The 57,671-nt window shown below is 76.1% G+C and carries 30 protein-coding genes (1 of these 30 running past the window's edge); 7 read left to right on the top strand and 23 right to left on the bottom strand.

Features of this window, described 5'->3' with window-relative positions:
• The 3 genes from AB0H83_RS32120 to AB0H83_RS32130 form a co-directional block, all read right to left on the bottom strand.
• A partial coding sequence (locus AB0H83_RS32120) for a ricin-type beta-trefoil lectin domain protein (protein ID WP_360101553.1) occupies positions 1-634 on the bottom strand: 634 nt, incomplete at its 3' end.
• A 334-nt stretch (positions 635-968) separates the two neighbouring features.
• Positions 969-1,646 (bottom strand): response regulator transcription factor, encoded by a 678-nt coding sequence (locus tag AB0H83_RS32125; protein WP_360101555.1) that lies wholly within the window; start codon positions 1,644-1,646, stop codon positions 969-971.
• Positions 1,647-1,882: 236 nt separating this feature from the next.
• Positions 1,883-3,160, bottom strand: coding sequence for a histidine kinase (locus AB0H83_RS32130; RefSeq protein ID WP_360101557.1), 1,278 nt, complete (start codon positions 3,158-3,160; stop codon positions 1,883-1,885).
• 195 nt (positions 3,161-3,355) lie between these two features.
• On the opposite strand from AB0H83_RS32130, the gene AB0H83_RS32135 reads away from it, so the two are divergent.
• The 3 genes from AB0H83_RS32135 to AB0H83_RS32145 all read left to right on the top strand — a co-directional run bounded on the left by AB0H83_RS32135 (position 3,356) and on the right by AB0H83_RS32145 (position 7,781).
• Positions 3,356-4,066 carry an ABC transporter ATP-binding protein gene (locus tag AB0H83_RS32135; protein ID WP_360101559.1) on the top strand — a complete coding sequence of 237 codons (711 nt, stop codon included), beginning with the start codon at positions 3,356-3,358 and terminating at the stop codon, positions 4,064-4,066.
• Positions 4,063-6,453, top strand: a complete 2,391-nt coding sequence (locus tag AB0H83_RS32140; protein ID WP_360101561.1) for an ABC transporter permease — start codon at positions 4,063-4,065, stop codon at positions 6,451-6,453. The genes AB0H83_RS32135 and AB0H83_RS32140 overlap by 4 nt, the downstream gene beginning before the upstream one ends.
• Before the next feature lie 275 nt (positions 6,454-6,728).
• On the top strand, positions 6,729-7,781 hold the full coding sequence (locus tag AB0H83_RS32145; protein WP_360101563.1) for a LacI family DNA-binding transcriptional regulator: 1,053 nt from the start codon (positions 6,729-6,731) through the stop codon (positions 7,779-7,781).
• Between the two features lie 189 nt (positions 7,782-7,970).
• Here AB0H83_RS32145 and AB0H83_RS32150 read toward each other — a convergent pair whose 3' ends face one another.
• From AB0H83_RS32150 to panD, 6 genes are all read right to left on the bottom strand, one after another.
• Positions 7,971-9,938, bottom strand: a complete 1,968-nt coding sequence (locus AB0H83_RS32150; protein ID WP_360101565.1) for a hypothetical protein — start codon at positions 9,936-9,938, stop codon at positions 7,971-7,973.
• Positions 9,928-10,365 carry a hypothetical protein gene (locus AB0H83_RS32155; RefSeq protein ID WP_360101567.1) on the bottom strand — a complete coding sequence of 146 codons (438 nt, stop codon included), beginning with the start codon at positions 10,363-10,365 and terminating at the stop codon, positions 9,928-9,930. Before AB0H83_RS32155 ends, AB0H83_RS32150 begins: the two co-directional genes overlap by 11 nt.
• A gap of 88 nt (positions 10,366-10,453) precedes the next feature.
• Positions 10,454-14,818, bottom strand: coding sequence for a HEAT repeat domain-containing protein (locus tag AB0H83_RS32160; RefSeq protein ID WP_360101569.1), 4,365 nt, complete (start codon positions 14,816-14,818; stop codon positions 10,454-10,456).
• A 61-nt stretch (positions 14,819-14,879) separates the two neighbouring features.
• Positions 14,880-15,755, bottom strand: coding sequence for an alpha/beta fold hydrolase (locus AB0H83_RS32165; RefSeq protein WP_360101571.1), 876 nt, complete (start codon positions 15,753-15,755; stop codon positions 14,880-14,882).
• Positions 15,756-15,876: 121 nt separating this feature from the next.
• Positions 15,877-16,215: a hypothetical protein gene (locus AB0H83_RS32170; RefSeq protein WP_360101682.1), complete on the bottom strand. Its 339-nt coding sequence runs from the start codon at positions 16,213-16,215 to the stop codon at positions 15,877-15,879.
• A 37-nt stretch (positions 16,216-16,252) separates the two neighbouring features.
• Positions 16,253-16,711: an aspartate 1-decarboxylase gene (gene panD / locus AB0H83_RS32175; protein ID WP_360101573.1), complete on the bottom strand. Its 459-nt coding sequence runs from the start codon at positions 16,709-16,711 to the stop codon at positions 16,253-16,255.
• 124 nt (positions 16,712-16,835) lie between these two features.
• Here panD and AB0H83_RS32180 point away from each other — a divergent pair, with 124 nt between their 5' ends.
• Complete coding sequence (locus AB0H83_RS32180; protein WP_360101575.1) at positions 16,836-17,855, top strand: ABC transporter substrate-binding protein; 1,020 nt, start codon at positions 16,836-16,838, stop codon at positions 17,853-17,855.
• Between the two features lie 79 nt (positions 17,856-17,934).
• On the opposite strand, the gene AB0H83_RS32185 is transcribed toward AB0H83_RS32180, so the two are convergent.
• The 8 genes from AB0H83_RS32185 to AB0H83_RS32220 are packed head-to-tail and all read right to left on the bottom strand — an operon-like array spanning position 17,935 to position 49,604.
• The gene (locus AB0H83_RS32185; protein WP_360101577.1) at positions 17,935-41,154 is read right to left on the bottom strand and encodes a non-ribosomal peptide synthase/polyketide synthase; all 23,220 of its coding nucleotides are present in this window, start codon (positions 41,152-41,154) and stop codon (positions 17,935-17,937) included.
• A 41-nt stretch (positions 41,155-41,195) separates the two neighbouring features.
• Positions 41,196-43,115 (bottom strand): ABC transporter ATP-binding protein, encoded by a 1,920-nt coding sequence (locus AB0H83_RS32190; protein WP_360101579.1) that lies wholly within the window; start codon positions 43,113-43,115, stop codon positions 41,196-41,198.
• Complete coding sequence (locus AB0H83_RS32195; RefSeq protein WP_360101581.1) at positions 43,112-44,947, bottom strand: ABC transporter ATP-binding protein; 1,836 nt, start codon at positions 44,945-44,947, stop codon at positions 43,112-43,114. Before AB0H83_RS32195 ends, AB0H83_RS32190 begins: the two co-directional genes overlap by 4 nt.
• Position 44,948: 1 nt before the next feature.
• Complete coding sequence (locus AB0H83_RS32200) at positions 44,949-45,188, bottom strand: MbtH family protein (RefSeq protein ID WP_360101583.1); 240 nt, start codon at positions 45,186-45,188, stop codon at positions 44,949-44,951.
• Between the two features lie 33 nt (positions 45,189-45,221).
• Entirely contained in the window at positions 45,222-46,022 is an 801-nt protein-coding gene (locus tag AB0H83_RS32205; protein ID WP_360101585.1) for an ABC transporter ATP-binding protein, read from the bottom strand.
• The gene (locus tag AB0H83_RS32210) at positions 46,019-47,128 is read right to left on the bottom strand and encodes an iron chelate uptake ABC transporter family permease subunit (protein WP_360101587.1); all 1,110 of its coding nucleotides are present in this window, start codon (positions 47,126-47,128) and stop codon (positions 46,019-46,021) included. The genes AB0H83_RS32205 and AB0H83_RS32210 overlap by 4 nt, the downstream gene beginning before the upstream one ends.
• Positions 47,125-48,264 carry an iron chelate uptake ABC transporter family permease subunit gene (locus AB0H83_RS32215; protein WP_360101589.1) on the bottom strand — a complete coding sequence of 380 codons (1,140 nt, stop codon included), beginning with the start codon at positions 48,262-48,264 and terminating at the stop codon, positions 47,125-47,127. Before AB0H83_RS32215 ends, AB0H83_RS32210 begins: the two co-directional genes overlap by 4 nt.
• On the bottom strand, positions 48,261-49,604 hold the full coding sequence (locus tag AB0H83_RS32220) for a lysine N(6)-hydroxylase/L-ornithine N(5)-oxygenase family protein (protein ID WP_360101591.1): 1,344 nt from the start codon (positions 49,602-49,604) through the stop codon (positions 48,261-48,263). The genes AB0H83_RS32215 and AB0H83_RS32220 overlap by 4 nt, the downstream gene beginning before the upstream one ends.
• Before the next feature lie 201 nt (positions 49,605-49,805).
• On the opposite strand from AB0H83_RS32220, the gene AB0H83_RS32225 reads away from it, so the two are divergent.
• The gene (locus tag AB0H83_RS32225) at positions 49,806-50,753 is read left to right on the top strand and encodes a methionyl-tRNA formyltransferase (protein WP_360101593.1); all 948 of its coding nucleotides are present in this window, start codon (positions 49,806-49,808) and stop codon (positions 50,751-50,753) included.
• A gap of 85 nt (positions 50,754-50,838) precedes the next feature.
• Here AB0H83_RS32225 and AB0H83_RS32230 read toward each other — a convergent pair whose 3' ends face one another.
• The 4 genes from AB0H83_RS32230 to AB0H83_RS32245 form a co-directional block, all read right to left on the bottom strand.
• On the bottom strand, positions 50,839-51,732 hold the full coding sequence (locus AB0H83_RS32230; protein WP_360101595.1) for an expansin EXLX1 family cellulose-binding protein: 894 nt from the start codon (positions 51,730-51,732) through the stop codon (positions 50,839-50,841).
• A gap of 138 nt (positions 51,733-51,870) precedes the next feature.
• Positions 51,871-52,704 carry a PIG-L family deacetylase gene (locus AB0H83_RS32235; RefSeq protein WP_360101597.1) on the bottom strand — a complete coding sequence of 278 codons (834 nt, stop codon included), beginning with the start codon at positions 52,702-52,704 and terminating at the stop codon, positions 51,871-51,873.
• Positions 52,686-53,078, bottom strand: coding sequence for a hypothetical protein (locus AB0H83_RS32240; protein WP_360101599.1), 393 nt, complete (start codon positions 53,076-53,078; stop codon positions 52,686-52,688). Before AB0H83_RS32240 ends, AB0H83_RS32235 begins: the two co-directional genes overlap by 19 nt.
• 105 nt (positions 53,079-53,183) lie before the next feature.
• Positions 53,184-54,164, bottom strand: a complete 981-nt coding sequence (locus AB0H83_RS32245) for an NAD(P)-dependent alcohol dehydrogenase (RefSeq protein ID WP_360101601.1) — start codon at positions 54,162-54,164, stop codon at positions 53,184-53,186.
• 128 nt (positions 54,165-54,292) lie between these two features.
• On the opposite strand from AB0H83_RS32245, the gene AB0H83_RS32250 reads away from it, so the two are divergent.
• On the top strand, positions 54,293-54,991 hold the full coding sequence (locus AB0H83_RS32250; RefSeq protein WP_360101603.1) for a TetR/AcrR family transcriptional regulator C-terminal domain-containing protein: 699 nt from the start codon (positions 54,293-54,295) through the stop codon (positions 54,989-54,991).
• A 66-nt stretch (positions 54,992-55,057) separates the two neighbouring features.
• A complete protein-coding gene (locus AB0H83_RS32255) occupies positions 55,058-56,293 on the top strand; it encodes a Clp protease N-terminal domain-containing protein (protein ID WP_360101605.1) in 1,236 nt (411 codons plus the stop codon).
• Here AB0H83_RS32255 and AB0H83_RS32260 read toward each other — a convergent pair.
• Both AB0H83_RS32260 and AB0H83_RS32265 read right to left on the bottom strand, forming a co-directional pair.
• Positions 56,283-57,110, bottom strand: coding sequence for a carbohydrate ABC transporter permease (locus tag AB0H83_RS32260; protein ID WP_360101607.1), 828 nt, complete (start codon positions 57,108-57,110; stop codon positions 56,283-56,285). The two genes, AB0H83_RS32255 and AB0H83_RS32260, sit on opposite strands and share 11 nt — an antisense overlap.
• 5 nt (positions 57,111-57,115) lie before the next feature.
• A protein-coding gene (locus tag AB0H83_RS32265; protein ID WP_360101609.1) for a sugar ABC transporter permease crosses the window boundary here: on the bottom strand, positions 57,116-57,671 show its 3' portion. The gene runs 413 nt beyond the window's last position; only the last 556 of its 969 coding nucleotides appear in the window; the start codon falls outside the window, past its right edge — the gene reads right to left on this strand; its stop codon occupies positions 57,116-57,118.

Genomic DNA, 57,671 nt, shown 5'->3' on the forward strand with positions numbered 1-57,671 from the left:
CCGCGTTCAACCGGTTCTGGATCGTCGCCTGCGACATCGACGGATCGAACACCGACACATTCGGACCCAGGTCCGGATTGTTCGGGTTGTTCGGCACGCCGGTCGCGGTCGCCGTGGGGGTCGGGTTGGTGGCGCCGCCGCTGAACGTCCACTTCTGGTTCGCGGTGCCGGCGCACGACCACAGCTGCAGCTTCGCGCCGTCGGCGAGGTTGTTGTCCTTGATGTCCAGGCACTTGCCGGCCGCGGTGTTGACCAGGTCGCCGGCCGCGGTCAGCTGCCACTTCTGGCTGGCGACGGTGTCGTAGCAGGTCCACATGTGCACGACGGCGCCGTTGGCGGTCGAGCCGTTGGCGACGTCGAGGCACTTGCCGAGGCCCCGCACGGAGCCGTCGTCGGCGAACGTCCAGGTCTGGTTCGCGCTGCCGGTGTAGCAGGTCCACATCTGCGGCTGGTTGCCGTCCGCGGTGGAGCCGTTGGTGACGTCGAGGCACTTGCCGTTGGCGGCGCTGGTGATGCGGCCCGTCGCGGCGGCCGAGGCGGTGGTCATGGCGACCGCGCCGATCGTGCCGACGGCGGCGACGGTGGCGCCGATCGCCAGCAGGGCGGTGCGCCACCTGCGTTGCGTTCGTTGCATGCGGGAGTCCTGTTCTGGGGGCATGACCGGGTGCCCGGCGACTGAGCGGGTCGCCGGGGCGGAGGGCGGGGTGGGTACGTGCCGCGCCGGGATCCATCGGCGCTCGTCACGATGTGTGTAACAGGAAGGAAACACGCCACCGCAGCAACGTGTCAACAGAACGCAGCAACTTTTTTCGTGACACGATGGAAGTGAACGTGAAACACGAAGCATGGCGCCTCTTGATCTTGCCCGCTTGATCGAAGTCGTGTCGTGGTCGTCCAGACGACCGGCACGCGACTTGGATCACCACGTTGGTCCGGCCGGCGGGACGGCCGGCGGGGCGGCGGCCGCGCTAGCGTGCCGCGGGGCCGGGGGTGACCAGGCCGGTCTCGTACGCCGCGACGATCGCCTGCGCCCGGTCGCGCAGCTGCAGCTTCGACAGGATGCGGGCGATGTGCGTCTTCACCGTGGCGTCGCTGAGCTGCAGCTGCGCGGCGAGCTCGGCGTTGCTCAGCCCGCGCGCGAGCAGCCGCAGCACCTCCACCTCGCGCGGCGTCAGCCCGGACAGGTCCCGGTGCAGGCTCGCCGTGTGGCCGTCGCGGCTGGCGTACCGCTCGATGAGCCGCCGCGTGATCGACGGGGCGAGCAGGGCGTCGCCGTCGCGCACCAGCCGCACCGCCGCGACCAGCTGCTCCGGGCTGACGTCCTTGAGCAGGAAGCCGCTCGCGCCCGCCGACAGCGCCGCGTACACGTACTGGTCCAGGTCGAACGTGGTGAGGATGATGACCCGCGGCGCGGTGGCGGCCGGCCCGGCCAGGATCCGCCGGGTCGCCTCCAGGCCGTCCATCCGCGGCATCCGCACGTCCATCAGCACCACGTCGGGCAGGGTGCGGCGCACCGCTTCGACCGCCTCCACGCCGTCGACGGCCTCCGCGACGACCTCGATGCCGGCCGCGGTCAGGATCATCCGGAAGCCGGTGCGCACCAGCGCCTGGTCGTCGGCGACCACCACCCGCAGTGGCTCGCTCATGCCGCCGCGCTCCACCCTGAGCTGCTGATTCGCAGCCCTCCGCTGCGCTGCGGACCGCTCATGCCGCCGCCTCCGCTGCGCTCCGGCGTCGACCTGAGCGCCACCCTGAGCTGCTGATTCGCCGTCCTCCGCTGCGCTGCGGACCGCTCATGCCGCCGCCTCCGCTGCGCTCCGGCGTCGACCTGAGCGCCACCCTGAGCTGCTGATTCGCAGTCCTCCGCTGCGCTGCGGACCGCTCATGACTCCCCGATCGGTATGACGGCGCGGACCCGGAACCCGCCGGTGCCGGTCGGGCCCGCGGTCAGGCTACCGCCGTGCACGTCGAGCCGTTCGCGCAGCCCGGCGAGGCCGCGGCCGCTGCCCTGGTCGGCCCGCGCGTCGCCGGTGCCGCCGGTGTCGGTCACGTCGACGCGCAGCGCGTCCGGCGCGTGCTCGACGGTGACCGTGACCGACGCGCCCACCGCGTGCTTGACGGTGTTGGTGAGGGCCTCCTGCACGACCCGGTACGCGGCCAGCTCCACCCCGGCGGGCAGCGGCACCCGCGTGCCGGTCTGGACGAGTTCCACCGGCACCCCGGCGCGGCGGACCCCGTCGGCGAGGACGCCGAGCTGGTCCAGGCCCGGGGTGGGGGCGAGGCCGGGCCCGTCGCCGTCCATCGTCAGCAGCCCCATGACGTGCCGCAGCTCGACCATCGCGGCCCGGCCGCTGGACTCGACCGCGAGCAGCGCCTCCCGGGCCAGCTCAGGGGCCGTGTCGAGCACCGTGCGGGCCGCGCCCGCCTGCACCACCATCATGCTCACGTTGTGGCTGACCACGTCGTGCAGCTCCCCGGCGAGCCGGGCCCGCTCCCGCTGCACGGCGAGGCCGGCCACCGCCTCCTGCTCCCGTTGCAGGGCCAGGGCCCGCTGCTTCCAGGTGTGGATCGCGTTGGCGATGAGGCTGACCGCGCACAGCACCAGGAACGTCGCGTACCCGGGCGCCGGCGCGTTCTCGCTGTCGACGGAGACCACCGCCGCCGCGCCGACCACGACGCTGCCGATCGCGAGCACCCGCCGCCGGCTGTACAGGGCGGCACTGTAGGCGGCGATCGCGAAGCACACCAGCGCCGCGGTCGTGTCGAGGGCGGGCGTCTCGCGCTGCAGCAGCTGGGTGGCAGCCACAATGATCCACAGCGACGTCAGTGGATACCTGCGGCGGGTCACCAGCGGCAGGGCGGTGAGCACCACCAGCACCAGCGGCCAGCCGGTGACCTCGGTGCTGTGCTCCCAGGGCGACGGCGGCCGCAGGCCGGGCAGCTCCGGGGTCGCCGGGAACCGGTCGGAGGGCATCACCTCCACCGGCGCCCGCTCGTCACCCCGGCTCACCGCGGCGTCGACGGAGGCGATGGTGAGCACGAGCGCGAGGACGGCGTCGGCGGCCCACGCCCACCGGCTCAGCTTGGGCAGCGGGCCGGTCACGCGCCACAGCTCGGCGTTGATCGCCCGCAGCTGCCGCTTGAGGAAGCCCGTGTCCATCGCACCAGTCTGCCAACCGGCCCCGCCCGGCGGCATCGGCTTCGGTGACCATGCGCCCGCCGCGCGGCGTAGTCCGCAGGGATGACGCCGGGATGACGCCGGGACCGGATTGCGTCACTGCGGGCGACGTGCGCGGGCACGTGCCGTTCATACGGTCGGTGCGTCGAATCCGTCACCGCAGCCGTGGAGGTACCCGTGACCGCGCCACTCATCCAGATCAGCGATGTGAGCAAACGCTACGACGACGGGCCGCCGGCCCTCGCCGGCCTGACGCTGCGCATCGACGCCGGTGAGGCCGTCGCCGTGCTCGGCGCGTCCGGCAGCGGCAAGTCGACCCTGCTCAACCTCATCGCCGGGCTGGACCGGCCGACGTCCGGCAGCGTCACCGTCGACGGGGTCCGGGTCGACGGGCTGGGCGAGGCCGCGTCGGCGAAGTACCGCCGCGCCCGCATCGGCATGGTCTTCCAGTTCTTCAACCTCGTCGACGACCTGACCGTGCACGACAACGTGCTCCTGCCCGCCCAGCTCGCCGGGGTACCCCGCGGCGAGGCCACCGCGCGCGCCGGCGAGCTGCTGGAGCGGCTCGGCGTGCAGCGGCACGCCCGGGCGTTCCCCGGCCGGCTGTCCGGCGGCGAGCGGCAGCGGGTCGCGGTCGCGCGGGCGCTGATGAACCGGCCGTCGCTGCTGCTGGCCGACGAGCCGACCGGCGCCCTGGACACCGCCTCCGGCCGGGAGGTCCGCGACCTGCTGACCGCCCTGCACCGGGACGGGCAGACGGTGGTCCTGGTCACCCACGACACCACCCTCGCGCAGGAGTGCGCGACACGCACCGTCGAGCTCGTCGACGGCCGGCTCAGCCGCGACGTCCGGCACGCCGGTGCGCACGCCGCCGGCGGTGCCCGGTGAGCGGCGTCGGCCGGATCGTGCGCGCCGGCGGGCGGCGCCGCGTGCAGTCGGTCGTGATGGCCCTGACGACGCTGCTCGCCGTCACCGCGTCGGTCCTCGCGGCGGGCCTGCTGGTCGCGTCGCAGGCCCCGTTCGACAAGGGGTTCGCCAAGCAGCAGGGCGCGCACCTGACCGCCGCGTTCGACGCCGCGCTCGTCACGCCGGACGCCGTGGCCGCCACCGCCGCGGGGTCGGCCGCGTCCGCGGGCCCGTTCCGGACCGTGTCGCTGCGCCCGACGACCGCCTCCTCCGGCGGTTCCTCAGGCAGGCCGATCCCGGAGGGGGTCACGCTGCCGCCGGCCGCGCTGGTCGGCCGCGCCGACGCCGCCGGCCCCGTCGACCGGCTCGACCTGACCGCGGGGCGGTGGGCGACCGCGACCGGGGAGATCGTATGGGCGGCGGGGCAGGGGCCGTTCGAGGTCGGGGACCGGATCACGTTCGCCGACGCGCCCGGCCGTCCGACGCTGACCGTCGTCGGGCTGGCCCGGTCGGTCAGCGGCACCGCCGAGGCGTGGACGACCCCGCAGCAGCTCGCCGCGATGGTCGCCGAGAAGGCGGGCGGCTACCAGATGCTGTACCGCTTCACCGACGCCGCCACCGAGGCGCAGCTGACCGCGCACCGCACCGCGATCGCCGGTGCCGTCCCTGCCGACGCGATGACCGGCGCCACCTCGTACCTCACCGTGAAGCACACCGCGGAGCGCACCGCGGCGACGTTCGTGCCGTTCGTGGTGGCGTTCGGCGTGCTGGGCCTGTGCATGTCGGTGCTCATCATCGGCGTCGTGGTCAGCGGCTCGGTCGGCGCCGCCACCCGGCGTATCGGCATCCTGAAGGCGGTCGGCTTCACCCCGGCGCAGGTCACCCGGGCCTACGTCGGCCAGGCCCTGATCCCCGCCGTCGTCGGCACCGTCCTCGGGGTGGTGCTGGGCAACCTGGCCGCGGTGCCGGTGCTGCACGAGCAGAGCGAGGCGTTCGGCACCGCCCCGATGACGATCGAGCCGTGGGTGAGCGTGGTCGTGCCGCTCGCCGCGCTGGCCGCGGTCGCCGCGACCGCGTTCGTCCCGGCGCTGCGGGCCGGGCGGCTGCACACCGTCGGCGCGCTGTCCGTCGGCCGGACCCCGGTCGCCGGGCGCGGGCGGACGGCGCGCCGGCTGCTGGGCCGCCTGCCGTTGCCCCGGCCGGTGAGCCTGGGCCTGGCCAACCCGTTCACCAGCCCGTCGCGGTCGGCGACGATCGTCGCCGCGGTCGCCCTCGGCGCGCTCGGCGTCACGTTCGGCGTGGGCCTCGCCACCTCCCTGGCGGACATCCAGGAGGGGCTGAACCGCCGCGACGCGGGCGCGGTCGTCGTGCACGCCCGCATGGGCCCGCCGCCCGGGCCGGCGGCGCCCGGGCAGGAGCCGCCGACCGCGGCCGAGCGGGCCGCGACCGCCGCGAAGGTGACCGCCGCGGTCCAGGCCCAGCCGGGGACCCGCCGCACCTTCAGCACCGCCGAGGTGGAGCTCAGCGTCTCCGGGCTGGCCGGCGCCACGAGCGTCGTGGTGTTCGACGGCGACGCCTCCTGGGGCAGCTACGAGATGATCTCCGGGCGGTGGTTCGACGGTCCGGGGCAGGTCGTCGTGCCGACGGCGTTCCTGCGCGCGACCGGCCTGCGCCTCGGCGACACGGTCACGCTGTCGGGCACCGGGCGCTCCGTGAAGGCCCGCATCGTCGGGGAGTCTCTGGACCTCAGCCAGGACGGGCGGGTCGTCGTCACCGACGCGGTCACCCTCGCGGGCCTCGGCGACGGCGTCGAGCTGCGCGGGTTCGAGCTGCACGTCGACCTGGCCGCGGGGGTCACCGCCAAGTCCTATGTGGACGACCTGAACGCCGTGCTGGAGCCGCTCGGCGCCGGCGCCGAGGTCAACGTCGCGGACATCAGCAGCACCGTCGTGGCGATGGACACCCTCGCCGCCACCCTGACCGTGCTGCTCGTGGTGGTCGCCGGGATGGGCGTGCTCAACACGGTCGTGCTCGACACCCGCGAACGCGTCCACGACCTCGGCGTGTTCAAGGCCCTCGGCATGTCGCCCCGGCAGACGGTCGCGATGGTCCTCACGTCCGTCGCCGGCACGGGCCTGCTCGCCGGCGCGATCGGGGTACCGGCCGGGATCCTGCTGCACCACGCGGTGCTGCCGGCGATGGGCCGGGCCGCGGGGACCGGGCTCCCGCCGGGGTACATCGCGGTGTTCGACCTGCCGATGGTGCTGCCGCTGGTGCTCGGCGGCCTGGTCATCGCCGGCTGCGGCGCGCTGCTGCCGGCGGGCTGGGCGGCCCGCATCCGCACCGCCACCGCCCTGCGCACCGAGTAACCGGCCGCGCCGCCCACCGGCGCACAGCAGAGCCGCGCCGCCCACCGGCGCACAGCAGAGCCGCGCCGCGCGCCGACGCACAGCAGGGCCGCGCCGTGGGGCCGGACCGGGGGACGTCGACCGGTCCGGCCCCTCCGCTCCGCTCAGCGCTGCACCGGCATCGAGGACGGTTGACCCTCGTATGGCACCGCCTGGCGCGCCGCCGGACTGCGTACAAGGACGTGCCCGCGCTGTCGCCACACCGACGTATCAGCCGGCCGACTATGCTCGGAGCGATGGAACAAGTCCGTGAAACACCGCAGCGCACCGCGGCACCGCAGCGCGTCACCATCCGGGACGTGGCGCAGCAGACGGGACTGTCGATCGCGACAGTGTCGCGCGTGCTCAACGGGCGTTCCAACGTCGCGCCGGAGACCCGCGACCGGGTCCTCGAGGCGATGGGCGGCCTCGGCCGGCAGGCGCCGCGCCGGCGCGGCTCGGGCGCGGCGAAGGCGGACAACGGCGTCTACGTGCGGTGCCCGTACGTGCTGACGGACTACTTCGGGCTCATCGTCTCCGCGATCGCCGAGGCCCTCGACGTGCACGGCATGCACGCGATCGTCGACGCCGGCGAGTCGTCGTGGAAGCGCACCGAGGTGCTCAAGACCCTCACCGGCTGGCCCCAGGTCACCGGCGCGCTGCTCATCCTGCCCTCCGAGCCCGAGGCCGACCTGGAGCGGCTGCGCGACCAGGGGTTCCCGTTCGTGGTGGTGGACCCGCGCACGTCGCCGCCGCGCGACATCGCCGCCGTGTCCGCCGCCAACTTCGCCGGCGCCCGCCGCCTGGTCACCCACCTGACGCAGCTCGGCCACCGGCGCATCGGCGTGCTCGGCGGCCCGCCGGAGTGGATGGCCAGCACCGACCGGCTCGCCGGTTACCTCGCGCCCCTCGTCGGCGTCGGCGTGCTGCCCACCCAGGACCTGGTGCGTTCGGTGACCGACCCGACCGTCGAGGAGGGCTACCGGGTCGCCACCGAGCTGCTCGACCGCCGGGACCGCCCGACGGCGCTGGTCGCGTTCAACGACAAGATGGCCGTCGGCGCCCTGCACGCCGCCGCCGACCGGGGCCTGCGCGTCCCGCACGACCTGTCGGTCGCCGGCTTCGACGACATCGACGTGGCCCGCGCCACCCACCCGGCGCTCACCACCGTCCGCCAGCCGCTCGGCGAGATGGGCCGGATGGCGGTCAGCCTCCTCGGCCGCATGCTCGCCGGTCACGAGCTCGACGCCCTGCACGTGGAGCTCGCCACGGAGCTCGTCGTGCGCGGCTCGACCGGCCCGGCCGCCTGACCCATGGTCGCCACGGCTCACTGGTGATCCCGCCGGGTTGATCTCGCCTGGTTGATCGTGCCTGGTTGCTCTCGCCCGGATGATCTGGCCCGGATGATCTGGCCCGGATGATCTCGCGCGGTTGATCGAAGTCGTGCCGTGGTCGCCCGGACGGCCGGGACGCGACTTGGATCATCACGGCTGGGCGCGTCAGCGGGCGGTCGGCACCTCGGCGCGGAACGTGGTGGCGTCCAGGTCGTAGCGCTCCAGGAAGTCCGCGACCGCCTCGACGACGACCCGTTCGACGATCTTCACGTACTTGGCCGCCTCCAGGGCGGGCAGTGCGGCGCCGGGGTCGCCGACCAGCTCGCGCACGCCGAGCCGGGCGCTGTGGTCGTGCCGGCCGGCCCGCCGGCCCCGCCGTGCCGCCACCCGCACCCGGCGCACCGCCGTGCCGGCCAGCCGCCACGGCGCGCCCGTCAGGTGCGTCAGCAGCTCCACCGGTACGGCCACCGCCGGCGGCTCCGAGCACCCCGCGCCGATCGGGGGCATCACGTGCGCGGACAGCTCGACGTACAGGACGGACGCCTCGATCGCCGTGTGCACGAACACCGACACGTGCCCGTCGCCGTCGTCGGGCGGCAGGACGGGCCGGCCCTCGGCCGTGGTGACGCCGCGGGCCCGGGGCACGATCACCACCCGGTCGTAGTGGCGCAGCCCCTCCTGCGGGCCGCGGACCACGGCCTCGACGGCCTCCCGGGACGCCAGCGGCAGCGGGGTGCCGCCGTCCAGCAGCGGGTCGCCGGCGCTGCGGATCCCGTCGGCGGCGAGGTACGGGGTGACGGTCAGGCCCGGCACCCCCGCATGGCCGGCGCCGTCGCCGAGGCCCTGCAGCGCCTGCCCGACGTGCCGGCGCAGCAGCACCGGGTCGAGCGTGGCGGGGCTGCGCGGCCGGTACCCGCCGGCGTCGTCGGCCCGCAGCGCGACCGCGACCGACCAGCCCCGCACCCGCGGCCCGGCGCCGACGAACGGGTCGGCGCGGCTGAACGTCACGTTGCCGCGCTGGGCGGCAGCGACGGTCGCGACCCGCGCGGCCGTGGCCGCCCGCCGCGGTACGGGGTGGGACGCCCCGGTGAGGGCGGCGCCGGTCCACCACAGGTGGCCGAGGTGCCCGGCGACCGCACCGGCGCCCAGGACCGCCAGGGCGACCCACACCCGCCGGCCGGGCGGTGCGATGAGCTCGCGCGCAACGAGCCCGCCGCCGTCGGGCGGTGCGGTGGCGCCGAGCACGGTCAGGGCCGCACCGACGGCGGTGACCAGCGCGAACACCAGCGCGGCGGCGAACAGCGCCCGGCCGGCCGGCGGCACCGTCCGCACGACCCGGGCCCGGCACAGCGCGACGGCGGCGCCGGCCAGCAGCACGGCGGCGGTCGTGCGGGGCGCGAGCAGCACCGCGGCGACCAGCACCGCGGTGAGGAACGCGGCGCGGGCGGTGGCGAGCAGCCTGGCCCGCAGCGCGTGGCACAGCACCGGCTCCAGGTCGAGACCCACGGACGGCACGACGGCGCGGCGCGGGTCGTCGGTGAGCTCCGCGACGACCCGCCGGGCGAGGTCGGCGTCGAGGTGGACGGCCGCGCACAGCCGCCGGGTCGTGGTCGACGGCAGGCGGCGGTCGGTGGCCGCGTCGGGCATGGAGAACAGCGGCGGCGGCCAGGACTCCCGTCTCGCCTGCCGCGGCGGTCCGTCGCCCCGCCCGGCAGGACCCGCGGCAGGACCCACGGCGGAACCCGCGGCGAGGCCCACCGCGGGGCGCTCTGGGAGCGGGGTGGATGCGGCGGTGGGCGGTGGCGGTGGATGACCGGGCGGCTGCGGCGGCGGTGCCGGCGCACTGCTGCGGCGCAGTCGCAGGGCCAGGGTGGTCAGTGCGGCCCGGACGCTACGGGCGGCCGGCGCGGCCCGGTCGTCCGGGGTGCTCCGGTCGGCCGGGGCGGTCAGCACGGGCCGGTCGGTCGGAGAGCGCCGGCGGGATCCGGCCTCCCGGGCGGATGCCGTGGTGGTGCCGCCGAAGGCGGGGGTGTCGCGGCTCAGCGCGGCCAGGAGCGGGACCCGCGTCCCGGCGTCGCCGCCGGTGCGGGCCAGGGCGGCGACGACCCGCGCGGCGAGGCGGTCAACCGGCACGGTAGTCGTCGCCGGTCTTCTTGCGGGCGGCGGGCAGCTTGACCCGCAGCCGCGACGGCCGGGCCGTGGCGAGCAGCGGCGACACGGCGGCGTCCGGTGGGGCGGCGGTGGTGGTACCCACGGCGGGAGCCACTCGGACGGCGGGCCGGGCGAGCCGGACGAGGTGCGTCAGCAGCAGCGGCGCCGCCAGCCCGACGGCGGCCGCCGCGCCCGGCGCGGTCACCTGCCCCGACGCGGCGACGGCTGCGGCCAGGCCGGTGCCGGCGAGGCAGCGCAGGGCGACCGAGATGGCGTACGGCGCCCCGCCCGCCTCCCCCGAGCCACGCCACGGCGGCCGGCCCGACCGGCGCAGGGCCCCGAGCAGGTCGAGGCATTCGAGCGCGAGCGCTGCGAACAGACCCCACGTGGCGGCACCCGCTGCGCTCATCGGATCACCATAGGGACGGCCGGGACCGCCTCCCAGGAGATCGACGGCCGGTCACCCGGTCGGGGGTCCTCCTCAGGTGTCGCGCGGCTCAGCCGGGCCGTTCCGCCGCGGCCGCGATGCCGTCCAGGACGGTGGTGTACACCCCGCGACGGTCGGGCCGGGCGCGGCCGGCGGCCTTGGTGAGGGCGTGTGCGGCCGCCGGGCCGAAGCGGGCGAGCCCGGCCTCGGCGGTCCGCCGTACGGTCGGGTCGGGGTGCAGCAGCAGCCCGACGACAGCCCCGATCGCCGGGGTCCACGCGGCGCCGCTGACCGCCCGCACCGCGGCGCGCACGATGTCCGGCTGCGGGTCGGCGAGGAGGATCTCGCTGTGCCGCAGGTACGCCGGCCGCTCCAGCACCTGCCGCGACACCCGGTGGGCGTGCAGGCGCACCTTGGCGTCGGGGTGGCGCAGCAGGTCCTCCAGCAGCTCGGCCAGCTCGGCGTCCGCACCGCTCGTCTCGACGAGGGTGGCGATGGCGACCCGGATCTGCGCGGTGTCGCCGTTGCGGGCCCGGTCGAGGAGGTCCCGCCGGGTCGGCGGGGGCGCGGCCCCGGGCGGCGAGGGGCGTCGCAGCAGGGCGGCCGGCAGCTGCGGGTCGACCGGCTCCGGGGTGAGCAACGATTCGAGGGGCTCGCCGAGGACGGCGGCACGGATCCGGCGCGGCAGCCGGCGCAGCACCTCGTCGGCTGCGGTCCGGGCCGCCGGGGCGCCGTGCTCCCGGAGTCGTTGCAGGGCTGGGATGAGCGGCGCGAGCCCGGCCGGGTCGAGCTGCCCGGCGAGCCGCACCGCCCGCACCAGCGCGACGTCCCCGCCGCCGTCCGTGAGGTCGCCCGGGGTGAGGGTGGCGGCCAGGCGGGCGGTGGGCGGGACGTCCGGGTCGCCGCGCAGGTGTGCGTGCAGCAGCCGGCGCCGGATCTCCGGCTCCGGCCAGTCCAGCAGCGTCGCGGCGGCGCGGCGGCGCTGGGTCGTGCCCGGGGCGGGGGTGTCGAGCATGGCGAGCAGCCGGTCGCGCTGGGCGGCCGACCGCGGCTGGTCCAGGTCCCCGTCGCGCGGCGACCTGACCGGCCCGGCCGGCCGGGCCGCCGTCTCCTCGATCGTCCACAGTGGAGCATCGACGGGCTGCACCGCGGTCATCCGGTCCAGCAGGGCCGGCCGGTCGCCCGGCGCCGTCGCGGGCCACGCGTCGATCAGCGCGACGAGCCGGCGTCGCGACCCTTCCCCGGGCGCCTCGTCGCCGACGCCGAACGCCTCCCGCAGCACCCGGACCTCCCCCTGCCACGGGTCGGCGCCCAGCGCGGCGTCGGCCAGGGCCCGCTCGACGTCGGCGCGGGTGAGCACGGCCCCGCAGCGGCGCAGCACGGCCAGGACGCTGCGGTGCCCGGCGGGGGCGGCCGGTGCCCGGCGCAGCCCGTACGCCACGTCGAACGCGACAGCCGGCGTGACCTGACCGGCCAGGTCCTCCAGGACGGCGAGCAGCGCGTCACGGTCCGCGTGCGCCAGCTCGCCGGCGCCGGCCAGCAGGACCTGCCGCCACCGGGTGAACGCGGCACGTTCCGCGTCGGTCCACGGGGAGCCGCAACAGCGCAGGACGAGCCGCAGCACGGCAGGGCGGAGAGCCGGGCCGGTCGCGGCGAGCCGCAGCCAGTCCGGCAGGAGCCGCCGCAGCGCCGGCAGCAGCGGCGCGGGCAGGTCCGCCGGGTCGAGGGCGGCGACGCGGCGGGCGGTGCGTTCGTGCCAGCCGTCGCGGGTCAGCGCGACCAGGTCGGCGTCGGACCCGGCGGGCGGCGCCGCGGCTGGCGGGGTCACGCCGTGCGCCACCATCAGGCCGGTGAGGTCGGCGGGGGTGCCGTGCTTGAGGCGTACCCGGGCGGCGGCGACCAACCGGAGCAGTGCAGGGCCGGCCGGCGAGCCCTGCCCGGTCAGCGCCGCGACCGCGCGGGCCGGCAGCGCCCGGTCGAGGGACTCCAGCAGCAGGTCGCGGGCCCGGCCCGGCTCGGCCTGCTCGGCGGCGGCGAGGACGGTCGCCTCGGCGGCCGTGCCGAGGACGGCCCGCAGCGCGACCGTGAGCGCCGCGCGCAGGCCGGGGTTGTCGTGCCGGCCCAGCCAGGCGAGCAGCCGCGGCACGGTGGCGGGGGTGCCGGCGGTGCGCAGGGCCTCGGCGGCGGCCTTCTTGACGTTCATGTTGGGGTGCTCGAGGCAGGCGGCGACGGCGTGGGCCGCCCACCGGGCGCCGGCCTCGCCGAGCGCGGTGAGCGCCTGGCGGGCCGTCTGCACGTCGGCGGCGGCGGTGAGCCCGGTCAAGGTCGCCGACAGCGCCTCGGCGCCGTCGCGGGCCAGCAGCGCGATGACGTGTTTGCGCACGTGCGGGTCGCGGTGGCGCAGCAGGCGGTGCACGCGGGCGCGGGTGCCGGCGTACGGTGCCCGCCGCAGCAGCTCGAGCAGCACCGCGAGCTCCGTCGGCGACTGCCCGGGCCGCTCGATCAGGTCCAGCGCGGCACCCGCCACGAGGGCGTCACCGGCGGCCTGCTCCGACGCCGCGTCCAGGAGGCAGACCGGGCGGATGCGGCGGCGGCGGTACAGGCACCGCCCCAGCTCGTGCACGGCGTCCACGGCCCGCTGCGGCACGACGGGCATCGGGGTCGTGGCGGTGGCGAGCCGGTCGGGGTCGGCGAGGTCGGCGGGGAGCCGGTGCCGCCGACCGGGCGGGAGCTCGCGCGTGTCCCAGGCGGCCGCGAGCTCGGCGACGATCCGCCCGAGGACGTCGGTGACGGCGGGCAGGGTCCCGGTGTCCGCGTGCCGGGCGAGGCCGACGAGCGCGTCGACTGGCCGGTCGGGGGCGGCCCGGGCGCGCAGCACGGCGAGCTCCCGCTGGTCGGGGTGGCCGAGGTCGGCGGCGATCGTCGCGCTGATCGCCGCCGGGTCGAGCCGCAGCAGCAGCGCGTGCCGGCGGCCCGGGTCGTCGGTGAGCCGCCAGCACAGCTCCAGGGCCTGGTGCCGCCACGGTCGCAGGTACGCCGGCACCTCCCCGCCGAGCGCCCCGCTCAGCTGCGCCACGGCACGCGCGCCGCCCACCCCCTCCAGCGCGCTCAACGCCGCGGCGGGTGCCCCGGGCAGGGCGGCGAGGACGGCGTCCTCGGCGGGGGCGTACCGCAGCGCCCGGATCGCGGCGAGCACCGGCCCCGGATCGGCGGCCCTGCCCAGCAGCCCGGTCACGTCGGCGCCGATGTCGAGGTCCGGCGCCCCCTGCCGGGCGAGGGCGACGAGCAGCTCCAGCCGACGCGGCCAGCCCGGGTCGGCGGGCCCGGCGTCCAGGAGGGTTCCGCGGAGCCGGTGCCGGCCGGTGTACAGCAGCATCGCCACGTCCTCGGCGGCGATGCTGTGGTCGGCGAGCGCGAGCCTGGCCACGCCCGCTACCTCACCGGCGTCGACGAACAGCCCGCGGTGGTGCATGACCGCGAGGCACGCGACGGCGGGCGCCCCGAGCAGCAACGGGTCCCGGGCGGCGAGACCGATCACGGCGGGGATGTCCGCCCGGTCGAGCAGCCCGCCGAGCGCGCTGAGGGCAGCCTGCCGGGCGCGGGGCGGCAGGCCGGTGTCGGCGGCGGCGTCGAGCAGCGGGTCGCGCAGGCCGTGCCGCGCGGCGGCGGCCACCGCGGCCTCGAGCACGTCCACCCCTTCGGCGCCGGACCGTTCGCGGCCGGCGGCGCCGGTCAGGAAGGTGCGCAGGCGGGGCGGGACGACGGGGTCGACGGCGGCCCATGGCTCGGCGAGGCCGGTGAGCGCGGCGGCGACGACCGCCGCGTCGGGGCTGTCCAGGAGGCGGACCAGGACGCGGCGGGCCGGTGCCGGGGCGAGGAACGCGGCATGCAGCGCCTCCCGGCACAGGCGCAGCGCGGCGGCGTGCAGCACCGGGTCGTCCCGGCCGGCCAGCTCCTCCACGAGCCGGCTCGGGTCGGGCGCGCCGGCGGCGCGCAGCCCGGCCACGGCCTGGTACAGCAGCTCGCCGCCCGGCTCGCCGGCGCCGCAGCCCGGCAGGTGCAGCAGCTCGGCCCGCAGCCAGGCGACCCGCACCACGGCCGGCGCCGGACGGTCCCGCCACCGCGGCCAGGCGGCGGCGGGCAGGACCCGGCCGCACCGCTGGAACACCTCGGCCAGGGCGAGCGCGACCTCGGGGACGTCGTCGAGGTCGCGCGGCAGCAGCCGCAGGAGCTCGTCGCCGACGGGATCGGGCGCGCCGGCGAGCCGGTCGCCGAGCCAGCGGACCGCGAGCAGCCGCAGCCGCGGGTCGGCGTGGCGGGCGAGCCGGGACAGCAGGGCCGGCGGGCAGGCGGTGCCGTCGACGGCGGCGGCGAGCCAGCCGGCGTCGCCCCGCTCGACGGCGGCGGCGACGGACGACTCCGGCGGCTGTGTCACGTGCCGATCGTAGGCAGCATCGCAACGGGATTCCCGGCTCCGCGCCCGGCCGGGCCAGCGGTCAGCCGGGGCGGCCGACGAGGGCGCAGAGCTCTTCGACCAGCTCCCGCCACAGCGGGCGGGGCAGGTCGTGGCCCATACCGGGGTACACGACGAGGCGGGCGCCCGGCACGGCGGCGGCGGTGGCGCGGCCGCCCGAGACGCGCACGAGCGGGTCGGCGTCGCCGTGCAGGACGAGGGTCGGCACGCGGACCCCGGCCAGGCCCGGGCGGCGGTCGCCGGAGGCGCGGATCGCGGCGAGCTGGCGGCGGGCGCCCGCCGGGTCGTGGCCGCGGTCGTACGCGCGCCGGCCCAGCTCACGCAGGGCCTGCTCTTCCAGGGGGTACCGCGGCGAGCCGATGGCGCGGAAGACGCGGACCATGCGCTCGCCGGCGGCGTCCCGAGAAGTGGCGGGAGGGATGCCGAGCGCGGCGAGGGCGGCGGGGCGGGGCCGGCCGATCCGCGGCGACGGCGTGGACATGATGGAGGTGAGGGTGCGGACCCGGTCCGGGTGCCGGATCGCCAGGGTCTGGCTGATCATGCCGCCGAGGGACGCGCCGGCCACGTGGGCGGTGGGCCAGCCGACGGCGTCGAGGACGGCGGCAGCGTCGTCGGCCATGTCGGTGAGGCGGTACGGCGCGACGGACCCCGGGCGGGCGAGCATCCGCAGCAGCCCGGGGTTGCCGGCGCGCGCGAAGTGCGTGGACCGCCCGGCATCGCGGTTGTCGAAGCGCACGACGCAGAAGCCGCGCTCGACCAGCATCGCGCAGAACTCGTCGGGCCAGGACAGCAACTGCATGCCGAGGCCCATGACGAGCAGCAGCGGCTCGCCGCCGGCGGGGCCGAGCTGCTCGTAGGCGATGGTGACGTCGCCGTGGCGGGCCAGTCCGGTGACCATGCGGGCCAGCATCCGCCATGAGACACCGTCTCCGGAAGTACCGCGGCGGCGGGCGTCAGGCGACCTCGGCCGCGACGTCAGGCGACCTCGGCGGCGGCGTCAGGCGACCTCGGCGGCGGCGTCAGGCGACCTCGGCGGCGGTGCGGTCGAACAGGTGGGCGTGCAGCCGGTCGGGCATCGCGGCCACGCCCGGGCCGCCGGCGGTGAGCCACTCGGTCACCGCGTCGACGGCCTCGCGGTCCAGGACGTCGCCCAGGTACACGGGTCTGGCCCCGCCGCGGCGGGCGACCGGTGACGGCTGCACGACCACGACGTTGGAGCGTTCGCAGACCGACAGGCACTCGCTGACCCGCACGCGGTGCCGGCCGACGCCGGCCCGCAGCGTGGCCAGCTGCGCGTCGTGGTCGACGTCGGGGTGCTTGTCGGTGCTGCCGCAGCAGCAGTCCCGGCACACCGTCAGCGTGCAGGTGTCGTCCGTCCGCGGCGGGGCCATGACGTCAGCGGCCCGCGGTGAGCACGGCCGGCCCGCGACCGGCGTCACGGACGGCGTCGCGGCCTGAACGCTGGTCGGGGTCGCCGGGCACGGGTGCGGCCGGGTCGGTGCCGAGCTCGACGATGCGGTTGGCCCGGTCGACGTGCACGACCCGGGAGCGGTGCCGGGCCACCTCGGCGTCGTCGACCAGCTCGAACGCCATGATGATCACCAGGTCGCCGGGCGAGACGAGGCGGGCCGCGGCGCCGTTGATGCCGATGATCCCGCTGTCGCGGGGGCCCTCGATCACGTACGTCGTGAGGCGCGCGCCGGTGTCGATGTCGACGACGTGCACCTGCTCCCCCTCGACGAGACCGGCGGCCTCCAGCAGCGTGCTGTCGATCGTGATCGATCCAACGTAGTGCAGATCGGCCTGGGTCACCGTCGCGCGGTGGATCTTGCCGCCGAGCAGGGTGCGCTGCATGCGTCGTCCTCTCCGAGGGGAAGCGCCAAATAAGTTAGGCAATGCTAACCTACATTTCTGCCGCACGGCGCCCCTGTCCGGGCCGGCCGGCTGCGACGACCCGAACCCTCCAAGGAGCCCCCTGATGATTCGCGCCCCCCGATCCAGGAACCGGCTGCGCCGTACGGCGCTCGCCGCCGCGGCACTGCTCGCCGCGACCGCCCTCGCCGCCTGCGGCAGCGACGACAAGGAGACCGCCGCCCCGGCGAGCGCGTCCGCCGCACCCGCCGCGTTCCCCGTGAGCATCGAGCACAAGTTCGGCTCCACGAAGATCGAGTCCGAGCCGAAGCGGGTCCTCACCGTCGGCTGGAACGACCAGGACTTCGTCCTCGCCCTCGGCGTCACGCCGGTCAGCACCCGCGAGTGGTTCACCGAGTACCCGAACTACCCGTGGGTCAAGTCGGCACTGGGCGGCAAGTCGCTGCCGACCTTCTCCGCCGAGATCAACTTCGAGGCGATCCTCAAGGAGAAGCCGGACCTGATCCTGGCCATCTACGAGACGATCAACAAGGAGACGTACGACCGGCTCAGCCAGATCGCCCCGACGGTCGTGCAGTCCAAGGACTACGCCGACGAGCAGACCCCGTGGGACGTGCAGACCCTCACCACCGGTAAGGCGCTGGGCAAGAACGCGGAGGCGAAGGCCCTGGTCGACAAGGTCAACGCGAAGCTCGACGAGGCCCGCAAGGCGCACCCCGAGTTCGCCGGCAAGGTGCTCGTGGAGGACTTCGGCCCGGAGAACGGCCAGCACTGGCTGATCGCCGCCAAGGACCCGCGCCGCGCGCTGTTCGACGCCCTCGGCTTCGCCGCGCAGGCGGAGAAGGACGAGATCAGCGAGGAGCGGCTGGACCTGCTGGACAGGGACGTGCTGTTCGTCAACGGCGCCACCAAGGCCACGATGACCGCCTCGCCGGTCTTCGCGAAGCTGAAGGTGGTCACGACCGACCGCACCCTGTACACCACCTTCGAGACCCCGCTGTCGGGCGCGCTGTCCTACAGCGGCCCCAACGCGCTGCTGTTCGCGCTGGACCTGCTGGTGCCCGCGCTCGCCGCCGCCGTCGACAACGACCCTGCCACCAAGGTCCCGGACCTCGCCACCGCGTAACGAACCGCACGACGGAACGAACCGCACGACGGCCACAAGGGGGCGGCGCCACGACGGCGCCGTCCCCTTCCGTGTCCGCTCAGAGCGCCCCGGCGACCAGCGGCCCCAGCTGCTCCAGCACCCCGGGGTCGAGCAGTTCCGAGTGCCCGCAGGCGATCCCGACCGTCCTCAGTCGACCGTCCACGACGGACCGCCAGCCGTCCGACGCCGTCCCGGTGAAACCCCGCTCCGGCACGGTCGCGTCGACGAACAGCACGTCCGCGGCGAGGACCCCGGGCCGCGCCCCCGCCATCATCCGGTCGCTGTCGAGGTAGTTCTCCACGACCCGGGCGATCTGCGCGTCGGTCAGCGCGGCCACGCCACCGCCGGCGGCCCGCACGAACGTCACCGCGTCCGCCACGGTCGGCGCCGCGTCCGCCGGTACGTCGTAGCCCAGCTCCCGCAGCAGCGCCGCGATCGCCTCGGGCCCGTCCCAGGCGCCGGAAACCCCGGTGGCGGAAGGGATCCGCGTGTCGAGCATGCCGACGAACGGCACGTCCCGCCCGGCCGCCACCAGCCGCGCGGCGAGCGCGTGCGCGACGGCGCCGCCGAACGACCAGCCCAGCAGCCGCACCGGCCCGTCCGGGGCGAGCTGCGCGACCCGGCCGGCGAGCTCGGCGGCGAGGTCGTCGAGGGTGGCCGGCAGGTCCGTGGCCCGGCTCAGCCGCGGCGACTGCAGCCCGATGATCGGCACGGCGTCCGGCAGGTGCCGCTTGAGCCCGGCGAACTGCCAGACGAGGCCGCTGGCCGGGGGCAGGCAGAACAGCGGCGGCTCCCCGCCGCCGGCGTGCAGCGTGACGACCGGGGCGAGGGCGTCGCCGGGCGGCAGGTCGCCGTCGAGCCGCCGGGCCAGGCCCTGCACGGTCGGCGCGGTGAACAGGTCCGCGACCGGCACGTCGACGCCGAGCTCCCGGCGGACCGCGGCGGCGAGGCGGACCAGCAGCAGCGAGTGCGCGCCGAGGGCGAAGAAGTCGTCGCCGACCCCGACCGCCGCGACCCCCAGCACCTCGGCGGCGAGCTCGCACAGCCGCGCCTCGGTACGGCTGCGCGGCCGGTCCCCCACGCTGGCGGCGGTGAACGCCGGGTCGGGCAGCGCCGCCCGGTCGACCTTGCCGTTCGGCGTCTGGGGCACCGCGTCGAGGACCACGAACGCGGCCGGCACCATGTAGCCGGGCAGCCGGTCGGCGAGGTACCGGCCGAGGTACCGGCCGAGGTCGCCCACGTCCGCACCGTCCACCGTGGTGACGTACCCGACGAGCCGCTCGTCGCGGGCGACGACGACCGCCCGGGCCACCGCGGGGTGCGCGGCGAGGACCGCCTCGATCTCGCCCAGCTCGATGCGGTGGCCGCGGACCTTCACCTGGAAGTCGGTGCGGCCCAGGAACTCCAGCTCCCCGCCGGGCAGCCACCGCACGAGGTCGCCGGTGCGGTACAGGCGGCCGCCGGCGTCGGTGGCCACGAACCGGCCCGCCGTGAGCCCGGCCCGGCCGAGGTAGCCCCGGGTCACCTGGGCACCGCCGAGGTACAGCTCGCCGGCGACCCCCGGGGGCACCGGCCGCAGCGCCGCGTCCAGCACGACGGCGGTGGTGCCGGGCAGCGGCCCGCCGATGGTGGGCCGGTCCGCGCCGACGGCTGCGGCGGTCGCCCACACGGTGACCTCGGTGGGGCCGTACAGGTTGGTGACCGACCGGGTCCGCCGGTGCAGCCGAGCGGCGAGCGACGGTGGCAGCGCCTCGCCGCCGACGAGGGCGCGCACGCCGGTGAGGTCCACGTCGGACGCCTCCAGCAGCGCCGCCCACAGCGACGGCGTGGCCTGCATGACGGTCGCGGCGCCGGCCAGCGGCGCGAGCAGCGCCGGGTCGCGGACCTCCGCGCCGGACGCGAGCACGACGCAGCCGCCGTTGCGCAGCGGCTGCAGCAGCTCCAGGACCGAGATGTCGAACGACAGGGTGGTGACGGCGAGCAGCCGGTCGGCGGCGGTCACCGGCACGACCTCGCCGACGGCGGCGAGGAACGCCTCAAGGTCCCCGTGGGTGACCACGACGCCCTTCGGCCGCCCGGTCGACCCGGACGTGTAGATGACATACGCGGCGCTGTCCGGCGCCACCGGCACCGCGGGTGGGGCGTCGCCGCCGGGTGCCAGGTCGGTGTCCGGGTCAGTGTCCGGGTCAGTGTCCGGGTTGAGGACCACCACCGGCCGGGCGTCGCGCACCATGTACGCGAGCCGGTCCGCGGGGAACGCGGGGTCCAGCGGCAGGTAGGCCGCGCCGGTCTTGTGCACCGCGAGGACGGCGACGACGAGGTCGGCGGTGCGCGGCAGCGCGAGCCCGACGAGCCGCTCCTGGCCGGCGCCCTTGGCGGCCAGCGCCGCGGCGAGCCGGTCGGAGGCGGCGTCCAGCTCGGCGTAGCTCCACGTCCGCCCGGCGCTGACCAGCGCGTCGGCGTGCGGGGCGCGGGCGGCGTGGCCGCGGAACGCCGCGACCCACGACCCGGTCGCCGGCAGCGGCCCGCCGGCCTGCCAGGCGGCGAGGTCGGCCTCGTCGGCGGGGGCGAGCAGCGCCGCGTCGCGGACCGGCCGGTCGGGGCGCTCGGCGAGGTCCGTGAGGAGCCGCACGAGCCGCTGGGCAAGCCGCCCGGCGGTGCCGGCGGTGAAGCGGGCCGTGTCGTACTCGACGGTCACCTCGACGGTCGCCCCGGCGTCGACGAACGTGACGTTGAGGTCGACCTTCGGGTCGGCGGCGAAGCCGGGCTCCGGCCCGAGCGGCAGGCCGAGGACCGTACCGTCGCCGCCGGGCCGGTGGTGGTAGCCGATCATCACCTGGAACAGCGGGTTGCGCCCGGCCGCGCGCGGCGGGTTGACCGCCTCGACGACCTGCTGGAACGGCAGCTCCGCGTGGTCGAACGCGGCGAGGTCGGCGGCGCGGACCCGCCGCAGCAGGTCCGCGTACGTCGGCGCGCCGGACAGGTCGGTGCGCAGCACGACGGTGTTGACGAAGAAGCCGACGAGGTCGGCGAGCGCCGGGTCGCCGCGGCCCGACGTCGGGGTGCCGATCGGGATGTCGTCGCCGGCGCCGTGCCGGGACAGCAGGACCGCGAGCCCGGCGTGCAGCGCCATGAACAGGCTCGCCGACTGCTCCCCGGCGATGGCCCGCAGCCGGGTGACCAGGTCCTCGGGCAGCGTCGCGGCGGCCTGCCCGGCGGGGCCGGGCGCCGTGCGGGGCAGCGCCCCGGGCAGCGGGATCTCCTCCGGCAGCCCGCGCAGCCGCTCCTGCCAGAACCGCCGGGACGTGGCGTGGCCGCCCGCCGGGTCGGCCGGGTCGCCGAGCAGGTCGGCCTGCCAGGCGGCGTAGTCGGCGTACTGCACCGGCAGCGGCGCCCACGACGGGGCCCGCCCGGCGAGGCGGGCCGTGTACGCATCGGTGAGGTCGCGCAGCAGCGGCCGGTCCGACCACTCGTCCATCGCGATGTGGTGCAGCACCAGGGCGAGCAGCGTCCCGCCGCCGGGCTCGGCGACGGCGGCGGCCCGGATCGGCGGCTCCACGGCGAGGTCGAACGGGCGGGACAGGGCGTCGTCGAGCCGGTCGTGCACCGGCACCCGCACCGACGGCAGGACCCGCTGCCCGTCGAGGGTGACGAGGGTGCGCAGCACCTCGTGCCGGTCGGTCACGTCGCCCAGCGCGGCCCGCAGGGCACCGGTGTCCACGGCCCCCTGCAGCCGCATGACGAGCGGGTAGTTGTACGCGGTGGAGGCCGGGTCGAGGTGGTGCAGCAGCAGGAGCCGCTCCTGCGCCGGGGACAGCGGGATCCGCTCCGGCCGCGGCCGGGCGGTCAGCGCGGGCCGCGCGGCCCCGGTGCCCGCCGCCAGCAGCAGCGCCAGCCGTTCCGGGGTCGGCGCGTCGAACAGGGCGCGCAGCGGCAGGTCGGCGCCGAGGTCCGCGCGGAGCCGGCCGAGGAGCCGCATCGCGATGAGCGAGTGCCCGCCGCCGTCGAAGAAGTCGTCCTCGACGCCGTAGCCGGGCACGCCGAGGACGTCGCCGAAGGCGGCGCACAGCCGCCGTTCGGTGTCCGTGGCGGGGGCGCGCCCGCCGGTGGCCACCGACTGCGGCTCCGGCAGCGCCGCGACGTCGAGCTTGCCGTTGACGGTCAGCGGCAGCTCGGGCACGACGGCGTACGCGGCCGGCACCATGTAGGCAGGCATCGACGCCTTCAGCGCACCGCGCAGCGCGGCCACGTCGAACGGGCCGGCGGCGGGCACCACGTACGTGACGAGGCGCTTGCCGCCGGCACCGTCGGCGACGGCGAGGACCGCGCACTGCCGTACGCCGGGCTGCGCCGCGACCGCGGCCTGGACCTCGCCGAGCTCGATGCGGTACCCGCGGATCTTCACCTGGTCGTCGGTGCGGCCGAGGAAGTCCAGCAGGCCGTCGGGGCGCAGCCGGACGAGGTCGCCGGTGCGGTACATGCGCCCGCCGGGGACCGCCGGGTCGGCGACGAACCGTTCGGCGGTCAGCCCGGGGCGGCGCAGGTAGCCGCGGGCCAGCCCGGCGCCGGTGATGTACAGCTCGCCGGGCACCCCCGGCGGGACCGGGCGCAGCCAGTCGTCCAGCACGTAGCCGCGGGTGTTCCAGATCGGGGTGCCGACGGTGGACGTGGCGCTGTCGGTGGTGCCGCCGCCGAGGGTGTTGATGGTGTACTCGGTGGGGCCGTACAGGTTGTAGCCGAGCACCCCGTCGGTGTCGCGCAGCGTCGCCCACAGCCCTTCCGGCACGTGCTCGCCGCCGAGCAGCACGAGCGCCGGCCGGTGCCCCCCGCCGCCGAGCAGGCCCGCGTCGATGAGGTGCTGGGCGTAGGTGGGGGTGACGTTGACGACGTCGACGCGGGCCTGCGCGCAGTAGGCGGCCAGCGCGACGGCGTCGCGGCGCAGGTGCTCGTCGCACACGTGCACGTGGTGGCCCTCGACCAGCCACAGCAGCTCCTCCCACGACATGTCGAAGGAGAACGACACGGTGTGGGCGATGGTGAGGGTACGGCCACCCTGCGCGGCGATCGTCGGGGCGAAGATCGCCTGACGGTGGTTCTGCTGCATGTTCGTCAGCCCCAGGTACGGGGTGACGACGCCCTTCGGGCGTCCGGTCGAGCCGGAGGTGTAGATGACGTACGCCGGGTGCCGCATGCGGCCCGGGGTGCCGGGCGCGAACGCGCCGAGCTCCTCACCGGTCAGCGGTGCGGCGGACTCCGTGGACAGGTCGAGGGTGTCGAGGCGGATCCCGTCGAGCCGGCCGGCGGTCAGCACGATCGCCGGGCGGGCGTCCTCGATCATCGCCAGGAGCCGGTCGTCGGGGTGGTCGAGCTCCAGGGGCAGGTACGCCGCGCCGGTGCGCAGCACCGCGAACAGCGCGACGACCATGTCGATGGAGCGCGGCAGGGCGAGCGCGACGATGCGCTCGGGTCCGGCACCGAGCCGCAGCAGGTACCGGGCCAGGCGGTTGACGCGGGCGTCGAGGTCGGCGTACGTGACGGTGGCCGCGCCGAAGGTCAGCGCGGGCGCGTCCGGGGTGCGGGCCGCCTGCGCCGCCATCAGCTCGGCGATGGTGTCCGGCAGGATCTGCCCGGACGCACCCTCCAGGACCGTGCCGCCCGCCGCGACGGGCAGCGCCGCGACCGGCACCGTGACGTCGTCGGCGAGGGCCAGCAGCACCCGCTCCAGCCGCTCCAGGAGCGCCTCGGCCTCCCCGGCGGGGACGACGTCGGCGCGGTACTCCAGGCGGATCCGCAGCCGCCGCCCGGGCGTGGCGACCCAGGTGAGCGGGTAGTGGGTGGCGTCGACGGCGGTGACGCCGACGATCCCGTGCTCGGTCTCCAGGTCCGTGAACGTGTCGTCGTCGAGGAAGTTCTGCAGCACGTACAGGTTGTCGAACAGCGTGGTGCGGCCGGCGGCGCGCTGGATCTCGCCGAGGCCGAGGTACTCGTGCGGCATCAGGTCGATCCGGTCGGCCTGGATGCGGCGCAGCACGCCGGCGACCGGCTCGCCCGGGGCGAGGGTGACCCGGGCGGGCACGGTGTTGAGGAAGACGCCGACGACCTCGTCGATGCCGGGCAGCTCGGTGGGGCGGCCGGCGACGGTGGTGCCGAAGACGGCCTCCTTGCGCCCGGTGGCGTGCGCGAGGACGACGCCGAGCGCGGCGCTGAGCACGGCGTTGAGGGTGACGCCCTGGGCGCGGGCCTGCGCCGTGAGCCGGGCCGTCTGCTCCTCGGTGAGCTGCCGGGCGATGCTGGTGGCCAGGACCGGCCGGGTGCCGGCGGCCGCCGGGTACAGCACGGTCGGCTCGTCGAGGCCGCGCAGCGCGTCCGCCCACGCCCGCGCCGACGCCTCGGTGTCCTGCTCGGCGAGCCAGCCGAGGTAGTCGGTGAACCGGGCCGCCGGCGGCGCCGGGGCCTGCCCGGCGTAGTGCGCGAACAGGTCCCGCAGGACCAGCTCCCGGGACCAGCCGTCCCACAGCAGCAGGTGGTACGTGAACAGCAGCCGGTCGGTGCCGCCGGGCCGGCGCAGCACGGTGAGCCGGGCCAGCGGCGGGGCGGCCAGGTCGAACGGCCGGGTCCGGTCCGCGGCCATGACGGCGGCCAGGTCGCCGTCCAGGTCGCCGTCGCCGGTCTCCACGACGGTCACCTCGCCGCGCAGCGCGGGCGCGAGCACGGCGACCGGGCGGCCGCCGTCCCGCGCGGTGAACCCGAGCCGGATCGCCGGGTGCCGGTCCAGCACCGCCGTCCAGGCCGCGGCGAGCCGGTCGGGGTCGAGCCGGCCGGCGAAGTCGAACGCGTTCTGCGCCACGTACACGTCGGCGTCACCGGCGAGGCGGGCCTGCACGTACAGGCCCTCCTGCAGCGGCGACAGGGGCCACACCTCCTCGGCGGGGGCGCACAGGTCCCGCATCGCGGCCGCCCAGTGCTCGGCCAGGCCGGGGATGTCGAGGCCCTCGTCGGCGTAGGTGAGCACGGCCCGCAGCTGCGGCCCGTCCGGGGTGGTGTGGCAAGCGGCGTTGATCTCCAGCAGGTACGGGGTGCCGAGGTCGGGGTCGGGTGCGGTGCGCAGCGCGCCGTCCTCCGGGGCGGTGTCCCAGTCCGCGCCGGACGGCGCCGGGAACCGGCCCAGGTAGTTGAACAGCACCTGGGGCGTGCCGAGCCGGGCCAGGGCCGGTGCGGTGCGGGCATTGGCGTAACGCAGCAGGCCGAAGCCGAGCCCGTCGCCGGGTGCCGCGGTCACGTGCCGGTGCGTCTCCGCGAGCGCCGCGGGCCCGTCCGGTACCACCGGCAGCCGTACCGGTGCGATGGCGGTGAACCAGCCGACGGTGCGGGACAGGTCGGTGCCGTCGAACTCCTCCCGGCCGTGCCGCTCCACGTCAACGGTGAGCGGCCCGTCCACAGTGGACCGCCCGGCGCGCCACCGGCTGACCGCGACGCGCAGCGCGGCGACGAGCACGGTGGTGACGTCGACGCCGGCGGCGGCCGGCACCGCGCCGAGCAGCGGCCCGGTGACCTCCGGCGGCAGGCGCAGCTCGTGGTCGCGGGTCTGACCGACGGTCAGCCCGGCGGTGTGCCGGGACGCGTCGAGCTCGCCGCCGGGGGCGAGCGCGGCGGCCCAGTGCTCGAACTCGCCGAGCCGCGCCGCCTGCCCGGCCTGCTCGTGCAGCAGCCGGGCGTACGCGCGCAGCGACGTGCCGCCGGGTGCCGCGACGGCCGGGTCGGCGAGCTCGTCGGTGACGATCCGCCAGGACACGCCGTCGACGACCAGGTGGTGCGCGACCAGCAGCAGCCGGCCCTGCTCCGCCGGCCCGCGGTCGAACCAGACGGCCTGCAGCACGGTGCCGGCGTCGGGGTCGAGCCGGTCGGTGGCGGCGTCGGACTCGGCGCCGATCAGCTCGCGCAGCGCGGCCTCGTCCAGGCCGGCCGCGGCGACCCGCCGCACGTCCGCGGCGGGCACCTGCGACGGCGGGCGGGCCTCCAGGGACCACAGCATCGGCGCGGGGCGGTGCAGCCGCAGGCGCAGCGCGTCGTGCCGGCGCACCAGGCCGTCGACGAGCGCGGTGACCGCCTCGTGGGTGAGGCCGGCCGGGGTGAGCAGCAGGTCCGCCTGGTTGTGGCGGTGGATGCGGCCGCCCAGCTCGGCGAGGCGCTGCACGATCGGCAGCAGCGGCACCTCCCCCACCCCGTCGAAGACCGGCTGCTCGGCCACGGCGGCCGGGACGGCCGGCACCGGCGGCACGGGCTGCCCGGGCGCGGCGCCGGGCGCGCCGGGGGCGGCGACGGACGCGGCGGGGGCGGCGACGGACGCGGCGGGGGCGGCGACGGACGCGGCGGGGGCGGCGACGGACGCGGCGAGCGCGGCGAGGGCCGCGGCGGTGCGGTGGACGAACACGTCGCGCGGGGAGACGGACAGCCCGGCCCGGCGGGCGCGGTTCGCCAGCTGGATCGCGATGATGCTGTCCCCGCCGACGGTGAAGAAGTCCTCGTCGGGTCCGACGGCGGTGAGGCCGACGACCTCGGCGATCAGCTCCCGCAGCAGCCGCTGGGCCGCCGTCTCGCCGGCGTCGACCTCGACGGGCGCGGCCCGTTCGCCGGTCGGGGCGGGCAGCGCGGCCCGGTCGAGCTTGCCGTTGACGGTGAGCGGCAGGGCCGGCAGCCGCACGTACGCGGCCGGGACCAGGTAGGCCGGGAGCCGCTCGGCGAGCCTCGCCCGGACCGTCCCGTCGTCCACTGCGGACCCGCCGACGAGGTAGCCGACGAGCCGCCCGTCGCGCAGGTCGACGGCGGCGTTGGTGACGCCGTCGACGTCCAGCAGCGCGGCCTCGATCTCGCCGAGCTCGATACGGTAGCCGCGGACCTTGACCTGGTGGTCGCCGCGGCCGGCGTAGACGAGGTCGCCGGCGGCGGTCCAGGTGGCGAGGTCGCCGCTGCGGTACAGCCGTCCGGGGCCGAACGGGTTCGCCACGAACCGGGCGGCGGTGAGCCCGGGCCGGTCGAGGTAGCCGCGGGCGAGCTGGTCACCGGCGACGTACAGCTCACCGGTGACCCCGGCCGGCACCGGGCGCAGCCGCTCGTCGAGCACGTACGCGCGCAGGCTCGGCAGCGCGGCGCCGATGACGCTGCCGGCTGCGGTGTCGGCCCGGCTCAGCGCGCGGAACGTCACATGCACGGTCGTCTCGGTGATGCCGTACATGTTGACCAGCAGCGGCGCGTCGTCGGCGTGGGTGGCGTACCAGGGCCGCAGCCGCCCCGGGTCGAGGGCCTCGCCGCCGAAGACGACATAGCGCAGGGCGAGCCCGGTGGTGTCCTCGGCGATGAGCGGGTAGAACGCCGACGGGGTCTGGTTGAGCACGGTGACCCGTTCGGCCCGCAGCAGCTCTGCGAAGCGGCGCGGGTCCCGGGCGACGTCGCCGTCGACGAGGACCAGCCGGCCGCCGTACACCAGGGCGCCCCACAGCTCCCAGACGGAGAAGTCGAACGCGGCGGAGTGGAACATCGTCCACACGTCGTCCGGGCCGAACGTGAACAGCCGGTCGGCGGCGGCGAACAGGGTCAGCACGTTGCGGTGGGTGACCGCGACGCCCTTCGGCCGGCCCGTCGAGCCGGACGTGTAGATGATGTACGCGGTGTTGTCCGGCCGCAGCCCGGCGACGGTGACGGGGCCGGGGTCGTACGCCGGCAGCGGGCCGTCGAGCAGGACCGCGGGGACGGCGGTGTCCAGCGCGGTGACGGTGGCGGCGTCGGTGAGCAGGCACACGGGCGCGGCGTCGGCGAGGATGTACGCGTTGCGGGCGACTGGCGCGCCGGTGTCGACGGGCACGTAGCAGCCGCCGGCGCGCACCACGGCGAGCAGCGCGACGACGAGGTCGGTGCCGCGGGGCAGCGCGACGGCGACCCGCGACTCGGGCCGCACGCCGCGGGCGATCAGCTCGCGGGCGATCCAGTTGACGCGGGCGTCGAGCTCGGCGTAGGTGAGCCGGTCCGCGCCGTGGCTGAGGGCCACCGCCGCCGGGTCAACGGCGGCGCGGCGCTCGGCAAGCGTCCCGCCGACGGCGGGCAGCTCTGCGGCGGGAGCTGCGACGGCAGGCGCGGCGACGACGGCGCCGACGGGGGTGTCCAGGCCGGCAGCCAGGCCGCGCAGGATGGCCTCGACCTCGGCGAGCAGCTCCCGGGCCCGGGCCTCGCCGACCAGCGCCACGTCGTACTTGACCTCGAGGGTGAGCGTGTCGCCGGGGAACGCGACCAGCGCGACCGGGTAGTGCGGCGAGTCGGTGCCGGTGAACCCGTCCACGCGCAGCGCCGAGCGGTCGCCGGAGCGCACCGCGGGGAAGTTCTCCACCACGACCATCGAGTCGAACAGCTCGCGGACCCCGGCGAGGCGGGCCAGCTCGGCGAGGCCGACGTGCTGCGCGTCGAGCACCTCGGTCTGCAGGTCCTGCAGGCGGGTCAGCACCGCGCCGAGCGGCTCGTCGGGCCGCCATGCCATCGGCAGCGGCAGCGTGTTGATGAGCAGCCCGACGACCGTCTCGACGCCGGGCAGCTCGCCGCCGCGGCCGGAGACGGTCGAGCCGAACACGACCCGGTCGCGGCCGAGCAGCCGGCCGAGCAGCAGGCCCCAGGCCGCGTGCACGGCGGTGCTGAGGGTGACGCCGTGCGCGCGGACCGCGCCGGCCAGCGCCTCGCTGTCCTGTGTGGACAGGACGCTGTGGACGCTGTAGTGCGCGGCGACAGGGCTGCCGGACGGGTACAGCAGCGCCGGGGTCACCCCGTCCAGGACCCGGTGCCACACGGCGCGGGCCGCGTCCCGGTCGCGGGCCGCGACGGCCTCGACGTGGTCGCGGAACGTCGTGGCGGGCGCCGGCAGGTCGGCGCCGAGCTCGTACGCGGCGACGATGTCGCTGAACACCAGCGGGTAGGACCAGCCGTCGGCCAGCACGTGGTGCATGGTCTCGACGAGGCGGTGGTCGTGCTCGCCGAGGGACACCAGCGCGTAGCGCAGCGCGGGCGGCCGGGCCAGGTCGAACGGCCGGGCCAGCTCGTCGGCGGCGACGGCGTCGAGGGTGGCGGGGTCACCGGCGGGCTCGTGCCGCCACGGCACCTCGACCGCGGGCACGACCGCCTGGACGATCCGGCCGTCGTGCAGCTCCCGGAAGCCGGCGCGCAGGGCGGCGTGCCGGCGCACCGTCGCCTCGACCGCGGCCCGCAGCCGCACCGGGTCGACCGGTCCGGTGAGGCGGGCGATCTGCTGCACCCGGTACGTGTCGGCGCCGGGCTCGGCGAGCGCCTGATGGACGTACATGCCCTCCTGCAACGGCAGCAGCGGCAGGATGTCCTCGGCGCCGGCGAGGTCGTCGACGTCGCGCTGGGCGAGCCTGACCAGCGGGAAGTCCGACGGGGTGTGCCCGGCGAGGTCCGCGCACCGGCCGAGGGCGGCCAGGGCGGCCAGCCAGCGCTGCGCCAGCCCGGTCACGTCGGCCTCGGCGAACAGCCCCGCCGGGTAGGACAGCGCCGCGGTGAACGTCACGCCGTCCGGCCCGTCGGCGGCGTACGCGTTGACCTCCAGCGTCATTGCCGGGTTCGCCGGGTCGACGCCCTCGCGCAGCGGCCCGGTCGGCGCCCAGTCCTCGGCGGAGCCGGTCGGGAACCGGCCCAGGTAGTTGAACAGGATCTGCGGCACCGCACCGGTCAGCTCCTGCCGCAGGTGGCGCAGGACGCCGTAGCCGAGCCCCTTGCCGGGCACGGCCCGCAGCTGCTCCTTGACCGCGCGGGCGGCGCCGGCCAGGGCGGGGCCGGCGGCGAGGACGTCGTCCCACGCGACCGCGCCCGGGTCGAGCCGCACCGGGTAGATGGCGGTGAACCAGCCGACGGTGCGCGACAGGTCGATGTCGGCGTCGTAGACGTCGCCCTCCCGGCCGTGACCTTCGAGGCTGACCACGACCGCCGGGTCCGGTGCCGGCCGCCAGGCCCGCACCGCCAGGGCGAACGCGGTCAGCAGCACGTCGTTGACGGTGCCGTGCATGGCGGCCGGGGCCCGGTTGAGTACGGCGCCGCTGTCGGCGGCCGGCAGCGTGACGGTGACGGTCCGCACGGTCCCGGCGGTGTCCACGGCCGGGTCGGCGGCGCGGGCGCCGAGCACCGGGTCGGGGGTGGCCAGCACGTCGCGCCAGTGGCCGGCCTCGGCGGCGAACCGCCCGGACCGCTCGGCGGCCAGCCGGGCCCAGCCGCGGAACGACGCGGGCGCCGGCTCCAGCGCGACGGGGCGGCCGGCGGCGGCGTCGGACCAGGCGCGGGCCAGGTCGGCGCCGATGATGCGCCAGGAGACGCCGTCGATGACGAGGTGGTGCACGACGAGCAGCAGCTGCCGGGTCCGCGGCGACCAGACGGCCTGGACCATGACGCCGCGGTGCGGGTCGAGGCGGGCCGCCGCGGCGGCCACGGCGGCCTCGTCCGGCTCACCCTCGACGACCGGCACCGGTGCCCCCGCCGGCGGGACGGTGATCGTCCAGTCGGGCGTGACGACGGCCCGCAGCAGGTGGTGGGTGTCGGTGAGGGCGCGCAGGACCGCGTCGAGCGCGGGCCGGGTCAGCCCGGCCGGGGTGCGGAACGTCATCGCCTGGTAGAAGCTCGTCAGCGGGGTCGCCGCCGCGCGGGTCTCGGCGAGCATCGGGGTCAGCGCGACCGTGCCGGCCCCGTCGTCCGCGCCCTGCCCGGTCCCGGTGCCGGCCGGCGTCTCGGGCAGCGCGGCGACGACCGCCTGCACGCTGCGGCGGCGGAAGATGTCGCGGGGCGTGACGGGCAGCCCTTCGCGGCGGGCCCGGCCGGCGACCGCGATCGAGCCGATGCTGTCGCCGCCGGCGACGAAGAAGTCCTCGTCGACGCCGACGGCGGGCAGGCCGAGCACGTCGGCGTAGATGGCGCACAGCACCCGCTCGCGCTCGTTGCGCGGGCCTTGCAGGGTGCCGCCGGCGCCGCCCGGGGCGGACGGCTCGGGCAGCGCGGCGACGTCGAGCTTGCCGTTGACGGTCAGCGGCAGCGCGTCCACGACGCCGTACAGCGACGGCACCATGTACGACGGCAGCCGCTCGGCGAGCGCGGCGCGGACGGCACCGGCCAGGTCGGTCGCGTCGCCGGCCGGCACCAGGTACGCGACGAGCTTCTTCAGCCCCGGCACGGTGCCGTCGGCGCGGGCCACCACGGCGGCCTGCCGGACCCGCGGCAGCGCGGCGACGGCGGCCTCGACCTCGCCGAGCTCGACCCGGTAGCCACGGATCTTCACCTGGTCGTCGCTGCGGCCGAGGAAGTCCAGGTTGCCGTCCGGCCGCTCGCGCACGAGGTCGCCGGTGCGGTACATGCGCCCGCCGGGCGTGGCCGGGTCGGCGACGAACCGGGCGGCGGTGAGCCCGGCGGCGTGCAGGTACCCGCGGGCCAGGCCGGCGCCGGCGATGTACAGCTCGCCGATGGTGCCCGGCAGGACCGGCCGCAGGAACGCGTCCAGCACGTAGCCGCGGGTGTTCCAGATCGGCCGGCCGACGGTCGGGGTGGCGCTGTCGTCCGTGCCCGCGCCGAGGGTGTTGATCGTGTACTCGGTGGGGCCGTACAGGTTGTAGCCGGTCGTGCTGTAGCCGGTCGTCCCGTCGGCCGTGCGCAGCCGGGACCAGACGGCGTCGGAGACCGCCTCCCCGCCGAGCAGCACCAGGCACGGCGGGTACCCGGCCGGGTCCAGCAGGCCCTCGTCGAACAGGTGGTGCGCGTACGTCGGCGTCACGTTGATCACGTCGATGCGCTGGGCCTGGCAGTACGCGACGAGCGCGACCGCGTCACGGCGCAGCTCCTCGTCGCACACGTGCACCTCGTGCCCCTCCACCAGCCACAGCAGCTCCTCCCACGACATGTCGAAGGAGAACGACACGGTGTGCGCGATGCGCAGCCGGTCGCGGCCGGCGGCCCGGGCCCGGGCGACCGCCGGGGCGAAGATCTCCGCCCGGTGGTTGAGCTGCATGTTGGTGAGGCCGCGGTACGGGGTGACGACGCCCTTCGGCTGGCCCGTCGACCCGGAGGTGTAGATGACGTACGCGGGCCGGTCCAGGCGGTGCGGGTCGGCGGTGACCGGCGGCGGGTCCGCCGGGAACGGCGCCGCGTCGGCGGGACCGACCACGGCGCCGTCGAACCGGGCGGCCAGCGGCGTGCCGGGCAGCGCGACCAGCAGCACCGGCCGGGCGTCGGCGAGCATGCCGGCCAGCCGGTCCACGGGGTGGTCCAGCTCCAGGGGCAGGTACGCGGCGCCGGCCCGCAGCACCGCGAACAGCGCGACGACCATGTCGGTGCCGCGCGGCAGGGCGAGCGCGACGATGCGCTCCGGGCCGGCGCCGTTGGCCAGCAGCAGCCGGGCGGTGCGGTTCACCCGGGCGTCGAGCTCGGCGTAGGTGAGCACCTCCCCGCCGTCGACGAGGGCGGTGTCGGCTGGGCAGGCCGCGGCCCGCTCGGCGAGCAGGTCGGCGATGGTGGCCGCGCCGATCGGGTGCTCGGTGGCCCGCCACGCCGCCCGCAGCGCCGCGGTCTCGGCCGCCGAGCGCAGGTCCAGCGCGCCGACGGCGACGTCGAGGCCGCCGGACAGGGTCGTGAGGAGCCGCACGAGCCGGTCGGTCATCGCCGCCGCCTGCTCCCGCGTGAACACGTCGGGGCGGTACTCGAGCTTGACGCGCAGGTTCGCGCCGGGGGTCAGCACCCAGGTCAGCGGGTAGTGGGTGGTGTCGGTGTAGTCGACGCCGACGATGCCCTGCTCGCGCTCCAGGTCGGCGAACGTGTCGTCGGCGAGGAAGTTCTGCAGCACGTACAGCACGTCGAACAGTTGCTCGTGCCCGGCGGCGCGCTGGATCTCGCCGAGGCCCAGGTACTCGTGCGGGCCGAGGTCGAGGCGGTCGGCCTGGGCGCGGCGGGCGAGGTCGAGCACGGTCGCGGCGGCCGTCGCGGTGACCCGGGCGGGCACGGTGTTGAGGAACAGGCCGACGACCCGGTCGATGCCGGGCAGCTCGGTGGGGCGGCCGGCGACGGTGGTGCCGAACACGACGTCGGCGCGGCCGGTCTGGTAGCCCAGCACGATGCCGAGCGCGGCGGTGAGCAGCGCGTTGAGGGTGACGCCGGCGTGCCGGGACTGTTCGGTGAGGCGGGCGGTGACCCCGGCCGGCAGGGCGGTGAGGACCCGTTCGGACAGCATCGGCGCGCGCCCGGCGGCCTCCGGCGCGACGAGGGTCGCCTCGGCGACGTCGCCGAGCGCGCGGCGCCAGGCGGCACCGGACGCGGCGGTGTCCCGGGTGGCCAGCCAGCCGAGGTAGTCGGTGAACGAGGCGGACGGTGCGGCGGGGGTACGGCCCGCGTACAGCGCGAACAGGTCCCGCAGGACCAGTTCCCGGGACCAGCCGTCCCACAGCAGGAAGTGGCTGGTCAGCAGCAGCGTGTCCCGGCCGCCGGGGTGCCGGGCGACGGTGAGGCGGACCAGCGGCGGGGTGGCCAGGTCGAAGGGCTCGGTCCGGTCGCGGGCGGCCATCGCCTCGAACGCGGCTTCGCCGTCCGGGCCGTCCGGCAGCTCGGCCACGGCCACGACCGCGGGCACCTCGGCGGCGATGACCTGCACGGGCGCGGGGAGGCCGTCGCCGATGAACGCGGCGCGCAGCGTCGGGTGCCGGCGCAGCAGCTCACCGAAGGCGCGGGTCAGCGCGTCGACGTCGACCCGCCGGTCGAGCGTGAACACGTTCTGCGCGATGTACGTGCTGGCGACCTGGTCGAACGTGGCCTGGTAGTACACGCCGCGCTGCAGCGGCGACAGGTCCCACACCTCGGTGGCCGGTTGGGCCTGCCGGGACAGGGTCTCCAGGGCGCGCCACCACCGCTCGGCGAGCCCGGCACCGTCCACATCGGACACGTGCTGCAGGGTCGCCTCGACCCGGCCGTCGCCGGTGAGGGTGAGGTCGCACTGCACGGCGTACCGGATGCCGAGCAGCGCGTCGGCGGGCTGCTCGACCGCCAGGCGCGGCCACCCGGCCGGGGCGCCGAAGCCGGTGGTGCGGCTGAGGATGCGCGGCTCGGCGGCGCGTTCCAGGGCCTCCAGGGCCCGGCCGACCCGCGGGTTGCCGTGGCGCAGCAGGCCGTGCCCGGCGCCGTGGCCGGGTGCGGCGCCGAGGGCGACGGCGGCGTGGGCGAGCGCGGCGTCGCCGTCCTCGGCGGCGGCGACCCGGACGGGCACCACGGTCGCGCACAGCCCGGCGGTGCGGCTGAGGTCCTCGTCCGGGGTGACCCGCACCAGGTGACGGGCGGCGCGTTCGACCTCGACGACCAGGTCGGCGGGGTCCTGCACGGCGACCCGGAGCGCGGCGACGGCGGCCAGCTCCGGGGCGGCGGCGAGCTTCGCGGCGACGGGCCCGGTGAAGACCCGGGTGTGCCGGCCGGTGACGGCGCCGCCGCGGAAGCCGGGGGCGATGTCGGCGCCGGGGCGCAGGACGTCCTGCCAGTGCGCGAACTCCGCGACGCGCCCGGCGCGGGCGGCGTCGTCCTGGGCGGCGCGGGCGTGGGCGCGCAGCGGCGTGCCGACCGGCGGCAGCTGCGGGGTCCGGCCGTCGGCGACGGCGGCGCACGCGGTGGCGAGGTCGTCGGCGACGAGGGTGAGGGTGACGTCGTCGGCGGCCAGGGCGTGCGCGGCGAGCAGCACCTGCCCGGCGTCGTGCGGGCCGGCGTCGAGCCAGACGACGCTCAGCGGCGCCGCGGGGTCGAGGTCCCCGACGGCGGCCCCGACGGCGGCCTCGGCGGCGCCGCCGGACAGCGGGACCCGCCGCAACAGGGTCGCGGCCTGCACGGTGCCGGGGGCGGTGACCTCGAGGGTCAGGAACAGCCCGGCCTCCCGGGTGATCCGCAGCCGCAGCCCGTCGTGGTGGTCCAGGACGGCCTGCAGGGCCCGCTCCAGCACCGGCGCGGTGAGCCCGGCGGGCGCCTGGAACAGCGCGAGGCGGGCGGGGGCGGCGGGCGCGTCGGTGAGCCGCTCCGCGGCGGGCAGCAGCGGCAGCGGCCCGACCGCCTCCGGGTCGGCCTGCGCCGCTGAGGTCGCCGCTGAGGTCGCGGCGGACCGGTCCGCGGCCGTGGACAGGTGGGCGTCGAGGGCGCCCGGGGTGCGGTGGTCGAAGATGTCGCGGGTGGTGAGCACGATGCCGTCCTGGGCCAGCCGGTTGATGACGCGGATGGCGGCGATGCTGTCGCCGCCGAGGGCGAAGAAGTCGTCGTCGGGCCCGGCGTCGGTGCCGAGCACGGCGCTGTAGCAGGCGCTGATGCGGGCCTGGCGGGGGGTGCGTGGCGCGCCGCCGCGGCCGCGGGTCACGGCCGGCTCCGGCAGCGCGGCCCGGTCGCGTTTGCCGTTGGGCAGCAGCGGGATCGCGTCCAGGACGGTGACGGTCGCGGGCACGAGGTGCGCGGGCAGCTCGGCGCGCAGCGCGTCGCGGACGGCGGCGGGGTCCACGCCGGCGCCGGGCTCGGCGACGACGTAGCCGGCGAGGGCGTTGCCGCGCTGCACGGCGGCGGCGTCGGCGACGCCGGGGCGGCCGGCCAGGGCGGCCTCGACCTCGGCGAGCTCCACCCGGAAACCGTTGATCTTGACCTGGTCGTCGGCGCGGCCGAGGAACTCGATGCGCCCGGCGGCGTCGCGGCGGCCGAGGTCGCCGGTGCGGTAGAGCCGGTCCCCCGGCGCGCCGAACGGGTCGGCGACGAACCGGGCGGCGGTGATCCCGGGACGGCCGAGGTAGCCGCGGGCGTTCTGCACGCCGCCGACGTAGATCTCGCCGACGGCGCCGTCGGGCACGAGGGTGAGGGCCGCGTCGAGCAGGTGCACCTGGACGCCGGGGACGGCGGTGCCGAGCGGCACCGGGCCGGCGGACGGGGTGACGACCGCGGTGAGGACGTCGCCGGCGACCTCGGAGGAGCCGTAGGAGTTGACGATCTCGGCGGCCGGTGACGCGGCGGCGACCGCCTGCACGACGGCCGGGGTGAGCGCCTCGCCGCTGGTGATCCAGCGGCGCAGCCCGCACACCCGCGCCGGGGCACTGTCGGCGATCGCCGCGGCCAGGCTCGGCACGGCGAGCAGCTGCGTGGCGCCGCTGCGCTCGACCAGGCGGCCGAGGGCGGCGCCGTCGGCGGCGGTCGCGTCGTCGGCCAGCACGACGGTGGCGCCGGTGACGAGGCCGCCGAGCAGCTCGGTGGTGCCGTCGACGAAGCTCAGCGAGCTCTTGGCGATGCGGACCGCGGCGGTGCCGGCCGGCCACGCGTCGCGGGCCCAGGCGAGCCGGTTGGCCAGGGCCGCGTGGGTGCCGACGACCGCCTTCGGCACGCCGGTGGAGCCCGAGGTGAACAGCACGGTCGCGGCGTCGGCGCCGGTCAGCCCGCCGGCCTGCAGGTGGCCGGCGGCCCCGGCGACGGCCGGGCCGACGCGCAGCACCGGCAGCCCGTGCGCGGGCAGCGCCGCGGCGCCGTCGGTGAGGACGCACGCGGGGGCGGCGTCGCGGAGCATGAGCTCGATGCGGGCGGCCGGGTACGCGGGGTCGACCGGCAGGACCGCGGCGCCGGCGCGCAGCACGCCGAGGACCGCGACGGGCAGGTCGACGGAGCGGGCGACGGCGACGGCGACGAGGTCGCCACGGCGGACCCCGGCGGCGGCGAGGGCGTGCGCGAGCCGGCCGGAGCGCCGGTCGAGCTCCGGGTAGCTCAGCTCCTGCTCGCCGCAGACGACGGCGGTACGGTCGGGAAACGCCAGCAGGTCCAATACTGTCCCGGCGTGCGCCGCCGGCCGGGCGGGCGCGGCGGGCGCACCGGTCAGCGGGGCGGCGCAGGTGCCGTCCAGGGCGGCCAGGAGCGTCTCGTACTGGCGCAGCAGCCGCGACGCGGTGGCGGTGTCGACGTGCCGGCGGTCGTGGGTCACGGTGACCGTGAACGGGTCGCCGGGGCGGACCATGAGCGTCACCGGGTAGTGCGGCGCCTCGACGACGTCGATGCCGGTGACCCGCAGGTCCCCGCCGGCGACGTCGACGTCCGGGTAGTTCTCCACCACTACGAGCGTGTCGAACAGCTCCGCGATGCCCAGGCGCCGCTGCAGCTCGGTGAGCGGCGCGTGCTCGTGGTCCATGGCGTCGCGCTGGTCGGTGGCGAACCGGCCGATCACGTCGGCGACGCGCTCCCCCGGCGCCCAGCGCACCCTGGCCGGGACGGTGTTGATGAGCAGCCCGGCGATGCGTTCGATGCCGGGCACGGCGAGGCCGCGGCCGGCGACGGTGGAGCCGAACGTGACGTCTCCGCGGCCGGTGAGCCGGCCGAGCAGCACGCCCCAGACGCCGCCGACGACGTTGCCGGCGGTGAGGCCGTGCGCGGTGGCGAAGGCTCGCACCGAGGCGGCCAGCCCGGCCGGCAGCTCCCGGGTGACCCGGCCGAACCCGGGGCCCGATTCGCGGGCCTCGGCGGGTGGCAGGGCGGTCAGCAGCCGGGTCGGCTCGTGCACGCCGTCCAGCAGGCGGTCCCAGGCCGTGGGGTCCGGCGCCTGGCCGGCGACGGCGGCGAGGAAGTCGCGGAACGGCACCGGCGGGGGCAGCGGGGCGCCGGCGTACAGTGCCAGCAGGTCATTGAACATGACCGGCACCGACCAGCCGTCGGCGACGATGTGGTGGATCGTGTGGATGAGCACGTGCCGGTCGGCGGCGAGGCGTACCAGCGTGAACCGCATCGCCGGCGGCTCGGCGAGGTCGAACGGGCGGGAGCGGTCCACGGCCGCGACACCGTCGAGGTCCCGCGGGTCGGTGACGGTCACGGTCCGCCACGGCGCGGTGGTGCCGGCGGCGAGCACGGCCACCACGTCGCCGGCCTCGGTGGGGCGGAACGCGGCGGCGAGGTTCGGGTGCCGCTGCAGGAGCCGGTCGGCGGCGGCGCGCAGCCGGTCCGGGTCCAGCGGCCCGGCCAGCTCGACCCGCTGCTGCACCACGTACGGGTCGGCACCGGTGGTGTAGGTGGCGTGGAAGTACAGGCCGGCCTGCAGCGGCGCCAGCGGCTGCACGTCGAGCAGGGCACCGTCGTCGAAGCGGTCGACGTCGGCCTGGCGCAGCGGCGCGAGGGGGAAGTCCGACGGGGTGTGCCCGGCGACGCGGGGGTCGGCGGCGATCGCGTCCAGGATGCCGGTCCAGTGCCCTGCGACGGTCCGCACGGTGTCCTCGTCGAGAACCTCGCCGGGCCAGCTGAACGTGGCCGACAGCACCGGGCCGGCGGCGGTGTCGGTGGTGACCGCGTTGATCTCCAGCACGCGCGGCAGCGGCATGCGCGGGTCGCGGTCCTCGGCGACCGGCCCGCCGTCCGCCGCCGCGGCCGTCCAGGGCCGGTCGCCGCCGCCGAACCGGCCCAGGTAGTGCACGAGGACCTGCGGGGCGGCGGCGAGGTCGGCGCGGCCGGCGAGGTGGCGCAGGACGCCGTGGCTGAGGCCGTGCGCCGGCACCGCGCGCAGCTGGTCCTTGACGGCCTTCACCGACGCGCCGAGGTCGGTGCCGTCACCGGCGTCGACGGCGACCGGGTACAGGGTGGTGAACCAGCCGACCGTGCGGGACAGGTCCAGGTCGCCGGCGAGCTCCTCGTGCCGTCCGTGCCCCTCCAGCTCCAGCAGGACCGGTCCGGGGGCGCCGCCGCGCCACCGCCGCACGGCGAGGGCGGCGGCGGTGACCAGCGCGTCGTCGACGCCGCCGTGGATGGCGGCGGGCACGGCGCCGAGCAGCCGGGCGGTGGTGGCCGTGGACAGGCTGACGGTGAGCCGCCGTTCGGTGGCCACGACGTCGCGGGCCGGGTCGAGGGGGCGGCGGCCGAGCGGCGGGTCGGCGACGGCGGCGGTCGCCTGCCAGTACGCGGCGTCGGCGGCGAACCGCCCGTCGCGGGCGGCCTCGGCCAGCGCGGTCGCCCACCGCCGCAGCGACGTCGCGGCCGGCGCCGGCTCGGCGGGGCGGCCGGCCTGGACCGCCTCCCACAGGACGCGCAGGTCCTCGGCGAGCACGTGCAGGGACACGCCGTCCACGACGATGTGGTGCACCGCGACGACGAGCCGGCCGGGTGCGCCGGGGGCGCCGTCGGCCCACGTGAAGGCGGCCATGCCGCCGCGCCGCGGGTCGAGCCGGGCCACGGTCCCGGCCATGATCCCGGCCAGGGAGGCGTCGGGTGCCCGCACCACGGCGGGCACGAGGCTCGGGTCGTACGCCGCGATGGTGAGGCTGCCGGCGGCGTCCACCCGGGCGCGCAGCGCGTCGTGCGCCGCGACCAGCGCCGCGACCATCCGCTGCAGGACGTCGTGGGTCAGCCCGGCCGGGGTGTGCAGGGTGACCGCCTGGTAGAAGCCGTCGAGGGCGGGCCCGCGCTCGCGCAGCCACGCCACGATCGGCGTGTCCGGCACGGCCCCGGCCCGGTCCACCTCGGACGCCGGCGCGGCGGCGGCCGTCGCGACCCGCGCCACCCCCTCAGGGGTACGGTGGGCGAGCAGATCCCGTGGGCGCAGCGCGATCCCGGCGCGGCGTGCCTCGCGGACCACGCCGATGGCCACGATGCTGTCCCCGCCGAGGGCGAAGAAGTCGTCGTCGGCGGCGACGGGCACGCCGAGCACCGCGGAGAAGACGTCGCACAGCGCCCGCTCCATCGCGGTCCGCGGGGCCCGTCCGGCGCTGCCGGGCAGGACCGGCGCGGGCAGGGCGGCCCGGTCGACCTTGCCGTTGGCGTTGACCGGCAACGCGTCCAGACGCACGATGACGCTCGGCACCGCGTACTCCGGCAGCCGCCCGGCGCACCACGCCAGCAAATCCGCGTCGTCGTCGGCGGCGATGACGTAGCCGACGAGGTGGCTGGCGCCGGCCGCGTTGCGCCGCACCGCGACGGCCGCGTGCCGCACGGCCGGGTGCGCGGCGAGGACCGCCTCGACCTCCTCCAGCTCCAGGCGCATGCCGCGGATCTTCACCTGGTTGTCGGCCCGGCCGACGAACTCCAGCGTGCCGTCCGGCGTCCAGCGCGCGAGGTCGCCGGTGCGGTACAGGCGGCTGCCGAGCGCGTCGAACGGGTTGGCGACGAACCGGGCGGCGGTGAGCCCGGGCGCGTTGACGTAGCCGCGGCCGAGCAGGAACCCGGCGGCGTACAGCTCACCGGTCGCGCCCGGCGGCAGCGGGGTGAGCGTGTCGTCCAGCACGTACAGCTGCGTGTGCGGGTTGGGCCGGCCGATGGACGTGGCGATGCGGACGGCGGTGTCCCGGTAGATGACGTGGGAGACGCCGATGGTCGCCTCGGCCGGTCCGTAGCCGTGGTACAGGGTGGTGCCGAGCTGGGTGCGGAACCGTTCGAACAGCTCCGGGGTGAGCACCTCGCCGCCGCACCAGACGTGCTTGAGCCCGCCGAGCCGGCCGGGATCCTGTTCATGGGTCCGGTCCATCTCCAGCAGCACGTCGAGCATCGAGGAGACCAGGTACACGAACGTGACCCGCTCGCCGGCGATGAGGTCCAGCAGGTACTGCGGGTCGCGCTCGCCGCCGGGCTCGGCGACGACGACGGTGCCGCCGGACAGCAGCGGCAGCAGGATCTCATTGACGGAGATGTCGAAGGCGAGCGGCGCCTTGAACAGGCTGGCGTCGCCGGGGCCGAAGCCGAGGACCTCCTCGATCTGCCAGCGCAGCCGCTCGCAGATCGCCTCGTGCCGGATCATCGCGCCCTTCGGCCGCCCGGTCGAGCCGGAGGTGAAGATGACGTACGCCAGCCGGCCCGGTGCCAGGTCCAGGTCGAGGGGCTCGGGCGACTCGTCCGCGTGCGCCCACGCGGCGAGGTCCAGGTCGTCCAGGACGATGCGCACCGCGGCGTCGGCGAGCACCTGCTGGCGGCGCTCGGCCGGCCACGACGGGTCGACGGGCACGAACGCGCCGCCGGCGACCATCGCGGCGAGCACCCCGACGACCATCTCGGCGGAGCGCGGCACGGCGATGCCGACGACCTCCTCGTCGGCGAGGCCGCGCCGGCGCAGCGCGCGGGCCAGCTGGAAGACCCGCGCGCCGAGCTCGGCGTAGGTGAGCCGGGTACCGCCCGCGACCAGGGCCGGCGCGTCGGGGGTGCGCCGGACCTGGGCGGTGAACAGCGCCGCGACGGTGCTGCGGTGACCGGGCTCGGTCGGGTTGTTCCAGTCGTCGAGCTGCCGCAGCACGTCCACTGTGGACACAGTTGTCCCTGCCTTTGTATGCGTTCGTTCGGAAAGGGTGGTTACTCGGCCGGGAGCGGGGTGCGCGACTCCCAGGCCGCCCACAGCTGCGCGTACCGGCCGCCGGCGAGGAGCAGCTCGTCGTGGCCGCCCTCCTCGGCGACCCGGCCGCCCTCCAGGACGACGACCCGGTCGGCCGTCCTGGCCTGGGTGAGCCGGTGCGCGACCACGAGGGTGGTGCGCCCGGCGGTCGCAGCGAGCGCGGAGTCCTCCAGGTCGCGGGCGCCGTAGCTGCCGGCCTCCGCGGTGGCCTCGTCGAGGATCGCGACCGCCGGGTCGGCCAGCAGGAGCCGCGCGAGGGCGACCTGCTGCGCGCGGGCGGCGGTCAGCTCGTGGCCGCCCTCCCCGACCACGGTGTGCAGGCCGTCGGGCAGCGCCCCGACCCACTCGGCGGCGCCGACGGCCGCCAGGGCCGCCGCGACGTCCTCGTCGCTCGCGCCGGGCCGGGCCAGGCGCAGGTCCTCGACGAGCGGGCCGGCGAAGACATGCGTCTCCTGGCTGACGATGGCGACGTGGGTACGCAGCGTCGCCGGGTCCATGAGCGTGACGGGCATCCCGCCGATCGACGCGGTCCCCTCGGCCGGCCGCAGGATCCCGGCGGCGACGGCGGCCAGGGTCGACTTGCCGGCGCCGGTGGATCCGACCAGCGCGACCCGCTGCCCGGCCTCGATGCGCAGGCTGACGCCGTGCAGGACCTCGGGGCCACCGGGGTAGCCGAAGCGCACGCCGCGCAGCTCGAGGGCCGCGTCCCGCGGGGGCGGGCCGTCCCAGGCGGCGCCGGCCGGCTCGTCGGGGATGGTGACCACGCCGACCAGCCGGGCCAGGCCGGCGCCGCCCGCCTGCAGCTCGTCGAACGTGTACAGCAGCATCGACACCGGGTTGAACAGCCGGTGGAACAGCACGGCCGCCGCGGCGGTCCCGCCGACCGTCACCGAGCCCTGCTGCACCAGCCAGAAGCCGGTGACGACGATGGCGGTGAGCCCGGCGAACTCGGCCCGGTTGATGCGGCCGACGAGCCGGGTGAAGTAGCCGAACACCGCGACGGACACGTCCCGGGCCCGGGCCGACGCGACGTCGATGCCCTGCAGGTGCGGGGCCTCCAGCCGGTACGCGTGCACCGTGCGCAGCCCCTGCACGCTCTCCAGCAGCAGCTGGGACCGCTCGCCGACGGCGGCGCGTTCCACCGCGTAGCCGGGGCCGGAGCGGGGCAGGTACCAGCGCAGCGCCAGCACGTACAGGGGGAAGGTGACGAGCCCGGCGAGGCCGAGCCGCCAGTCGATGCCGACCATCGCGGCGATGCTCAGCGCGGCGAGCAGCACCGAGGACGTCATCGTCGGCAGCACGTCGGTGACGGCCTTGTTGACCGCGGCGACGTCCGCCCCGACCCGCGACATGAGCTCGCCCTTGCCGGCGCGTTCCAGGCGGGTGGCCGGCAGGGTGATCGCCCGCTCGACGGTGTCCTCGCGCAGCTGGGCGAGCATCCGGCCGCCGAGGCGGGCGATCAGGTAGCTCGACACGGCGGTGCTGACCCCGGCGACGAGCGCGGCGGCCACGATCACGACGGTGATGCCGACGATGTCGGAGCCCGGCGCGCCGGCGCGGACCCGGTCGACGAGGACGCCCAGGGCGTAGACGGGGGTGACGCCGGCCGCGGCGGCGAGCAGCCCGACGGCGGACGCGGCGGCCGCCTCGCCCCAGCGGGCCCGCAGCGCGCCGCGCAGCCACCGCAGCGTCTCCCGCCGGTCTGCGATCGGCAGCCGTCCGTCGCTCACCTGGGCGTCGCTCCCCGGTGCGCTGTTCGCCTGCGCGCTGTCCACCTGTTCGTCGCTCACCTGCGCGTCGCGCACCTGCGCGTCGCTCACCTGGGCGTCGCTCACCTGGGCGTCGCTCACCTGGGCGCTGTTCGCCTGGGCGCTGTTCACCGCAGCACCACCTTCCGGTAGTCGTCGTGGGTGGCGCCGAGCGCGGCGTGGCCGCCCTCGACGGTGACCCTGCCGTCGTCGACGACGACGACCCGGTCGGTGACGGCGAGCAGCGCCGGGCTGCTGGTGACGACGACGGTCGTGTACCTGCCGCCGCCCGGCTCGCCGTGGCGCAGGGCGCGCACGGCCCGGGCGATCGACTGCTCGGTGACGGTGTCGACGGCGGTGGTCGGGTCGTGCAGCACCAGGATCGGCGGGCGGGCCAGCAGCGCCCTGGCGAGGGCGAGCCGCTGCCGCTGCCCGCCGGACAGGGTGAGGCCGCGCTCCTCGACGTGCCGGTCGAGCCCGTCGGGGTGCTCGGCGACGACCTGGTCGGCCGCCGAGGCGGCGAGCGCCTCGCGCAGCAGCCCGGGGTCGTCCGCCGCGGCGGTCTGCTCCGGCGCCGGTTCCGCGGCTCCGGTACGGACGGTGACGCCGGCCGCGACCGCCAGCTCCGCGGCTGCGGTGCGGGTGGCGACGTCGGCCGCGACCGCCGGTCCCGCGGCGCCGGTACGGGCGGTGACGTTGGCCGCGACGGTGCCGGTGAACAGGTCGGTGTGGTGGGGCTCCACCAGCACGGCGGCCCTCGCGGCGGCCGGCTCCAGCTCGTGCAGCGGTACCCCGCCGACCAGGATCCCGCCCTCGAAGTCGCCGGGCGGGACCCCGCCCGCGAGCAGCCGCACCAGTGCCTCGCCGTCGGACGAGCGGGGCGTCACGATCCCGACGAACTCGCCGGGGCGCACCGTCAGGTCGAGCCCTTCCAGGCTCCCGTGCCGCAGCGCCGCAAGGACCAGCTCCGGCTCCGGCGCCGCCTGCTCCGCCGCCCCCTCGGGCAGGAGCAGGTCGGCGCCGAGGACGAGGGCGGCCCGGTCGGCGGACGCGCGGGCCTCGGCGACCCAGCTCGGCACGATCGCGAGCAGCCCCATCGGCTCGAGCAGGAACTGGGCCAGGCCGATGACCATGATGAACTCGCCGACGCTGATGCGGCCGTCGAGGGCGAACCAGCCGGCGAGCACCGCGACGCCGCAGGCGAGCAGGGCGCTGCCGGCGGTGGAGAACGCCAGGGACCGGCTGGTGGTGGCGGCGGCCCGCAGCGAGGCGCGTAGCGAGTCCTGGCTCACGTCACGGTACCGGCGGGCGGCGGCCCGTTCGGCGCCGAGCCCGCGCAGCGGCCGGACCCCGCTGACCAGGTCGGTGGCCAGGGCGGTGGCCTTGCCGGCGAGCTCCTGCTGTTCGGTGACCCGGCGGGTGATGAGCGGGCCGGCGAACTGCATGCCGACCAGCACGACCGGGGTACCGACGAGCACGACGAGCCCGAGGCGCCAGTCGACGGCGAGCAGCACGGCGGCGCTGACCGCGGTGGCGGTGATCGCGCCGGCGATGCGCGGCACGTAGTCCAGCAGGTAGGACACGTTGTCGGCGTCGGTGCTGGACACCGTGAGCAGCTCACCGGCGCGCAGGTCGGTGCGCAGCCGCCGCGGGTGCACGATCTTCGCGGCCAGTTCGCCGCGCAGCAGGTACGCCTCGTTGGCGATGGCGAGCATCAGCTGGCGGGCGCCGAAGCGGTAGCACAGGTGCAGCACGACGAAGAGCGCGCCGAGCGCCGCGACCCACAGCAGCAGGGCCGTGCCGTCGCCGGGCGCGACGGCCCGGTCGATGCCGACGCCGATGAGCACCGGCACCGTCGCCTCGGCGAGCTGGTGCAGGCTGATGAGGCCGGTGCCGGCGGTGAGCCGGGCCCGGTTGCGGGTGATGGACCGCCGCAGGATGCGGGAGCCTGTGACCGGCGCCATCTCAGGCGGCCGCGGCGGTGTCCCGCGCCATGCTCTCGCGGAGGCTCCTGGGCCGCAGGTCGGTCCAGTGGCGGTCGACGTAGTCCAGGCACTCCTGGCGGCCGGTCCCGCCGTTCTCGCCGAAGACGATCCGCCAGCCGGCCGGCACCGCCGCGAACGTCGGCCACAGCGAGTGCTGGTCCTCGTCGTTGACGAGCACGAAGAAGGTGCCGTTCTCGTCGTCGAACGGGTTGCTGGACATGCTGGTCGTTCCCCTTTCAGGAAAGGTTGCGGGTCAGAGCGGCGTGGCGTGCAGGGCGCCGGCGCGCGGGATGACCAGCGGGGTGCCGGTCTCCGGGTCGGGGATGATGCGGCACGGCAGGCCGAAGACGTCCTCGACGAGGTCGCCGGTGACGACGTGCCGCGGGTCGCCCTCGGCGACGATGACGCCGGCCCGCATCACCACGATGTGGTCGGCGTAGCGGCAGGCGTGGTTGAGGTCGTGCAGGACGGCGACCATCGTGGTGCCCTGCTGGCGGTTGAGCCGCAGGCACAGCTCGAGCAGCTCGACCTGGTGGGCGATGTCCAGGAACGTGGTCGGCTCGTCGAGCAGCACGATCGGGGTCTGCTGGGCCAGCACCATCGCGACCCACACCCGCTGCCGCTGCCCGCCCGACAGGGTGTCGACCAGCTCCCCCGACAGCTCCTCGACGCCGGTGGCGTCCATCGCGGCGGCGACCGCGGCCTCGTCGGCGACGGACCACTGCCGCAGCAGCCGCTGGTGCGGGTACCGGCCGCGGGCGACGAGCTCGGCGACGGTGATGCCGTCCGGCGCGACGGAGGACTGCGGCAGCAGCCCGAGCCGCCGGGCGACCTCCTTCGCCGGGTACGCGTGGATCGCCTTGCCGTCCAGCAGCACCTGCCCCTTCGACGGGGTGAGCAGCCGCGACAGGGCGCGCAGCAGCGTCGACTTGCCGCAGGCGTTGGGCCCGACGATGACGGTGAACCGCCCGTCGGGGACGGTCAGGTGCAGGTCGGTGCTGATCGTCTTGCGGTCGTAGCCGACGGTGATGCCGTCCGCGCGCAACCGGGTCATGCTCGTCTCCTCGCCTGGCGGACCAGTAGCCACACGAAATACAGGCCGCCGAGCGACACGGTGACCACGCCGACCGGCAGCTGCGTCGGCGCGAACACCCGCTGCGCCGCGTAGTCGCTCGCCATGAGCAGCAGGGCGCCCATCGCGGCGGACGGGGCCAGGGCGATCCCGGCGGTGCGGGCCAGCCGGTGCGCGAGCTGCGGCGCGGCGAGGGCCACGAACGAGATCGGCCCGGCGACCGCGGTCGCGGCGGCGATCAGCGCCACGCCGAGGGCGAGGTACGCCAGGCGGGTGCGCTCGACGGCCACGCCGACCGCGGCCGCGGCGTCGTCGCCGAGCTCCAGCATCTGCAGCTTGCGGCCGAGGGCGAGCACGGCGAGGCACAGCAGGCCGATCGCGACGGCGGCCGGCGTGACCTGGGGCCAGCCGAGGCCGTTGAGGGTGCCCTTGCCCCAGATCGTGGCGGACACGGCGGTCTGCAGGTCGACCTTGATGATGAACCACTGGTTGACGGAGCTGAGCAGGGCGCTGACGGCGATGCCGACGATGATGAGCCGGAAGCCCTGCACGCCGCGGCGCAGCGACAGCACGTAGACCAGGGCGGCGGTGGCGATGCCGCCGATCAGGGCGGCGGTGGCGGTCTGCGGGTAGCCGCGGCCGACGAACACGACGCAGACGAGCACGCCGGTGTACGCGCCGGTGCTGAAGCCCAGCACGTCGGGGCTGCCGAGCGGGTTGCGGGTCAGCGCCTGGAAGATGGCGCCGGACAGGCCCATCGCGGCGCCGGCGAGCAGGGCGAGCAGGACCCGGGGCAGGCGCCACTCGACGACGACGAGGCGCACCGCGCGGGAGCCCTCGCCGGCGAGCGCCTGCAGCACCTCGGCCGGGGTGGCGGGGAACTCGCCGCTGCCCAGCGCGACGACGGCCACCCCGGCCGCGGCGAGCAGCAGCACGAGGCTGGTGACGGCGGTGCGGACCCCGGCGCGGACGGATACGGCCGGACCGAGCCGCAGCACCAGCGACGACCGTCCGAAGTCGACACTGCGCCGCCCGGCGGTGCCGGCCTTGGTGGCGGTGCCGGGCTTGGTGGCGGTGCCGGGCTTCACAGCGCGCTCGCCGAACGCCGGCGGACCAGCCAGATGAGCACGGGCGCGCCGATGAACGCGGTCACGATCCCCGCCTGCAGCTCGCCGGGGCGCAGCACGACCCGGCCGACGATGTCGGCGGCGAGCAGCAGCGTGGGGCCGCCGACGAGGGTGAACACGAAGATCCACCGCTGGTCGGGCCCGGTGATCCAGCGCGCCACGTGCGGCACCATGAGCCCGACGAAGCCGATCGGCCCGACCGCCGCGGTCGCCGCGCCGGCGAGCAGGGTCACCGACAGCACCGCGGCGGCCCGGGTGCGGCCGAGGTTCGCGCCGAGCGAGCGGGCCAGGTCGTCGCCGAGCGCGACGGCGTTCAGCGACCGGGCCACCAGCAGCCCGAGGACCAGCCCAACGGCCACGAACGGCGCGACCGCGCCGATGACGTCCCAGCCGCGGCCGGTGAGCGCGCCGACGTCCCAGAACCGCAGGTAGTAGAACGCCCTCGGGCGTACCAGGCGGACCCCGGCGGCGATGCCGTCCAGCACGGCGCCGAGCGCGACGCCGGCCAGCAGCAGCCGCACCGGGGTCGCGGCACCGCGGCCGGCGGCGGCGAGGGCGTACACCAGCAGCATCGCCACGACCACACCGGCGAACGCGAACCACACGTAGGCGGTGATGCTGGACAGGCCGAGCAGCCCGATCGCGACGGCGACGAACAGCCCGGCCCCGGCGTTGATGCCGAGCACCTGCGTGTCGGCCAGGGGGTTGCGGGTGACCGCCTGGATGACGGCGCCGCAGATGCCGAGGGAGGCGCCGACCAGGACCGCCAGGACGGTGCGCGGCACCCGCAGGTCCCGCACGATCGACTGGTCGCCGGTGCCGGTGTAGTGCGTGAACGCGTCCCAGATGGTGGCCGGCGACAGGTTCTTGGTACCCACGGCGATGCTGAGCAGGCAGCACACCGCGAGCACCGCGACGGACCCGGCGAGCCACGCCGCCCGCCGGGCGTTCGTGGCGGCCAGGCCGGCGGGTGCGGCGGGCCGCCCGGTCTTCGCGGCGGGCACCACGGCACGCCCGGGTGCCTGGTCGGGACGTGCCGTGGTGAGCATCGCCGCGCCGGCCTGGGCCGGCGGCTCCGCCGGGGCCGAGCGGGTCACGCGTAGGAGGCGGCTCGGCCCGAGCCGGACAGTGCGGGCTCCGCGTGGCGCCGGCCGCAGACCGACTCGAGGATCTCCGCGGAGCGGATCGCGGTGTTGGACAGCAGCGAGGAGCTGATGCCGTGGGTGTGCTCCGTGCCGCCCTGCAGGTAGATCCCGGCCCGTACGCCGGCGTCGGTGCGCACCCGGTAGTCGCGCTCGACCACGGCGCGGCCCTGCTCGTCGTACTGGCAGCGGCCGGCGAGCTCGCCGAGCAGCGGGAACGGGTCGGCCGGCGCGTAGCCGGTGGCGCAGACGAGCACGTCGGCGTCCAGGACGGTCCGCGCGCCGGTCAGCATCGACTCGACGGTCACGGCGACCCGGCCGGCGATCTCCTCGGCGGCGGTCAGCCGGGACACGTTGAGCAGCCGCAGCCGCTGCGAGCCGAGCACCTTCTCGCGGTAGACCCGCTTGTAGAGCGCCTCGATGAGGTCGGTGTCCACCACGGAGTAGTTGGTGTTGGCGTGGTACCCCAGCAGCATCGCCTTCACCTGCGTGGACGCCTCGAAGTAGTCGTCGACGGCGAGCGGGTCGAAGATGCGGTTGGCGAAGGGGCTGTCGTCGGCGGGGCTGTAGCCGTAGCGGGACAGCACGCCGCAGACCTCGGCCGACGGGAAGCGCTCGTGCAGGAACGCGGTCACCTCGGCCGCGCTCTGCCCGGCGCCGACGACGACGAACCGGGACGGGTCGGTGCCGGCCAGACCGTCCACGTTGGTCAGCAGGTCGCGGCTGTGCCAGATCCGCTGGGACGCTGCGATGCCGGGCGGCAGCGCCGGGCGCAGGCCGCTGGCGAGCACGACGTTGCGGGTGCGCACGACGCTGCGGGCGCCGGTGGCGTCGCGGACCTCGACGTCGTAGGCGTCCACGACGTCGTCGGTGACGACCGGGCAGACGGCCGTGACGTCTAGGCCGTAGCGGACCATGTCCTGCACGCGGACGGCCGCCCACTCCAGGTAGTCGTGGAACTCGACGCGCAGCGGGAACAGGCTCTTGTGGTTGACGAAGTCGATGAGCCGGCCGCGCTCGTGCAGGTAGCACAGGAAGCTGAAGGAGCTCGTCGGGTTGCGCATGGTGACGAGGTCCTTGAGGAACGACACCTGCATCGTCGCGTCCTCGATGAGCATGCCGCGGTGCCATCCGAACGCGGCCTGCCGCTCCAGGAACAGCGCGCGCACCGGCGGCGCGGCCGCGGCGGCGTTGCGCTCGTGCACGGCGATCGCGAGCGCCAGGTTCGAAGGACCGAAGCCCACCCCGACCAGGTCGAAGACCTGCACGGTGTCCTCCTGGCGCAACTGAGGCATCGCAGTCCCATCGTTCACGTCGAGACCGGCTCGACCGTTCCGGCGCTGCACACCCGGCGGTGTGAAGTTAGGGCAGCCTAACCTAAGTTCCGTGCCTTGTCACGATCAGGTCGCCGCCTGTACCCAGAATGAAGGGTAGACTAACCTAACCTCCGATTGAAGGCTATGGCATCGAAACCCGCCACTCATTCAGGAGGTCCCATGCGCGTCGTCATGTTCGGATATCAGACCTGGGGCCATCGCACGCTCCAGGCGCTGCTGGCCTCCGAGCACGAGGTCGCGCTGGTCGTGACGCACCCGGCGAGCGACCACCCGTACGAGCGGATCTGGAGCGACTCCGTGGCCGACCTCGCCGCCGAGCACGGGGTCGAGGTCCTCATCCGGGACCGGCCCGGCGACGCCGAGCTGCTCGACCGGCTCAAGCTGGCCGACCCGGACGTGATCGTCGCGACGAACTGGCGCACCTGGATCCCGCCGGAGATCTTCGAGCTGCCCCGGCACGGCACCCTCAACGTGCACGACTCGCTGCTGCCCGCCTACGGTGGCTTCTCACCGCTGATCTGGGCGCTCATCAACGGCGAGCGGGAGGTCGGGGTCACCGCGCACATGATGGACGCCGGGCTCGACGCCGGCGACATCGTGCTGCAGCGGGCGGTCCCCGTCGGCGACCGGGACACCACGACGGACCTGTTCCACAAGACCCTGGCCCTGTTCGGCCCGATCACCGTCGACGGCCTGGACCTGATCGCGTCCGGGCGCACCGACTGGACGCCGCAGGACCGCTCCAAGGCGAGCTTCTTCCACAAGCGGGCCGAGGAGGACAGCCGCATCGACTGGACCTGGCCGGCGGAGGACCTCGACCGGCTGGTGCGGGCGCAGTCCGACCCGTACCCGAACGCGTTCACGTACCACCGCGGCCACCGCATCCGCATCGTCGGCGCCTCGGTCTCCAAGGGCCTGTACGGCGGCACCCCCGGCCGGATCTTCATCCGCGAGGGCGACGCCGTGGTGATCGTGGCCGGCACCGAGGCCCGCCGCGGGCGCAGCCACGGCCTGGCGGTGGAACGGATCCGCACCGAGGACGGCACCGAGATGGCCGCTACCGACTACTTCACCACGATGGGCGGCTACCTCACCGCCGGCCGCTGACCCTCAACCGGCGGTGCCGCGCCGGGCCGCGGCTCACTGCGTCCGGCGCACGGATCGCGGCGCACGGCTCGCGGCGCCGGCGGGCTCAGCCGCACCGCTTGGCCGGCTGGGCCCCGGTCGTGGCGCCGGCCGTCGCCATGGTCTCGGCGCCCGGCGGGTCCGAGGCGTCCGCGGCCGGCGGGTCCGACGCCACCGCCGACTCGGCGGCCGAGGCGGTGACCGTCACGGACCTGCTGGCCGCCGGGGTCTTCGGCGCCGCGGACGCCGCGGTGGCACCCGGGCGCTGCACGGTGCCGACGGCCAGCGTGACCCCGCTCAGCGTCGTGCGCCGCCCGGCGGTGTCGGTCGCGCGGATCGTGAACGGCCCGGTGCCGGCGCCGTTCTGGGCGATCCAGTAGTTGTAGTCGGTGTGGCTGAGCGCCTTCCAGCCGCCGCCGGACTGTATCTCCACACTGGACAGTGGGTTGCCGGTGTTGTCCAGGCGCAGCGCCAGCCAGTACCGTGACGAGCCCTCCTTCACCCGGACCGTCATCGGGCCGGGCACCGGCGGGTTGACGACCTTGCTGTAGGTCACCTTGATGACGCCGGCGACCGGGTCGCCGATCTTCGCGAACGCCTGCCGGCTGAGGTCCAGATGACCGGGGGTGCACTCCGGGCAGCGGTCGGTGACCTTGACCCGGACCGTGCCCTTGGGCCCCTTCACGTCCAGGTATCCGCCGCACGCGGCGCCGGCGGCGTACTCGGCGTTGCCGAGGGCCACCACCATCGGGTTGGCCACCTGGTCGAACGAGCAGTTGCCGCCGCCGTCGGCCGCGTAGTAGGTCGCCTGCCCGGACGACACGGCCGCGGCGCAGGCCGCACCGGACGCCTGCGCGACGAGCGCGACGGTCGCGGTGCCCGCGACGACGGCGCCGGCGGCCGCGACCACCCACGTGCGACGACGCAGCCACCACGGCGAGGGTTCGGGGTTGTCGAGCACGTCCGGCATCGTAGCCGGGGCCCGGCCGCCACCGGCGCCGCCAAAGCAACGCTTAAGGCTGCCCACAACCGCCGCTGCGGCTCGCACCACGTCCACCGCGGCCGCCGCCGGGCGTCACGGTGTCGCGGCGCGGCCGGCTCAGCGCAGGCCGGCGAACAGGTCGCGCTCCGGCAGCGGCGCGCCGGTCGTGTCCCGCACCCGCACGAACGTCTCCACGCCCATCAGCTCCGTGAACGTCTCCTTGCCCATGCGCAGGAAGAAGATGTTCTCGCCCTGGCTGGCATGGGCGGCGAGCGCGTCGAACTTCTGCGACCCGTACGCCTTGGTGTCGACCCACGTCGAGATCTCCTCGTCGGGCAGGCCCATCGGCGGGCCGGCCGGCGGCTCGTCCGGGTCCGGCTCGGGGAACTCGACGCCGAGCTCGCGCAGCTTCCGGCCGAACGCCTCCATCCCGGAGCGCGGCACCGTCGTCCAGTACACCTTGGCCGGGCTGCCGGTCAGCTCGACCGCCGCCATCGTGATGCGGTGCGCCTGGATGTGGTCCGGGTGGCCGTAGAAGCCGTTCTCGTCGTAGGTGACGATGACGTCGGGCTCGTACTTGCCGATCAGCTCGGCGAGCCGCTGCGCGGCGTCCTGCACGGGCGTGGTCCAGAACGAGCCAGGCGCGTCGTTCGCCGGCCAGCCCATCATCCCGGAGTCGGGGTAGCCGAGCACCTCCAGGTGCGTGACCTTCAGCGCGGCGCAGCTGGCCTCCAGCTCCCGCAGGCGCATCTCGGCGACCGCGTCGGGGTCGTGCCCGGGCTCCCCCGGCTTGACCCCGCCCGGCCCGTCGCCGCAGCGCCCGTCGGTGCACGTCACCAGGACCGTCGTGATGCCCTCGTCGGCGTACTTCGCCAGCACGCCTCCGGTGCCGGTCGCCTCGTCGTCGGGGTGCGCGTGCACCGCCATCAGCGTCAGGGGTCGCTCAGCCATGCACCCACCCTATCCACGCCGCGCCGGTGCCGGTGCCCGCGCTCAGCCCCGGCCCCGGCCCGGAACCGGGCGGCGACCCCGCGCAGCTGCTCAGCGGTGCTGCTCAGCTGCTGCACGGACTGGGTGGCGGCGGTGCTGGCGCCGGCCATCCGTTCGGTGGAGGCGACGTTGGCGGTGGCGAACGCGCCGACCTCGTCCAGCGCGGTGCGCAGCGTGCCGGTGCCAATCGCGATCCGCTCGAACGCGCCGCGGGCCTGCTCGTCGACGACCCGGACGGCGTCGGCGCTGGTGCGCTGGATGTCGGCGATCAGGGTGGAGATGGACGCGGCCGCGGTGCCGCTCTCCTCGGCGAGGAGCCGGACCTCGCCGGCCACCACCGAGGAGGGCGCGCATCGGGGGTCACTTCCAGTGAGAACGGGCAGCCTCCGGTCTCATCGGTACCGATGCGCCGTTCCTGAGAAGTTGCGGGGACGGTGCCGTCACACGGTGATGACGACCTTCGCCCTCGCGTGGTCGACCTCGAGGTACCGCACCGCCTGCGCCGCCTCGCCGAACGGGAACGTGCGGTCGATGACCGGGGTCAGCGCGCCGGCCTCGGCGAGCTCGCGCAGCGTGGCGAGGTTCTCCCGGCTGGGCACCGCGGTGAGCACGAGCACCCGGTGACGCACGAAGCGCGACACCAGCCGCCCCCGGGTGAGCAGGCCCATCGGGCCGAAGAGGCTGCCGCCCTCGAAGACGCCGCCGCCGGACAGCACGAGGGTGCCCGCCGGTGCCAGCACCCGGCGGCAGTCCGCGAGGGAGCGGTTGCCGACGAGGTCGAACACGACGTCGTACCGGACGTCGCCGGCCCGGGTGAAGTCCTCCTTGGTGTAGTCGATGACGCGGTCGGCGCCCAGGGACCGGACCAGGTCGAGGTTGCGGGTGCTGCACACGGCGGTGACCCGGGCGCCGAAGGCCTTGGCCAGCTGGACGGCGAACGTGCCGACCCCGCCGGACGCGCCGTTGATGAGCACGTGCTGCCCGGTGCGGAGCCCGGCCGCGTCGCGCAGGCCCATGAGCGCCGTGTTGGCCGCCAGCGGCAGCGCGGCGGCCTGCTCGAACGTCAGGTTCGCCGGCTTGACCTCCAGCGCCCCGGTCTCGGGGACGCGCACGTACTCGGCGAACGCGGCGTCGCTCTCGCCGAACACCTCGTCGCCGGCGCGGAACCGGGTCACCCCGGCGCCGACGGCCTCGACGACGCCGGCGAAGTCGGTGCCGCGGACCCGCACCTTGGGCGCGCCGAGCCCGAAGGCCAGCCGGGCCAGGTACGGGTCGCCCCGCATGACGTGCCAGTCGCGGGCGTTGACGGAGGCCGCGTGGACGCGGACGAGCACCTCGCCCGCGGCGGCGACGGGTGGCTCGACGTCGCCGAGCCGCAGCACGTCGGCCGGGCCGTAGCGGTCCTGGACGATCGCCTTCATGGGTCCTCCTGTGTGATCCGTCCGGCAGGTGTACGGCGTACACCTGCTGTCTTGACGGTAGGGTGTACGGCGTACACCCGTCAAGGGGCGATAATGTCGGCGGCTGCGGGAAGGGACGGGTGGTCGAGTTGACGCAACAGGTGGACACGGCCCGCCGGGCACCCCTGACCAGGGACCGCGTCCTGCGCGCCGCCGTCGAGCTGGCCGACGGCACCGGGATCGACGCGCTGAGCATGCGCAAGCTCGCCCAGGCGCTCGGCGTCGTGCCGATGGCGCTGTACAAGCACGTCGCCAACAAGGAGGAGCTGCTCGACGGCATGCTCGACGTGGTGGTCGGGGAGATCGACCCGCCCGCCGCCGGCGACGGCTGGCAGCCCGCCGTCCGGCAGCGGATCCTGTCCGCACGCCGGGCCCTGCTGCGCCACCCGTGGGCGTCGCGGGTGCTGGAGTCACGGACCGCGCCGACGCCGGTCGTGCTGGCCTACATGGACTCGATGATGGGCATGTTCCGGTCCGGCGGCTTCTCCGTCGACCTCACCCACCACGTGATGCACGCGATGGGCAGCCGCATCCTGGGCTTCTCGCAGGAGCTGTTCGGCACCCCGGCGGCCGGCTCCCAGGACGCCGCCGCCGGCGTGGATCCGGAGACGGCCCGGCAGATGGCCGCGCGGTTCCCGTACATCACGGAAATCACCACGCAGGTCGCGCACGACGACGCGTCGGTGGTCGGCAGCGGCTGCGACGACCAGTTCGAGTTCGAGTTCTCCCTCGACCTGCTGCTGGACGGCTTCGAACGGCTGCGCCGCGAGGGCTGGACGTCCCGCTGACCCCCGCCCCGCGCGGGACGGCGCGGGGTGGGCACCGTCGGCGACAATCGGCGCCGGGGGGTGCGCATGGCAGAGGAGCCGGAGCTCGGCGGCAGTGTCGCAGGGACGTTGCGGATGGCCGCGCTGATGACCGCCCGGCGGGCGCAGCCGCCGCGGGTCGTGGACGCCTCGACGCTGCTGATGCTGAGCGCGGGTGGCGAGTCCTCCCGCGTGAAGGCCGTGCAACGGGTGGTCCGCCGGGTGACGGCCGACCCCGGGTATCAGGCCTGGAGGCCACCGGCCACGCCGTGGACGGACGGCCTGCTGGACGACGCCGGCTCCGGCGTGGTGTCCCAGGCGCTGCGGGAGGCGCTGCTGGCGCCCCGGGCCACCGGGTGGCCGAAGGGCGGGCCGGTGCGCTGGCATGTGTCCGTGGCGGCGGCGTTGTGGGCGGCGCTGGACGAGGCCCGGCAGGCCGGGGTCGGCGTCGCCGGGCACATCCACCTGGTCGCCGGCCTGTTGCGCGACCCGGCCGGGGCCCTGGAAGGGGTACGCGCCGACGCGGACGAGCTCATCGCGGCGCTGCGCGCCGAACCGGCCTGGCGGGAGCCGGGCGAGCCGCACCTGCCGGCGGTGGCGCAGCTCGACATGGCCCGGGAGCTGCACGACCGCACCGGCCTGCTCGGCTGGTTCGACCGCCGGCTGCGCGACGGCGAGGTCGGTGACAGCCGGTACGGCAGCGCGGTCGCGCCGAGCGTCATGTGGGAGGCGATGCGCCAGGCGGTCCGGCTCGACGACGGTCCGGTCACCGCCGCGCACCTGCTGCTCGGGGTCGTCAGCACGGGTGCGCAGCTGCGCACCGCCGGCCGGACGCTGCGCGAGGGGCTGCGGCCGTACGACAGCGCGCCGGACGTCCTGCACGCGCACGGGCTCACCGCGCGGCGGGCCGTCGAGCTGCTGCCTGCGGTGCGCCCGGCGGACCCCGTCGTCGTGCCGAAGGGCCGTTCCCAGCGCGTCATCCGCACGATCTGGCCGGCGTGGACCGCGGAGGCGGTCGGGGTCGTCGACCGGGCCGTCGAGCTGGCCCGCGCCGCCGGGCATCCCGCGACCGGGTCGTCGCACCTGGTGCTCGCGGCCCTGCACGACGCGGCGGCCGCGAACGACACGGACGGCACAGCAGTGCCGCTGTTGCGGGCCGCCGGTGCCGACCCCGCGGCCGTTCGGGCCGCCGTAGAGCAGGGGCTGGCGGCGGTCGAGGCCGCGCCCTCGCCGGGGAGACGCGCCGATCGGTCCCCGGCGAAGGCGCGGCGGCTCAGCCCTTGACCGATCCGGTGAGGCCACCGACGATGTGCCGTTCGGCGAACACGAAGAAACCGATCGCGGGGATCATCGACGCCGCGGTGTAGGCGAGGATGCGGGCCGTGTCCTGGGAGAACTGGGACTGGAACGCGGCCACGCCGAGCGGCAGGGTGAAGTTCGACGGGTCGCTGAGCACCAGCAGCGGCAGCAGGTAGGCGTTCCAGCTGGTGACGAAGGCGAGGATGGCCACCGTCGTCAGCGCGGGCCGGCTCAGCGGGATCAGGATCCGCCAGAAGAAGCCGAGCCGCCCGGCGCCGTCCATCGCCGCCGCGTCCTCCAGCTCGCCGGGGATCGCGGCCATGAACGGGCGCAGGATGACGATCGTGATCGGCAGGGCGAACGCGGCCTGCGGCAGCGCCACCCCGAACGGGTTCTCCAGCAGGTCGAGCTCGCGCAGCAGCAGGTACAGCGGGAGGGCCGCCGCGGTGAGCGGGAACAGCAGGCCCAGCGTGAACAGCGTGTACAGCGACTCCCGCCCGCTGAACGTGTAGCGGGACAGCGCGAACGCGGCCATCGCGCCGACGCTGACGGCGAGGCCGGTGGTGATGACGGAGATGAGCGTGCTGTTGCCCAGCGCCTGCCAGAACACCTCGGAGCTGAGCACGTCGGCGTAGTTGCCCAGGTTCCACGGGCTCGGCCAGCCGACCGGCTCGTTGTTGATCTGGGCGTTGGTGCGGAACCCGCCGAGGATGGTGAACAGCAGCGGCACGACGGTCACGCCGACGACGAGCACGACGACGAGGTACGTGAACGGCGTCCCCAAGGACAGGCGTTTCTTCATGCCGGTCACCTCTTGGTCCCAGTCAGTGCGCCCTGCAGGTCGCGGCGCAGCGCGAAGCGCTGGTACAGCAGGGCGAAGATGAAGCACACGACGAAGAGCACGACGGCGACGGCGCTGCCGAACCCGAACTCGTACCGGCTGAAACCGTGGTCGAGCAGGTAGGTCGCCATGGTGGCCGAGGCGCTCGCCGGACCGCCGAGCGTCATGATCCACACCAGGTCGAACAGTTGCAGCGACCCGATGACGGACAGGAAGATCCAGATCCGGATGGTGGGGCCGAGCAGCGGCAGCACGATGTGGCGGGTGGTGGCCCACGCGGAGGCACCGTCGGTGGAGGCGGCCTCCCGCAGCTCGGCCGGGATGCTCTGCAGCCCGGCGAGGAGCAGGATGACACCGAAGCCGATGTACTTCCAGGTGATGACCACGAAGAGCGTGTAGAGCACCAGGTCACCGTCGGCCAGCCAGTGCTGGATCAGGCCACCGAGGCCGGCCGCGTTGAACATCTGGTCGACCAGACCGCCGGGCTGCAGCATCAGCAGCCACACGACCGCGGTGATGGCC

The sequence above is a fragment of the Dactylosporangium sp. NPDC050688 genome, assembly GCF_040654515.1.
In the GTDB taxonomy this organism is placed as follows: Bacteria; Actinomycetota; Actinomycetes; order Mycobacteriales; family Micromonosporaceae; genus Dactylosporangium.

Excerpts from the sequence above, each read along its gene's own strand:
- AB0H83_RS32205 (WP_360101585.1), bottom strand. The coding sequence starts at position 46,022 with ATGACCCGGTTGCGCGCGGACGGCATCACCGTCGGCTACGACCGCAAG.
- AB0H83_RS32225 (WP_360101593.1), top strand. The coding sequence starts at position 49,806 with ATGCGCGTCGTCATGTTCGGATATCAGACCTGGGGCCATCGCACGCTC.
- AB0H83_RS32220 (WP_360101591.1), bottom strand. The coding sequence starts at position 49,604 with ATGCCTCAGTTGCGCCAGGAGGACACCGTGCAGGTCTTCGACCTGGTC.
- AB0H83_RS32125 (WP_360101555.1), bottom strand. The coding sequence starts at position 1,646 with ATGAGCGAGCCACTGCGGGTGGTGGTCGCCGACGACCAGGCGCTGGTG.
- AB0H83_RS32260 (WP_360101607.1), bottom strand. The coding sequence starts at position 57,110 with ATGAAGAAACGCCTGTCCTTGGGGACGCCGTTCACGTACCTCGTCGTC.
- AB0H83_RS32155 (WP_360101567.1), bottom strand. The coding sequence starts at position 10,365 with ATGAGCGCAGCGGGTGCCGCCACGTGGGGTCTGTTCGCAGCGCTCGCG.
- AB0H83_RS32245 (WP_360101601.1), bottom strand. The coding sequence starts at position 54,164 with ATGAAGGCGATCGTCCAGGACCGCTACGGCCCGGCCGACGTGCTGCGG.
- AB0H83_RS32235 (WP_360101597.1), bottom strand. The coding sequence starts at position 52,704 with ATGGCTGAGCGACCCCTGACGCTGATGGCGGTGCACGCGCACCCCGAC.
- AB0H83_RS32255 (WP_360101605.1), top strand. The coding sequence starts at position 55,058 with ATGGCAGAGGAGCCGGAGCTCGGCGGCAGTGTCGCAGGGACGTTGCGG.
- AB0H83_RS32165 (WP_360101571.1), bottom strand. The coding sequence starts at position 15,755 with ATGGTCACCGGACTGGCCCGCCACGGCGACGTCACCATCGCCTACGAG.
- panD (WP_360101573.1), bottom strand. The coding sequence starts at position 16,711 with ATGCAGCGCACCCTGCTCGGCGGCAAGATCCACCGCGCGACGGTGACC.
- AB0H83_RS32180 (WP_360101575.1), top strand. The coding sequence starts at position 16,836 with ATGATTCGCGCCCCCCGATCCAGGAACCGGCTGCGCCGTACGGCGCTC.
- AB0H83_RS32145 (WP_360101563.1), top strand. The coding sequence starts at position 6,729 with ATGGAACAAGTCCGTGAAACACCGCAGCGCACCGCGGCACCGCAGCGC.
- AB0H83_RS32200 (WP_360101583.1), bottom strand. The coding sequence starts at position 45,188 with ATGTCCAGCAACCCGTTCGACGACGAGAACGGCACCTTCTTCGTGCTC.
- AB0H83_RS32195 (WP_360101581.1), bottom strand. The coding sequence starts at position 44,947 with ATGGCGCCGGTCACAGGCTCCCGCATCCTGCGGCGGTCCATCACCCGC.
- AB0H83_RS32130 (WP_360101557.1), bottom strand. The coding sequence starts at position 3,160 with ATGGACACGGGCTTCCTCAAGCGGCAGCTGCGGGCGATCAACGCCGAG.